Source organism: Cupriavidus taiwanensis, from assembly GCF_900250115.1.
GTDB lineage: Bacteria > Pseudomonadota > Gammaproteobacteria > Burkholderiales > Burkholderiaceae > Cupriavidus > Cupriavidus taiwanensis_B.
Genome location: NZ_LT984803.1, coordinates 499,303 through 555,831 on the forward strand (window position 1 = coordinate 499,303; position 56,529 = coordinate 555,831).

Sequence of the window (56,529 nt, forward strand, 5' to 3'; positions counted from 1 at the left end):
GGTTTCCACCGCCAGGCGCGCGCCGCCGCTCTTGTAGCGCGGCTTTTGCAGGCCCGAGGGGGTGCGCGTGCCTTCCGGGAACATGATGATCCAGGCGCCTTCGGCCAGCCGCTCGCGACCCTGGCGCGCGGCCGAGGCAAACGCGCGCGTGCCTTCCTTGCGGTTGATATGGACCATCTTCAGCATGCCCAGCGCCCAGCCGAAGAACGGCACCAGCAGCAGCTCGCGCTTGAACACGAAGCACAGCGGCTTGGGCATCAGCGCGACGTAGGCCACGGTTTCCCAGGCCGACTGGTGCTTGGACAGCAGCACCACCGGCTTGTCGAGCATGCCGTCCATGTGCTCATGGCCCTCGATGCGGTACTGGATGCCGCAGATGACGCGCGCGGCGCCGATGACCAGCCGCGGCCAGCCGCGCACGAAGCGGAAGCGCTGGTCGGCATTCATGAACGGGAACACCAGGAAGCAGGCGCAGGCGTAGGGCGGCGTCAGCACCAGCAGGTACAGCGCGAACAACAGGGAACGGAGGAACGTCATGCGGGGGGCGCAAATAGGGAATGGGTGCGGACGCGTGCGCCGCAGGCTCGGTCAGCCGGCGGCGGCATGCCCGCCCTGGCCACTGTGGCCACTCGGGCCGTTCTGGGCCGGCTGGCGTTGCCCGCCGTCGTTGCCGGTCAGCCAGCGGGCAAAGGCGCGCAGGTCGTCGTGCACCTGCGTGCCGGGCGGCAGCCCGCCCTGGTCGAGCGTCTTCAGGCCCTTGCCGCTGCGCACCAGGTGCGGCGCGCAGCCGACCGCCACGCCGGCTTCCAGATCGCGCAGCGAATCGCCGACGATAGGCACGCCGCGCAGCTCGATGCCGAAGCGCTCGCTGATCTGTTCCAGCATGCCCGGGCGCGGCTTGCGGCACTCGCAGCCGTCCGCGGCGGTGTGGGGGCAGAAGAACACCGCCTCGACCCGCCCGCCCAGCCGTGCCAGCGCCGTATGCATTTTCTCGTGCATGGCGTTGAGCGCGCTCATCTCGAACAGCCCGCGGCCGATGCCGGACTGGTTGCTGGCGATGACCACGCGGTAGCCAGCCTGGTTGAGCGCCGCGATGGCTTCCAGGCTGCCGTCGATCGGCACCCATTCATCGGGCGTCTTGATGAACTGGTCGCTGTCGAGGTTGACCACCCCGTCGCGGTCGAGGATGACAAACTTGGGCGGCGTCTGCGGCATGTGCGGCTCCGGCGGTTGCTTGGGGCGTGGCTGCAGGCGCGGCTCAGGCGGCCAGCTTGGAGATGTCGGCGACGCGGTTGGCCAGCGCATGCAGCGAGGCCAGCAGCGCCAGCCGGTTGGCGCGCAGCTGCGCGTCCTCGGCCATCACCATCACGTCGTTGAAGAACTGGTCGACGGCTTCGCGCAGCTGGGCCAGGTCGCGCAGCGCGGCGGTGAAGTCGCCGCTGGCGAAGGCGGCTTCGACGGCCGGGCGCACGCGCTCGATGGCAGCGTGCAGCGCGCCCTCGGCACCTTCCTGGAACAGCGCCGGGTTCACCGCGCCGACCGGCTCGGTGTTCTTGCGCAGGATGTTGGTGATGCGCTTGTTGGCGGCGGCCAGGGCCTCGGCCTCGGGCAGCGCGGCGAAGGTGCGCACCGCTTCCATGCGGCCCAGGATGTCATGCAGCCGGTCCGGGCGCAGGCTGACCACGGCCTCGACTTCATTGGTGGTGTAGCCCTTGTCCTTCAGGTAGCCGCGCACGCGGTCGTACAGGAAGTCGAGGATGGCGTCGGGCGCCGGCTTGACCGCGGCGATGCCGGCAAAGGCCTGCTGCGTCAGCGCCAGCAGCGACGCGAGCGACAGCGCAAGCGGCTTCTCGATCAGCATGCGCAGGACGCCGAGCGCGTGGCGGCGCAGCGCGAACGGGTCTTTCTCGCCGGTGGGCTGCAGGCCGATGCCCCAGATCCCGACCAGGGTCTCGAGCTTGTCGGCCAGCGCCACCGCGGTGCTGACCGAACCCGCAGGCAGCGCATCGCCGGCAAAGCGCGGGCGGTAGTGTTCGGAGCAGGCCAGCGCCACGTCCTCGGCTTCGTCGTCGTGGCGGGCGTAATAGGTGCCCATGGTGCCTTGCAGCTCGGGGAACTCGCCTACCATGTCGGTCAGCAGGTCGGCCTTGGCCAGTTCGGCGCCGCGCATCGCGGCGGCCTTGTCGGTGGCCACGCCGGCGGCGTTGAGCGCATCGGCGACATGGCCGGCGATCTGCTGCAGGCGCTGCACGCGGTCCAGCTGCGTGCCGATCTTGTTGTGGTAGACCACGCTGGCCAGTTGCGGCACGCGCGAGGCCAGGGTTTTCTTGCGGTCCTGGTCGAAGAAGAACTTGGCGTCGGCCAGGCGCGGGCGCACCACGCGCTCGTTGCCGCTGATGATCGATTGCGGCGTCTCGGTGGCCAGGTTCGACACGATCAGGAAGCGGTTGCGCAGGTGTCCGTCGGCATCGGTCAGCGCGAAGTACTTCTGGTTGGTCTGCATGGTCAGGATCAGGCATTCCTGCGGCACCGCCAGGAAGGCTTCCTCGAAGTGGCAGGCGTACACCACCGGCCATTCCACCAGCGAGTTGACCTCATCGAGCAGCGACTCGGGCATGATCACCTGGTCGGCGCCGGCTTCCTGCAGCAGCGCGCTGCGCATGCGCTCGCGGCGCTCTGCATAGCTGGCGACCACGCGCCCGGCGGACTCCAGCTGCTGCGCGTAGTCATTGGCGTGGGCGATCTCGATCAAGCCATGCGACAGGAAGCGATGGCCTTGCGTCAGGTTGCTGGCCTGCAGCCCCAGCAGCGTCACCGGCAGGATCTCGGCGCCGAACAGCGCGATCAGGCTGTGCGCCGGGCGCACGAAATGCACCGTGCTGCCGTCCGGGCGCTGGTAGCTCATGACCTTGGGGATCGGCAGCTTCGCCACGGTGTCTTCCAGCGTGGCCTGCAGCCCGGCGGCCAGCTCGGCGCCGCGCGCGGTATAGCGGTAGAAGAAGGCTTCGGCCTTGCCGTCGGAGGCGCGCTCCAGCGACTGCCAGTCGATCTCGGCAACGCCGACCGACTTGGCCAGCGCCGCCAGCTTCTTGGCCAGCGGGGCGGTCGGTTCGCCGTTGGCGTCCAGCGCCACCGACAGCGGCAGGACCTTCTCGCGCTGCTCGCGGTCCGGCGCGTTGCGGCGTACGCCGCTGACCAGCGCCGCCAGGCGGCGCGGGGTGGCGAACGGCGTCACGGTGGCGCCCGGCTCAAGCAGGTCGCGCTCGCCCAGGCCGGCGAACAGGCCCTGCGCGAAGGCGTCGCCCAGGCGCGCCAGCGCCTTGGGGGGCAGCTCTTCGGTGAACAGTTCGATCAGCAGCGAGTCGGTCAGGGGTTGCGACATGAATCGTATCCAACAGGTTGTAGCGCGCGCGGCTTGGCTCAGCAGCGCGGCGAGAGATTAGGTTCGACGCCGGACAGCAGCCACAGGCCGTTCTGTTGCCGGAATTGCAGCGTGGTGTAGGCGCATTGCGCGGCCGCGGCGGCCGCCGCGGCGCTGGCGGCGCCATTGCCGCCGCCGCGGCTGCCCGCCGCCGGGAAGCGCGCGTCGATGCGGCGCAGGCGCTTGTCGTAGCGGATCTCGTCGATGCGCCCGCCCACCCAGAAATCGATCTTCGGCGGCAGCTGCGAGGCCGAGTAGTAGGTCTTGACCTTGCGCCGGGTGCGGCCGTTCTGGGTTTCCGTCTCGACCCAGGTCAGCGGATAGCGGATCGCGCTTTCATAGGCGCGCAGCGGCACCCGGTGCCAGCCCAGGTCGCGCTGGCCGGACAGGTCGCACGAGAACGAGCGCACCAGCTGCGTCCACTGGTCCAGCGCGTTCAGCGACGGCCGCCACTGGCGCGCCATCGCCTGCTGCAGCGCCTGCGCGTCGGCCTCGCACACATTGCTCAGTTCGGCCGGCAGCATCAGCACCTGCGCGCTGGGAGCGGCCTGTGCGCGCGCGCCCACGGCATTGCCGGCAGCGGCCAGCGTGGCGAGGGCCAGGGCGCAGCCCAGCGCGCTGCGCGCCAGCAGCCTCATGTCCGCGCTCCGTCGCGCTGGCCGCACATCGGGAAGCCGAGGGCTTCGCGCGAGTCGTAGTAGGCCTGCGCCACCTGGCGCGACAGGTTGCGGATGCGGCCGATATACGCCGCGCGCTCGGTGACCGAGATCGCGCCGCGCGCATCGAGCAGGTTGAAGGTGTGCGCGGCCTTGAGCACCTGCTCGTAGGCCGGCAGCGCCAGGCGCGTGCCGCTGTCCTGGCCGCTGTCCAGGCCGGACTGGGCACCGTCGCCATTGCCCATCAGCCGCTTGGCCTCGCCCTCGTGCTCGGCGAAATGGCGGAACAGGATTTCGGTGTTGCTGTGCTCGAAGTTGTAGGTGGATTGTTCCACCTCGTTCTGGTGATACACGTCGCCGTAGGTCAGGCGGCGGGTCTCGCCGTTCTCGACCCATTCGGTCCAGACCAGGTCGTAGACGTTCTCGACCTTCTGCAGGTACATCGCCAGCCGTTCGATGCCGTAGGTGATTTCGCCCGTGATGGGCTTGCAGTCGATGCCGCCCACCTGCTGGAAGTAGGTGAACTGGGTCACCTCCATGCCGTTGAGCCAGACTTCCCAGCCCAGGCCCCAGGCGCCCAGCGTGGGGTTCTCCCAGTCGTCCTCGACGAAGCGGATGTCGTTCTGCTTCAGGTCCAGCCCGAGCGCCTCGAGCGAGCCCAGGTACAGCTCCAGGATGTTCTCCGGCGCGGGCTTGAGCACCACCTGGTATTGGTAGTAGTGCTGCAGCCGGTTCGGGTTCTCGCCGTAGCGGCCGTCCTTGGGGCGCCGCGACGGCTGCACGTAGGCGGCACGCCACGGCTCGGGGCCGATCGCGCGCAGGAAGGTGTGTACGTGGGAAGTGCCGGCGCCGACCTCCAGATCGATGGGTTGCAACAGCGCGCAGCCCTGCCGGTCCCAGTAGGCCTGCAGGGTCAGAATCATTTGTTGGAAGGTCAGCATAGAAAGACTAGGTAGAGGCAAGCGGAGGCAAGCCGAGGACGCGCAGCGCGTGCCGGAGCCGCCGCATACGGATTTTGCCAAACCCTGAATTCTATCGGCTTTTTGGCGCGATGCCCGGTTTGGCAGGGCTGCATAGGGCACGCACCGATGGCCGGGCGGGTGCGCCACGGGCGTCAATGTCGGCCGCGCACAACGCATCGGGAAAATACTGACGCGGATTTCAAGTCGCGCCGCTGCTTGCCGATAACGTTTTTGTATACAGTATGAGTAAGCAACCCGTTTCAGAGCGTTGCGATTGACAGTCCGTGCCGGTGTGCAGGCGCGGCGGCTGCCCGGTCTTGCCGCGGCAGCCCGATGTCAGGAACTGATTATTGATGGGGACATTCGGATCATGGCACTTCTTTCTCGCAAACCTTATCTGGTCGCAATCGCGGTCATGATCGCCGCGGCCACCGTGTCCGTGGTGACCGGGTTGCTGAACTGAACCGGCCGGCGCGCCGCTGACGCGTCCCTGGCTCCTGGCCTGCCGCGCTGGCCCGCGGCGCCCGGCGCCTGCCTGCTGTCGCGCCTTCAGCCGGTCGTGCGCGCCTGGCGCGCGCGCCACGCCGCCACGCCCAGCACCAGCGCAACCAGCGCCAGCACCGGCGCGTTGCCCCAGCGGATATAGGGCGTCAGCCCCTGCATGCCCTGCACCTCGGCCGTCAGCGTGCCGACGGAGAAGGTCGGCAGGCGTTGCTGCACCGAGCCGTCCGGGCGCACCACCGCGGTCATGCCGGTATTGGTCGAGCGCAGCATCGGCCGACGCGTTTCCAGCGCGCGCATGCGCGAGATCTGCAGGTGCTGGTCCAGCGCGATGGTGTCGCCGAACCACGCCAGGTTGGTCAGGTTGGCCAGCAGGTTGGCCGGCGCCGGCTGCTGGCGCAGCGTCTGCGCGATCTCCTCGCCGAACAAGTCCTCGTAGCAGATGTTCGGGGCCACGCGCACGCCGCGCACCGGCAGCGAGGCCTGGTCCAGCCCGCCGCGGCGGAAGTCGCCCAGCGGCATCTTCATCATGTCGACGAACCAGCGGAAGCCCAGCGGGATGAATTCGCCGAACGGCACCAGGTGGTGCTTGTTGTAGCGGTACAGGCGCTCGGTCTCGGGGCCCAGGCCGAACACGCTGTTGGTGAAGTCGACCGGGGAATCGGCGCCCGCGGCGCCGAACAGCACCGTGGTGCCGCTCGCCATGGCGAAATCGCGCACGGCGACGGCGACGTCGACCGGCAGCTCCTGCAGGATCACCGGGAACGCGGTTTCGGGCGTCACCACCAGGTCGGCCGGCGTCGCGGTGATCATGTCGCGGTACAGCTCGATCGAGCGCTGGATCCCGGCGGGCTCGAACTTGATGTCCTGCGCCACGTTGCCTTGCAGCAGCCGCACCGTCAGGGGCTTGCCCGCGGGCGTGGTCCAGGCCAGCGGCGCCAGCGCCGCGCCGGCGGCGGGCAGCAGCAGCGCCAGCGCCAGCGCGCCCAGCGCGCGGCGCGGTTCGCCACGGCCGAGCCCGCGCACCGCGGTCGCCAGCAGCGCCGCCACGGCGGCGGCCAGCGCGCCGATGCCGTACACGCCCAGCACCGGCGCGAAGCCCGCCAGCGGGCCGTCGGCATGGGCATAGCCGCCCGACAGCCACGGGAAACCCGTAAACACCACGCCGCGCAGCCATTCGCTCAGGCCCCATGCCGCGCCGAACGACAGCGGCGCCAGCAGCGTGCCCGCGGGCAGGCGCGCCGTGAGCCGGTGCCAGAGCGCGCCGGCCAGCGCGGGGTAGAGCGACAGGAAGCCCGAGAACAGCACCACCGCCAGCGCGGCCATCCACGACGGCATCTCGCCGTACACGTGCATGCTGATATAGAGCCACCAGATGCCGGACAGGAACCAGCCCAGCCCGAAGGCATAGCCGATGGCGCCGGCCACGCGCGTGCGCGGCGCGTCGGCGATCAGCGCGGCCAGGCCGGCCAGCGACAGGATTTGCAGCCACCACCAGTCATGCGGGGCGAAGGCCTGGGTATGGGCAATGCCAAGCACGCCGGCCAGCAGCAGCCGCGCCAGCGTCGCGGCGCGCGAAGGCGCGCGCGTGGCGGGCACGCCGGTGGCGCCGGCGTCGGCAGCGGCGCCGTCGGGGAGCGGAGCGTGGAGCTTCATGCGCTGGCCGCGCTGGCGCTGTCGGCGTTGGCTTCGCGGCGCACCTGCAGCAGGTGCACCTGGCGCGCGTCGGCGCGCAGCACCTCGAAGCGGATCGGCGGCAGCGTGATGATCTCGCCGCGATGGGGCACGTGGCCCACGTGGTTGGAGAGCAGCCCGCCGACGGTGTCGACATCGTGGTCGGAGAAGCCGGTGCCGAAGGCCTCGTTGAACTGCGCGATCTCGGTCAGGCCGTGCACGCGCCAGCTGCCGTCGGGCATCGGCAGGATATTGTCCTGGTCTTCGTCGAGATCGAACTCGTCCTCGATATCGCCCACGATCTGTTCCAGCACATCCTCGATCGTCACCAGCCCGGCCACGCCGCCGTATTCGTCGACGACCATGGCGATGTGGTTGCGGTTGATGCGGAACTCGCGCAGCAGGATGTTCAGGCGCTTGGATTCGGGGATGAACACCGCCGGGCGCAGGGTCTCGCGCAGGTCGAAGGCGGGATCGGTGTAGTAGCGCAGCAGGTCCTTGGCGAGCAGGATGCCGATGATGTTGTCGCGGCTGCCTTCGTAGACCGGGAAGCGCGAGTGCGCGGTCTGCTGCATGAACGGGATAAAGGTCTCCGGCACGTCGGCGATATTGACCATATCCATCTGCGCGCGCGGCACCATGATGTCGGCGGCGGTCAGTTCGGAAACCTGGAACACGCCCTCGATCATCGACAGGGAATCGGCATCGATCAGGCTGCGCTCATGCGCTTCCTGGAGCACTTCAAGCAATTCCGCGCGGGTGTCCGGCTCGGGGGAGATCAGGTCTGACAGGCGTTCGAGCAGCGATCTGGGCCGATCGGCCTGCTTCAGGTAAGCGGGCTTCGAACTGGGATAGGGGTCGTTCATTTCGCGGCGAGCGCGTGGTGGAGATCGTCTGAAGGATACACTAAAAGCCTGTCGATCCCGTGACGGCGGGCCGCGGCCGCCATCCGTATGTGGCGCAGGAGGCGCTCGCCGGCGCCGCCTGCGGCAGCCGCATCACGCGGCCGGTGCTGCTTTCTCGGCCCGGTAAGGATCGGCATAGCCGAGCGCCTGCAGCGTCTCGGTCTCGATCGCTTCCATTTCCTCGGCCTCGGTGTCGTCCTCGTGCTCGTAGCCTTGCGCGTGCAGCACGCCATGCACGACCAGGTGGGCGTAGTGCGCCTCGAGCGGCTTGCGCTGCGCGCGCGCCTCGGCCTCCACCACCGGGCAGCACAGCACGATGTCGCCGCTGACGGGGTCGTCCTCGCGCTCGGCATAGGCGAAGGTCAGCACATTGGTGGCGTAGTCCTTGCCGCGATAGGTGCGGTTCAGCGTGCGGCCTTCTTCCTCGCCGACGAAGCGAATGGTCAGCGCGGCGTCGGCGTACAGCGCCGACTTGACCCAGGTCTCCAGCTTGCGCCGCGCCGGCAGCCCATTGCCCTTGCCGATGCCGATGCCGTCGCCGTGCTGGACCTCCAGCTCCAGCGCCGGCGGCGTCGCCGGGGTGCCGGTGGTGGTGGTCAGCGGCGCGGCGGTCACCGCCACCGACAGCGCGTCATGGTTGTCCGGGCGCACCAGCAGGCCGGCCTGCTGGTTGGTATCGGTGTGCTCGGCCAGCAGCGCGACCACGCCGTCGGCGGCCTGCGTCAGGTCCAGCGTCAGGCTGCGGCCGTCGGGCAGCTGCACGCGCAGCGCGTGCGCGGCGCTCTTGCGCGCGCGGCCTTCGCCGTCGAACAGGGTCAGGCTGACGCCGGAAGACTGGGATTTCTGCGATTTCAATTAAGCGTCCTTGTGCTGGGCGTGATATTCGTCATAGGCATCGACGATGCGCGCCACCAGCGGATGGCGCACCACGTCGATGCTGGAAAAGCGGGTGCAGGCGATGCCGCGCACGTCGCGCAGCACGTGCTGCGCTTCGACCAGGCCGCTCTTCTGGCCCTTGGGCAGGTCGATCTGCGTGGTGTCGCCGGTGATCACCGCCTTGGAGCCGAAGCCGATGCGCGTCAGGAACATCTTCATCTGCTCGGGCGTGGTGTTCTGCGCCTCGTCCAGGATGATGAAGGCATGGTTGAGCGTGCGCCCGCGCATGTAGGCCAGCGGCGCGATCTCGATCATCTGGCGCTCGAACATTTTCTGCGTGCGGTCGAAGCCGAGCAGGTCGTACAGCGCGTCGTACAGCGGGCGCAGGTAGGGGTCGACCTTCTGCGCCAGGTCGCCGGGCAGGAAGCCGAGCCGTTCGCCGGCTTCCACCGCCGGGCGCGTCAGCACGATGCGCTTGACCGCGTCGCGCTCGAGCGCGTCGACCGCGCACGCCACCGCCAGGTAGGTCTTGCCGGTGCCGGCCGGGCCGATGCCCATGGTCAGGTCGTGCGACAGGATATTGCGCAGGTAGGCGCGCTGCGCCACGGTGCGGCCCTGCAGGCCGGTGCGGCGCGTATGCAGCACCGGGGATTCGTCGCCTTCCTCGCGCTCGGCCTCGTCCTCATCGCCGTTGCCGTTGCCGGGCAGGTAGCTGCCATGCGCGCTGAGCTGGCGCGTCTCGACCAGGCCCAGCTGCACGTCGTCGATCGACAGCGGCGTGCGCGCCTGGTTGTAGAAGCGCTCGAGCGCCAGCGCCGCGTCCTGCGCCTGGCCGCCGCGGATGGTCATGCGATGGCCGCGGCGCTGGATGGTCACGTCCAGCGCCTGCTCGATCTGGCGCAGGTTTTCGTCGAGCGGGCCGCACAGGTTCTGCAGCCGGGTGTTGTCGTCCCGCGGGGCGACAAATTCTGCGGAAGGGATTTTCATCGTTGGGCGATGGCCTCGGTTGCGGGTGCGTTACTGGCGCACCACGATCTCGCCGCGCAGCGAGTGCGGGAACGCCTGCGTGATGCTGACCTCGACCAGCTGGCCGACCAGCCGCTCACGCCCGGCCTGCGGCACGCCCGGCAGCGCGAAGTTGACCACGCGGTTATTCTCGGTGCGGCCATGCAGCTCGGTCGGGTCCTTGCGCGCGGGGCCCTCGACCAGGATGCGCTGGACCGTGCCGACCATGTTCCGGCTGATGCGCTGCACGTTTTCCTCGATCGTGGCCTGCAGCCGCTGCAGGCGCTGGAGCTTGACCTCGCGCGGGGTGTCGTCGTGCAGGTTGGCCGCGGGCGTGCCGGGGCGCGGGCTGAAGATGAACGAGAACGAGGTGTCGTAGCCGATCTCCTCGATCATCGCCATCAGCTTGTCGAAGTCGGCATCGGTCTCGCCGGGGAAGCCGACGATAAAGTCCGACGACATCGACATGTCCGGGCGCAGCGCGCGCAGCCTGCGGATGATGCTCTTGTATTCCAGCACGCTGTAGCCGCGCTTCATCGCCATCAGGATGCGGTCGGACGCATGCTGCACCGGCAGGTGCAGGTGGTTGACCAGTTTGTCGCAGCGGCCGTACAGCTCGACCAGGCGCGAGGTGAATTCCTTGGGATGGCTGGTGGTGTAGCGGATGCGCTCGATGCCGGGGATCTCGGCGACATACTCGATCAGCAGCGCGAAGTCGGCGATCTCGCTGGTGTCGCCCATCTTGCCGCGGTAGGCGTTGACGTTCTGGCCCAGCAGCGTGACTTCGCGCACGCCCTGCTCGGCCAGGCCCGCCACTTCGGCCAGCACGTCCTCGAACGGGCGCGACACTTCCTCGCCGCGCGTGTACGGCACCACGCAGTAGCTGCAGTACTTGGAGCAGCCCTCCATGATCGACACGAACGCGCTCGGGCCCTCGACGCGCGCGGGCGGCAGGTGGTCGAACTTCTCGATCTCGGGGAAGGAGATGTCCACCTGCGACTGGCCGGTGCGCTGGCGGCGCGCGATCAGGTCAGGCAGGCGGTGCAGCGTCTGCGGGCCGAACACCACGTCGACATAGGGCGCGCGCGAGACGATGCTGGCGCCTTCCTGGCTGGCCACGCAGCCGCCGACGCCGATCACCAGCTCGGGCTTGACCGCCTTCAGCGCCTTCATCCGGCCCAGTTCGGAAAACACCTTCTCCTGCGCCTTCTCGCGCACCGAGCAGGTGTTGAACAGGATCACGTCGGCGTCTTCGACGTTGTCGGTGGGCTCCAGCCCCTGGCTGGCGTTGAGGACGTCGACCATCTTGTCCGAGTCGTACTCGTTCATCTGGCAGCCGTACGTCTTGACGAAAACTTTCTTCATATGCCGATCTCAGTGGTTGACCTGGGGGCATCAGGGTGTGGCAACAACACGGCCGGCGCGTGGGGCGCGCCGGTCGCACTTCGGGGGTTGGCTATTTTTTCAGTGCCTGCTGTTCGGCCTCGCTCAGCACCCACGCGGTCAGCAATTGGCCGTACAGGTCCAGCTTGTACCGCACCGGCAGCTTCTGGCCCGCCACCGCGGCGCTGGCCAGCAACTGGTTGCCGGTGCCGAACAGGCGCAGGCCCGGCGCCACGCCCACGCGCTTGCCGTCGAGCGTGGCGGTCTGCGGCGCGCCGGCCGCCGGCGTGGCGATGACCAGCCTGGCCGCCGCGGCATCATCGGGGATCGCGCGCACCGGCTGGGCCGCGGCGACCGCCGCGCCCAGCAGCAGCGCCGCGCCGCACGCCAGTCCGGCCCAACGCTGGCGCAGGCGGCTGGATGTCATGGACTCCGGCGCCTCGCTGCGCGTATCACGACCTGCTGGCATGGGGAACTCCGACAAATAGGGCGATGCGGTGGGTGGACAGCCCGGGCCGGGGCCGGGGAGGCGGGCAACCGCGCATTTTACCTCGCCGGCGCCTGCCTGGTGTGGCCCGCGGTGTGGCAGGCAAGCGGCGTCAGAACAGGCAGGATGCCTCTTGCAGCACGCGCTGCTTCGAGACCGTGCCCATCAGTTCGCGGCCGGCCGGGTCGCGCACCAGCGGGATGCGGTTGATGCCGTGCGCGGCGAACACGGCCAGGGCGTCGCGCAGGCGCGAGTCCGGCGTCAGCGCCGGGAAGTCGCGCTCGGCCAGCGCCAGCACGTCGTCGGGCGCGCCTTCGCGCTGCGCGCGCTGCAGCGCATGGATCGACAGCGCGCCCAGCAGGCGGCCGTCGGCCCGCACCAGGTAGAGGTAGCGCGTGCCGGTCTCGGCGAACTTGTCGGCGGCGGCGGCCAGCGTGGCGTCGGGGTCGAGCACGGTATCGGTCGGATCGCACAGGCCGGCCAGCGTCAGCGTGCGGGCATGCTCGGCGGCCGCCGACGCCTGCGCGCGCTCGGCGATCACGCTGTACAGCGACAGCGTCTGGCAGCGCGACGCGGTGTAGTACGCCGCCACCGCGCCGATCATCGACGGCAGCAGCAGCGCCGGCGCCAGCGTCATCTCGAACACCATCAGCACTGACATCAGCGGCGCCTGGCTGGTGGCCGCCAGGAACGCGCTCATGCCCACCAGCGGCAGCAGCGGCGCCGCGCCTGCCGCCGTGCCTTGCAGCGCTAGCGCCAACAGCTGGCCCAGCGCCGCGCCGACGAACAGCGACGGCGTGAACACGCCGCCGACCGCGCCCGAGCCCATGCTGATCACCGTCGCCACCAGCTTGGCCAGCAGCACGGCGGCCACCGGCACGCTCAGCGGCTGCTCCTGCAGCAGGGTCTGGATGGTGGAAAAGCCGTTGCCGACCACCTCCGGCACCGCCATCGCCAGCACGCCGACCAGCGCGCCGCCCAGCGCCAGCCGCGCCACCGGCCCGCCCGGCAGCGCCGCGAAGCGGCCGCGCGCGAAGCCGGCGGCGCGCAGGAACAGCGCGCCCGCGATGCCGGCGGCCACCCCCAGCGCCGCCGCGGCCAGCAGGATCTGCGGGCGCAGGTCCGGGGCGATATCGAGGCCGGGATAGAGCGGCTGCAGCCCGCCGTGCCACTGGCTGACCATCGCGCCGGCGACCGAGGCCAGGAACAGCGGCATCAGGCGCTGCACCGCGAGCGCGCCGAACACCACTTCGGCGACAAAGACCGCGGCGGAAAACGGGGTGTGGTAGACGGTGGCGAGGCCTGCCGCGGCGCCGCAGGCGGTCAGCATGCGGCGCATGTTGGAGCCGCCGCCGCGCTCGATCCGGGTCGAGGGGAACAGCGATCCGCACAGCGCCGCCAGCTGGATCATCGCGCCCTCCTTGCCGACCGAGCTGCCGCTGACGATCGAGCAGAACGAAGACAGCGCGCGCAGCAGGGTGATCCGCACCGGCAGCCGGCCGCTGCCGTTGGCGACCGCTTCCATGTAGTCGGTGGCGCCGGAATGGGAGCTGGCCAGGCGGTTGGCCAGCACCAGCAGGCCGCCCGCGAGCGCGCCGCCGACGGCCGGCACCACCACGCGCCACGCCAGCGCCAGCGTCGCGAACACCGCGACCACGTCGGCATGGCTGGAAAACAGGACCACGCCGGCGCCGTCCAGCGCTTCCTTGAACAGCGTGGTGGCGATGGCGGCGACGATCCCGACCGGGATGGCCGCGAGCAGGGTGACTTCCTGGTCTTCGAGGAAACGCAAGCGCATGGCGGCTTTCCTGGCAGGCGGGGCGAGCTGCCGGCGGTGGCGGCCGGACGGCCCGAGGCCGTCATGATAGCGCAGCGCCACCCGCGCCGACCCCATGTGCGCCGGCGCGCATCCGTGCCGGATGGTGCCGGTTCGGGTGCAGAACCCGCCCGCGCCGGACTGGTACACTACCGCTCTTTCCTCGCGGGCGGGCCGGTGGCCTGCCAGGCCGGCTTCCCGGCGTGCGCGTTCCGATTCCGATCGATTACAAGGAGCCATCCGGCGTTTGGCGCATTGCGCGCGCAGCGATGGCCCAAGCAGCAATTCATGTCTTTTTCTGAACTCGGCTTGTCCGAAAAGATTGTGCGTGCCGTAGCCGAACAGGGCTACACCACCCCGACTCCCATCCAGGCCCAGGCAATTCCCGCCATCCTCAAGGGCGGCGACCTGCTCGCCGGCGCCCAGACCGGCACCGGCAAGACCGCCGGCTTTACCCTGCCGATGCTGCAGCTGCTGTCCGAGACCGCCGCCCGCCAGGCCGGCGGTGCCCAGCGCAGCGGCCGCGTCGCGGTGCGCGCGCTGGTGCTGACGCCCACGCGCGAGCTGGCGGCGCAGGTCGAGGAGAGCGTGCGCAACTACGGCAAGTACCTGCGCCTGCGTTCGATGGTGATGTTCGGCGGGGTCGGCATCAACCCCCAGATCGAGCAGCTCAAGCGCGGCGTGGAGATCGTCGTGGCCACGCCCGGCCGCCTGCTGGACCATGTATCACAGCGCACCATCGACCTGTCGCAGGTGGAACTGCTGGTGCTCGATGAAGCCGACCGCATGCTCGACATGGGCTTCATCCACGATATCCGCAAGATCCTCAACGTGCTGCCGGCCAAGCGCCAGAACCTGCTGTTCTCGGCGACGTTCTCGGACGATATCCGCGCGCTGGCCGACCGGCTGCTGAACAATCCCGCCTCGATCGAAGTCGCGCGGCGCAACACCACCGCCGAAACCGTGGACCAGCGCGTCTACCCCGTCGATCGCGAACGCAAGCGCGAACTGCTGGCCCACCTGGTGCGCCAGCACGACTGGCACCAGGTGCTGGTATTCACGCGCACCAAGCATGGCGCCAACCGCCTGGCCGAGCAGCTGACCAAGGACGGCCTGTCGGCGCTGGCGATCCACGGCAACAAGAGCCAGTCGGCGCGCACGCGCGCGCTGTCCGAATTCAAGGCCGGCACGCTGCGACTGCTGGTGGCGACCGATATCGCCGCGCGCGGCATCGACATCGACCAGCTGCCGCACGTGGTCAACTTCGACCTGCCCAACGTGCCCGAGGACTACGTCCACCGCATCGGCCGCACCGGCCGCGCCGGCGCCGAGGGCGAGGCGATCTCGCTGGTGTGCGTGGACGAGTTGGGGCTGCTGCGCGATATCGAACGCCTGATCAAGCGCAAGCTCGAACAGACCGTGCTGCCGGGCTTCGAGGTCGACCCCAGCATTGCGCCCGAGCCGATCCAGAAGGGCCGCCAGCAGCGTGGCGGCGGCCAGGGCCAGGGCCGCGGACGGGCCGAGGCGCGTCCGGCCGGCGACGGCGCGGGCGCGCCGCGCCAGCGTCCCGCCCGCCAGGGGCAGGGTGCGCCGCGCCAGGGCCAGGGCCAAAGCCAAAGCCAGGGCCAGCGCGGCAACGGCGCCGCCAACGGCAATCGTGCCGCCCAGCCCGCCGGCGCGCGCAACCCGGCACCGCGCCGCGACGGCCAGGACCCGGCGCGCCCGCAACGCGCCGCGGCCCAGCCCGCGCGCCCGCCGCACGACGCCGAGCCGGCACCAGCGCGCAACCGCCGCGCGGCGCCGCAGGCGGCGCTGCTGGGCGGCAGCCGCAAGCCGGCACGCTAAAGCGGAGCCGGCCGGCACCATGCACGCCTCCGACGCCCGCGCCGATTCCGGTGTGCCCTACGCCGGCCTGACGCCGGAGCTGATGCTGGACGCGCTCGAGGGCGCCGGCCTGCGCCCCGACGGGCGCCTGCTCGCGCTCAACAGCTACGAGAACCGGGTCTGGCAGGTGGGCATCGAGGACGCCGCGCCGGTCATCGCCAAGTTCTATCGCCCGGGCCGCTGGACCGATGCGGCCATCCTGGAAGAACACGCGTTCGTGCAGCAACTGGCCGACGCCGAGATTCCCGCGGTGCCGGCCATGGCGCTGGCCCCGGGCGAGGCCGGTACGCTGCTGCATCACGCGGGCTTTCGCTTTGCCGTCTTCCCCCGCTGCGGCGGGCGCGAGCCGGCGCTGGACCGCGCCGATACGCTGACCTGGCTCGGCCGCTTCATCGGCCGCATCCATGCACTGGGCGCGGCCCGACCCTACCAGGCGCGCCCCGCGCTGGATCCCGACACCTTCGGCATTGCCCCGCGCGACTGGCTGCTAGCCAGCGGCTGCATTCCGGCCGATCTGCTGCCGGCCTGGCAGTCGGTGGCGCAGCTGGCCCTGGACGGCGTGCAGCGCTGCTATGAGCGCGCCGGCGAGGTGCGGCTGCTGCGCGTGCATGGCGACTGCCATCGCGGCAATGTGCTGTGGATCGACGAGGGCGACGCCCGCGGCGGCGCCCATGGCGAGTCGGGCCCGCATTTTGTCGACTTCGACGACAGCCGCATGGCCCCGGCGATCCAGGACCTCTGGATGCTGCTCGAGGGCGACCGGGCCGCCATGCAAAGCCAGCTTGCCGACATCGTCGCCGGCTACGAGGATTTTGCGGAATTCCACGCGCGCGAGCTGTGGCTGGTGGAAGCGCTGCGCACGCTGCGGCTGCTGCACTACAGCGCGTGGCTGGCCAGCCGCTGGGCCGATCCGGCCTTTCCGGCCGCCTTCCCCTGGTTCGGTACGGCGCGCTACTGGCAGGACCGGATTCTGGAATTGCGCGAACAGGTCGCGCTGATGGACGAAGCGCCCCTGTGGGGCGCCTGAAGCGTGCCGCAAGGCGGCGCCGTGGCGGCACCGCCGGTCTGGCGGCGGCTTAGCCTTTCTTTTCCGGGGTCTTGACCAGGACCACCGGGCAATTTGCCTGGGCCAGCACCCGGCCCGCCACCGAACCGATCACGGCATCGAAGAACGAGCCGCGCCCATGCGTGCCCATCACGATCGCCGCGGCGTCGACCGAGTTCGCGTAGGCGACGATACGCTCGGGCGCGAAGCCGTGCTGCGGGTGCCGTTCGAACGGCACGTTGGCCGCGGCGAGGATGTCGCAGACCGCCGCCATCGCCTTGTCGCTGGCTTCCCGGTGCCAGTCGTCGATGGTTTCCTTGCTGACGAAGGCACGCACCTGGCCGCTGACTTCGGGCGCGACATGGACGACATGCACGGTGAAGCCGTTCTGCAGCAGCTTGCCTTCGGCGATAAAGCGCGCCGCGGCGTCGCTGAAGGCCGAGCCGTCGGTGGCGAGGACGATATTGGTCATGGGGGATCTCCTGGATGGGGGCTGTCGGAAGCGCCGCGGCCATGTGGCTGCGACGCCATCTGGAACCATCATGCCTCCTAGTGTCGTGCCAGGATGCGATGCAGATCAAGTCGGATCGGATTTGTCCGATTTAACGGTGCGATAACCGGTTGCACGGTCCGCTGACGAATTCCGTCAATCCGGCTGAAGAATTTGGCCATTGCCCCGTCAACACGGCGGCGCGTAGCATGCTCCCGAGCCCCCGCGGCAAGCACGGCCCGCCCGTGCGGCCAGGGGCAGAAGATCCCAACCGACAATGCAAGCCGCCTCCCGCCCACGGCGCGCGCAGGCGGCGAACCGGAGACAGCCATCATGAGTGAGCGCGGCAACCTGCAGCCCCTGCGCGGTATCAAGGTCGTGGAATTCGAAGGCATCGGCCCCGGCCCGCTGTGCGGTGCGATGCTGGTCGGCCTGGGCGCCGAAGTCACGCTGGTGGCACGCCCGGTGGCGCCCGACGCGCGGCGCATCCTGCGCGGCCAGTCCGTGCCGGCCGAGATGGAACTGGAGCACGGCAAGCGCGTGGTGCAACTGAACCTGAAGGCGCCCGCGGACGTGGCCGCCGCGCTCGACCTGGTGGCGGGCGCCGACGCGCTGATCGAGGGCCTGCGTCCCGGCGCGATGGAGCGACTGGGGCTGGGTCCCAAGGCCTGCCATGCCCGCAATCCCCGCCTGGTCTACGGCCGCATGACGGGCTGGGGCCAGACCGGCCCGCTGTCGCAGAGCGCGGGCCACGACCTCAACTACATCGCGCTGACCGGCCTGCTGTCGATGGCCGCGCGCGAAGGCAGCCTGCCGATGGTGCCGCCGACCGTGATGGGCGATGCCACCGGCGCGCTCGGGCTGGCGTTCGGCATCACCAGCGCCATCCTCAGCGCGCGCGCCAGCGGCGAGGGCTGCGTGGTCGATGCCGCCATCACCGACATCGTCGCCATGCTCGGCTCGCTGGTGCAGGTGTCGCGCGCGGCCGGCACGCTGGGCGGCCCGCAACCGAGCCCGTTCCATGACTCGCCGTTCTATGACGTGTTTCCGTGCGCGGATGGGCGCGCCATCACCCTCGGCGCGCTCGAGCCGCAGTTCTACCGCGAACTGCTCGAGCGCCTGGAGCTGACCGACATCGACCCGGCCGCGCAGTACGACCGCGCCCAGTGGCCAGCGGTGAAGGCGCGCATTGCGGCGGCCATTGCCGCCAGGCCGAGCACGCATTGGGAGTCCGTGCTGGGCGGCACCGACGTATGCTTCGCACGCGTGCTGACACTGGACGAGGCGGCGCGCCATCCGCACAACCAGGCGCGCGGCACGTACCGCCTCTATCAGCAGGGCGAGCGCGAGGTGCCGCGCTCCGCGCCCGCGCCGCGCTTCCTGCCTGCCGGGACGGAATGACCGGCGCCGCAGCCACTTGACGCCAGCAGCGTCATCGAAGGAAAAGCCTGACTCTCGTGCAGAATCTGCTGCATCCGCGCAGTGAGAATTCGGCGCATCAAGGCACCTCGGGGCCCTTAACCTTGGCATAGCCAGTCCCCTGGCCAATTCCCCGCCAGTTGTTAAGGAGCCCTGAATTGCCCCCAACGCTGATCGTCGACGAACCCTCGAGGTTCCGCACCTTGTTATGCGCCGAACTCGCCGCCGAGTTTGACGCCGACGAGGTCCTGGAAACGGATGGTGTCAGGGAGGGATACCGCCTCGCCCGCGAGCACCGACCCGGCCTGGTGCTGGTCGATGTCGAACGCTTCGGCAATCCCGGCATCGACTTCGTCCGGCGGGTGGTCGCCACGCTGCCCGGCGTGCCGCTGCTGGTCCTGTCCGGCAGCGACACCGCCCAGGCGCCGGTGCGGGCACTGCGCGCCGGCGCGCACGGCTTCGTGGTCAAACAGCGCGGCGTTGAAGAAGTGATGCAGGCCGTGCGCGGCGTGCTGAGCGGCTATCTGGTGTTTCCACTGCAGACGCTGGAGACCGTGCGCCAGCTCGGCGAGCAGCAGCAGGCCGGCCTGCCGCGGTTGAGCAACCGCGAGATCACCGTCCTCCAATACCTGGCGCGCGGGCATTCCAACAAGTCGATCGCGGCGCAACTGCTGATCAGCAGCAAGACCGTCAGCACGCACAAGGCCAACATCATGGCCAAGCTGCATGTGGGCTCGCTGGTCGAGATGGTGGACTACGCGCGCCGGCACCAGCTGGTGTGGTGAACGTCACCCGGCGGGTTTGCCGCCATGCCGCGCCGGTCCGCCATCGCGGTTAGACTGTGGGCATCTGTGACGAATCCGAGCTATCCGCCCGATGCCCCAGCCCCTGAATACTGCCGTACGCCGCCTCGGCGCCGTCGCCGTTGCCTGCGCCACGTGGCTGGCCGTGCCGGCCTTCGCCAACGAGCCGATGTGGTTCGTGCAGGGCCGGCCTGTGCCGGAGGCGCGCCAGGCGGTGGACGCGCTGGCCGCGGTGGCGGCCGATGGCCTCGATCCGAGCGACTACGATGCCGAGGCCCTGCGCCAGGCGGTGAGCCAGGCCGCCCACGGCCCGGCGCTGCCGCCCGATGCCGCGGCCCGGCTGGACGCGGCGCTGAGCGCCGCCATGGAGCGGATGCTGTCCGACCTGCACGGCGGCCGCATCAACCCGCGCGCGGTCCATGCCAATTTTGCGCCGCCGGCCGAACGGCCTTTCGATGCCGCCACCTGGCTGCGCGATGCCGTGGCCCAGCATCGCCTGGCCGATGCCATCCGCCAGGCGGCGCCCACGTTCCCGCTGTATGGCACGCTGCGCCAGGCCCTGGCCCGTTACCGCGACATCGCCCGGCAGCCGGTGTGGCAACAGCCGCTGCCGCCGCTGCCGGCCAGCAAGCTGGTGCCGGGCCAGCCGTGGGGCGGCGCGGCCGCACTGAGCGCGCGCCTGGTGGCGCTGGGCGACCTGCCGCCCGGCACCCAGGCGCCGGCACGCTACGAGGGCGCGCTGGTCGATGGCGTCAAGGCGTTCCAGTCGCGCCACGGCCTGCAGGGCGATGGCGTGATCGGCGCGGCCACGCTGGCGCAGCTGAACCTGCCCATCGCCGAGCGCGTGCGGCAGATCGAACTGACCATGGAGCGCCTGCGCTGGACCCCGCTGGACGGCCCGCGCATGATCGTGGTCAATGTGCCGGAATTCATGCTGCGAGCCTATGAAATCCGCGACGGCAAGCTCGACATCAAGCTGGAGATGAAGGTGATCGTCGGCAAGGCGCTCGATACGCGCACGCCGCTGTTCGAGGAGGACATGCGCTATATCGAATTCAGCCCGTACTGGAATATCCCGCCGTCGATCGCGCGCCGCGAGACGGTGCCGCGGCTGCGCCGCGATCCGGCCTATTTCAACCGGCAGGGGCTGGAGTTCGTCGGCGGTGACGGCAAGGCCGTGACTACGCTGTCCGAGGAGAACCTGGAGGCGGTGCTGAACGGCGGCCTGCGCATCCGCCAGCGGCCCGGCCCCCTCAACGCGCTGGGCGACATCAAGTTCGTGTTCCCGAACAACGAGAACATCTATCTGCACCACACGCCGTCGCCGCAGCTGTTCAAGCGCGACCGGCGCGACTTCAGCCACGGCTGCATCCGCGTGGAAGCCCCAGTGGCGCTGGCCCAGTTCGTGTTGCACGATATGCCGGAATGGAACGAGACGCGGATCCGCGAAGCGATGGCACGTGGCAAGTCGAACACACTGCGCCTGCAGCAGCCGTTGCCGGTGGTGCTGGCTTACGGCACGGTCATCGCGCGCGCCGATGGTCGTGTATCCTTCCTGCCTGACATCTACGGTCACGACAAATTGCTGGACAAGGCGCTGCGTCAACGCAACGGGCGTCCCCAGCCGCGCGCTGTTGCAAGCGCCTCGGGCGCCATTCGCTGAGCGCCGCTCCATGCATATTCAGAGGAAGTACCATGACTGACGCGACGCGCAAGGCACGCCGCCGCTTTCTTCATACCACCGGAACCCTGGCGCTTGCCGCCGGCCTCATGCCGCTGGCACCACGCCGCGCGCTGGCCAGCCTGCCAGCCAACCAGGCGCTGGCCGGCCTGCCGGATGCCCGCACGCTGGCGTTCGACCACACCCACACCGGCGAGCGCGTGTCGCTGGTCTATGCCGTGGGCGACCGTTTCGTGCCCGAGGCGCTGACCACGCTCAACGGCTTCCTGCGCGACCATTACTCCGGCACGGTCGGTGCCATCGATCCGCAGCTGTTCGACCTGCTGTTCCAGGTCCGTCGCGAGCTGGGCACCGACAAGCCGTTCCAGGTCATTTCCGGCTACCGCAGCCCGGCCACCAATTCGCGCCTGCGCAATTCGCGCGGGGGCGGGGTGGCCAGGCACAGCCTGCATATGGACGGCAAGGCCATCGACATCCGGCTCGCCGGCGTGTCGCTGGCCGACGTGCGCGATGCCGCCAAGTCATTGCAGGGCGGTGGCGTCGGCTACTACGAGACCGACCAGTTCGTGCATATCGACACCGGGCGCGTGCGCTACTGGTAAGCGTTGCCCCCGGGGCCGTCCGTCATGGATGGCCCTGGCTCCCTGAAGGGAGCATCCGTCGCCGAGAACCAAAGCAAAAAGCCGCGAACCCTTTCGGGATCGCGGCTTTTTAAATAGATGGTGGCGAATCAGGGACTCGAACCCCGGACCTGCGGATTATGATTCCGTCGCTCTAACCGACTGAGCTAATTCGCCAACGAAGACTGAGATTATACCTGGGCTTTCTCGGCTGTCAACACCTTGCTGTGAAGATTTTGCATGACGCTTCCGTGCATAAAAAACGGCAGGCCAGCGGGCCTGCCGTTTTGCTCAGTGCCGCACGACCGCTCAGTCGTTGGCGTAGATGTTCACGTCCTTGGTCTCGCGGATAAACAGTGCGCCGACCACGAAGGTGAGGGCGGCGATGATGATCGGGTACCACAGGCCGTAGTAGATGTTGCCGTTCTGGGCCACCAGCGCAAACGAGATGGTGGGCAGCAGCCCGCCGAACCAGCCGTTGCCGATATGGTAGGGCAGCGACATCGAGGTGTAGCGGATGCGGGTCGGGAACAGTTCCACCAGCATGGCGGCGATCGGACCGTACACCATGGTGACGTAGATCACCAGGATCACCAGGATCACCAGCACCATGATCGTGTTCATCTGCGCCGGGTCAGCCTTGGTCGGATAACCGGCCGCGGCCATCGAGCTGCCCACTTCCTTCTTGAGCGCCGCGATCTGCTGCTTGCTGGCGTCGTCGAAGCTGTGGCCGTTCACCAGCTTGGCATCGAAGGCCTTGATCTCCTTGTCGCCGATCTTGACGCTGGCCACGGTGCCGGCCGGCGCCTCGACCACTTCATAGCTGGCCGAGGCCTGCGCCAGGGTACGCTTGACGATGTCGCACGAACTGCGGAAGTCGATCTCGCGGGCGATCGGGCTGCCCTGGAACGAGCACTGCTTCGGGTCCGCGGTCACCACGATCTGGGCGCTTTGCTGGGCGCGCTCCAGCGCCGGGTTGGCGTAGTGGGTCAGGGCCTTGAACAGCGGGAAGTAGGTCAGCACGGCCAGCGCGCAGCCCGCCATGATGATCCACTTGCGGCCGATCTTGTCCGACAGCGCGCCGAAGAAGATGAAGAACGGCGTGCCGATCACCAGGGCGCCGGCGATCAGCAGGTTGGCCGTCTTGGCATCGACCTTGAGCACCTGGGTCAGGAAAAACAGCGCGTAGAACTGGCCGGTGTACCAGACCACGGCCTGGCCGGCGGTCAGGCCCAGCAGTGCCAGGATCACGATCTTCAGGTTGCGCCACTGGCCGAACGATTCGGTCAGCGGTGCCTTGGAGGTCTTGCCCTCGGCCTTCATGCGCTGGAACGCCGGCGATTCGTTCATCGACAGCCGGATGTAGACCGACACGCCCAGCAGCAGGATCGACACCAGGAACGGGATGCGCCAGCCCCAGGTCTCGAAGTTGGGACCGGTCGCCTCGCGGCACAGCAGGATCACGATCAGCGACAGGAACAGGCCCAGCGTGGCGGTGGTCTGGATCCACGAGGTGTACGCGCCGCGCTTGCCGTGCGGAGCGTGTTCGGCCACGTAGGTCGCGGCACCGCCGTACTCGCCGCCGAGCGCCAGGCCCTGCAGCATGCGCAGCGCGATCAGGATGATCGGGGCGGCCCAGCCGATGGTGGCGTAGCCCGGCAGCAGGCCGACGATGAAGGTCGACACGCCCATGATCAGGATCGTCACCAGGAAGGTGTACTTGCGCCCGATCATGTCGCCGAGGCGGCCGAACACCAGCGCGCCGAACGGCCGCACGATAAAGCCGGCGGCAAAGGCTAGCAGCGCGAAGATGAAGGCCGAGGTCGGATCCAGGCCGGCAAAGAACTGCTTGGCGATGATCGCCGCCAGCGAGCCATACAGGTAAAAGTCGTACCATTCGAACACCGTGCCCAGCGACGAGGCAAAGATCACCTTGCGCTCTTCGGCAGTCATCGGTGCGTTCTGCGCGCCCCCTCCGGGCACCGCAACGTTTTGCACGTTTGCCATTTGTCTCCTCCGTCTGGAATGGATCTCGGGCGGGCGTGGCGCGCGGAAAGCGCCGCGCGGCTGGCCGCTATGCCCAGAGTTGCAGAGGATTGTGGGTGGCGAAACTTACTGCGTTCTGACAGATTCCGGCGCGTCCGCGGCAAATACGTCGGGGTATACGCTAGCCGCGGGCAGGGCTGTGGATGCTGCGCTGCGGGCCCTTGGCGCGTGCGCGCGGCGCAGTTGTTGGCGTCGCGGGCGTGCGGCTATGCAGCATCCGCGCCGGGCCCGCGCGAGGCGCCTTGCGAGGGCATTGCCGCCGGCGGCGCCTCGGCGCGGTCCGCCTCGGCATCGTCATGGTTCATGCGCCAGGCGTAGAGCGCGGCCATCAGCACATAGACCACCAGCGCGCCTTGCGCGCCGACCCAGAACGAGAACGGCCAGCCAAAGAAGTCGAAGCGCAGGTCGCGTGCAAACCACGCCACCACGAAGGTGACCGTGAACCAGACCCCGAGCAGGCCGCAGATCCAGCGCAGATTGCGATGCCAGGCGAGGCGATGGCGTGCTTCCGAGCTGCCGGGGGCGGGGGTGGGTTTCATGCGGGCGGAAAGTCTTTGGGACGGCGCAGCGTCACGCGGAAGTGCGCGCCGGCCAGTCGTGGCGATTGCTGGTAGACATGGTCCGAGATCTGGACGTCGCCGCCGTGCTGCTGCACGATCTCGCGCACGATCGCCAGGCCCAGGCCGCTGCCTTCGGTGTTGGTGCCGAGCACGCGGTAGAAGCGCTCCATCACGCGCTCGCGCTCGGACGGCGCAATGCCCGGGCCGGTGTCTTCCACGTCGAGGTAGGCAAACGGCTCGAAGGCGTCGGCGCTGACCCGCACCGTGGCGCGGCCGCCGCGCGGGGTGTAGCGGATGGCGTTGTCGAGCAGGTTGTTCAGCATCTCGGTCAGCATCAGGCGATTGCCCTGGACCATCACCGGATGGTCGTCGGCATCGAGGCCGAGGTCGATGTCGCGCGCCCACGCCTGCGGCAGCCAGTCCTTGACCACTTCGCGCGCCAGCGCCGCCAGGTCCAGCGCGGCCATGCCGCCGGTGCCGGCCAGGTTTTCCATGCGTGCCAGTGACAGCAACTGCGTCACCAGGTGCGCGGTGCGTTCCGAGCTGCCCGCGATCTGCGCCAGCGAGCGCCGCAGTTCCTCGGGCGACTGTTCGCGCTGCGCCAGCTCGGCCTGCATGCGCAGGCCCGCCAGTGGCGTCTTCATCTGGTGCGCGGCATCGGCGATAAAGCGCTTCTGGGTCTGCACCGACTGGTCCAGGCGCGCCAGCAGGTCGTTGAACGAGCCCACCAGCGGCGTGATTTCCTGCGGCGCGGCGCGCTCGTCAATGGGGCTGGTATCGCCCGGGTTGCGCGCGCGGATGCGCTGCTGGATCGCGGTCAGCGGCGCCAGCCCGCGCGACAGCCCGAACCACACCAGCACCACGGCCAGCGGCAGGATCACGAACTGCGGCAGGATCACGCCCTTGATGATCTCGTTGGCCAGCCGCGCGCGCTTGTCCAGGGTTTCGGCCACCTGCACCAGCACCGGCTGGGTGCCGCTGACCTGCTTCAGCTCGATATACGTATAGGCGACGCGCACGTCGTTGCCGGCCACGCGGTCATCGCGCAGCGACACCAGCCCCGCGTGGCCCTGGTCGTCCTCGGCAGGCAAGGGCAGGTCCTGGTCGCCGGCGATGTACTCGCCGCGCTTGCCGACCACCTGGTAGTAGATGTTGTCGGTCTCGTCGGCGCGCAGGATCTCGCGCGCCGACAGCGGCAGCTGCAGCGTGACGCGGCCGTTGACCTCGCGCACCTGCTGCGACAGCACGATGGCGCTGGCCTCCAGCGCGCGGTCGAAGGGGCCGTTGGCGATCGACTTGGCCACCAGGTAGGTCACCGCGATGCTCATCGGCCAGAGCAGCAGCAGCGGTGCCAGCATCCAGTCCAGGATCTCGCCGAACAACGAGCGCGGCGCGGGGTGGGCGGTGCTTTCCTCCAGGTGCGGCAGCGCGTCGGCCAGGTCCTGGTCGGCGGCGTCCGGGGTGGCAGGGGAAGGGGGCGCGGCGCGCGGCACGCGTCGCCAGGGCAGTCGCAGCAGGCTCATGTCGGCGAGGTTGCGCTCAGGTCGGTCGCGTGGCCTGCGGTGACGGGATCAATGCGGCGCGGCCACCGCCGGCTGGAATTTTTCCAGGCAGTAGCCCAGGCCGCGCACGGTGGCGATGCGGATGCCGCCGACCTCGATCTTCTTGCGCAGGCGGTGCACATAGACCTCGATGGCGTTGTTGCTGACCTCCTCGCCCCATTCGCACAGGTGGTCCACCAGCTGTTCCTTCGACACCAGGCGGCCGCTGCGCGTGAGCAGGATCTCCAGCAGGCCGATTTCGCGCGCCGACAGGTCCAGCATCTGGTCATTGAGATACGCGATGCGCCCGACCTGGTCGTACGCCAGCGGCCCGTGCCGCATCAGCGTGGCGCCGCCGCCGGCGCCGCGCCGCACCAGCGCGCGCACGCGCGCTTCCAGCTCGGACAGCGCGAAGGGCTTGGCCATGTAGTCGTCGGCGCCGAGGTCCAGGCCCTTGACGCGCTCGTCGACGCTGTCGGCGGCGGTCAGGATCAGCACCGGCAGCATCGCGCCGCGCGCGCGCAGGCGCTTGAGCACCTCCAGCCCGGACATGCGCGGCAGGCCCAGGTCGAGTATCAGCAGGTCGAAGGTCTGGGTCGACAGCGCCGAATCGGCTTCCAGGCCATTGGCGACATGGTCGACGGCGTAACCCGAGTGGCGTAGCGAACGGGTCAGGCCGTCGGCCAGCACGTCGTCATCTTCGGCGATCAGAATGCGCATGGTTGTCTCCACCCTGGCCGGCATAGCCGGCACCGGTGCGCAACGGGCACGGGGGCGCGAAGGGGCTTGCCAAGCATACTGTTTTTTTATACAGTACCCGCACGTTCCGCTAGGGCCGCCCGGGGAGACCCCCTGGAGTGCGGCCGCGCAGACAGCCGGGCCGGCGCCGCTGCCGGCAAATGCCGGTGCCGCGCCACATGCGGCCTATTTATACACCATTGACTCAAGGACGACCATGGACGACAAGAAGGCAGGTGCCGGCGTGAGCGCCGAGAAGCAAAAGGCGCTTGCCGCCGCGCTCTCCCAGATCGAGAAGCAGTTCGGCAAGGGCTCGATCATGCGCCTGGGCGATGGCGAGGTCGAAAAGGACATCCAGGTGGTTTCCACCGGTTCCCTCGGCCTGGACATCGCGCTTGGCGTCGGTGGCCTGCCGCGCGGCCGCGTGGTCGAGATCTACGGGCCGGAATCGTCGGGCAAGACCACCCTGACGCTGCAGGTGGTGGCCGAAATGCAGAAGCTGGGCGGCACCTGCGCCTTTATCGATGCGGAGCACGCGCTGGACGTCAACTACGCCTCCAAGCTCGGCGTCAATGTCGGCGACCTGCTGATCTCGCAGCCCGACACCGGCGAGCAGGCCCTGGAAATCACCGACGCGCTGGTGCGCTCGGGCTCGATCGACCTGATCATCATCGACTCGGTCGCGGCGCTGGTGCCGAAGGCCGAAATCGAAGGCGAAATGGGCGATTCGCTGCCCGGCCTGCAGGCCCGCCTGATGAGCCAGGCGCTGCGCAAGCTGACCGGCACCATCAAGCGCACCAACTGCCTGGTGATCTTCATCAACCAGATCCGCATGAAGATCGGCGTGATGTTCGGCTCGCCCGAAACCACCACCGGCGGCAATGCGCTGAAGTTCTACGCCTCGGTGCGCCTGGACATCCGCCGCATCGGCTCGATCAAGAAGGGCGACGACGTGATCGGCAACGAGACCAAGGTCAAGGTGGTCAAGAACAAGGTATCGCCGCCGTTCCGCGAGGCCTTCTTCGACATCCTCTACGGCCAGGGCATCTCGCGCCAGGGCGAGATCATCGACCTGGGCGTGGATGCCAAGATCGTCGAGAAGTCGGGCGCCTGGTACAGCTACAACGGCGATAAGATCGGCCAGGGCAAGGACAACGCCCGCGAATACCTGCGCGAGAACCCCGACATTGCCGCCGAGATCGAAAACAAGGTGCGCGCGGCGCTCGGCGTGGTGGCCATGAACCCCACGGCCGCAGCCGCGGCGGCAACGATCGAAGACTGACCGCCCCGGCGGCCGCTGCGCCATCCCGGAAGGCCGGGGCATCGCCGATGCCCCGGCCTTTTTGCTTGGCCCCCGGCGCCCGTCCTCCCAACCGCTGATCCCGGTCATCCATGGCAACCCGTCCCCCGCTGTCGCTGAAGGCCCGTGCCGTCGGCTACCTGTCGCGCCGCGAGCACAGCCGCGCCGAGCTGGCGCGCAAGCTGGCGCCGCATGCCGAGTCGCCCGAGCAGCTGGAACAGCTGCTGGACGCGCTGGAACGCGAGAACTGGCTGTCGAACCAGCGCTTCGCCGACAGCCTGGTGCATCGCCGCGGCGCCCGCTACGGCACCGCGCGCGTGATGCAGGAGGCCAAGACCCACAAGCTCGACAGCGAGCAGCTGGGCGAACTGCAGGAGCGCCTGCGCGCCACCGAAGCCGAACGCGCGCGCGAGGTCTGGCGCAAGCGCTTCGGCACGCCGCCCGACACGCCCGAGGCGCGGGCGAAGCAGATCCGCTTCATGGTGGCACGCGGCTTTTCGCGCGCGGTGGTCGGCAAGATCATCCAGGGCGCGGACGAGGACTACGGCGACGCGGACTGAGCCGGCATTGCGCCGCCGGGCCTGGCGGGATTAACTGCGCTGCCGTCATGTGTATTTCGCTGCGTTGCGTCATCGGGCAACGCCGCCGCACGGTCTGATCTGCACGCGGGAAGCCGGTGTCAGCTGGTGCGTTGCGGCAATGCGGGCCCGGCATGCCGCAGCGTCACGGTCGGCCGACAATCGGGGCGCGACAGTTGCCGCACAAGGATGTTCCCGGCCAACGCGGCCTGGCATGTTAAACTCCCCGGGTTATTTCGGTGCCGTGGCACCACGGTGCCCCAGCCCCCCGGATTCTCCGTCGCCTCCGTATCTTCCGTATTCCCAGCCTGGCCATGCCTCTGTCCCAGCCCGTCAACCGCTCCCTGCGTCACCGTCGCGCCATCGCGGCCGAGGCGTACCAGAGGGAAGACGGCCTGTGGGACATCGAGGTGCGCCTGACCGACACCAAGCCCCGCGACATCGAACTGGCCGGCGACCGCATCCGGCCGCAGGGCCAGCCGCTGCACGACCTGTGGCTGCGCATCACGATCGACGAGGGCATGACGGTGCTGGATGCCGAGGCCTGCTCGGACTGGGTGCCTTACCCGTCCCACTGCGACACGATCGGCGAGGCTTACCGCAAGCTGATCGGGCTGAACCTGCGCAAGGGCTTTCGCAAGGCGGTGCGCGAGCGCCTGGGCGGCATGCACGGCTGCTCGCACCTGACCGAAGCCGCCGGGGTGCTGCCGAGCACCGCGATCCAGGCCTTTGCCGGCGAGGTCATCAGTATCCGCGACAACGGCGAGGACGATCCGAATCCGGAGCCGCCCTATCAGTTGAACGGCTGCCACGCCCTGCGTTTCGACGGCGAGGTGGTGCGTCAGTTTTACCCGCGCTGGTATGGTCACCAGCCGACGCCCAAGGTACGGGCCGAGGCCGCGCCTGCCGTCGCAACCGCGCCTCAGGCGCAGCAGCCCGCGGCCAATGGCGACCGCGGTGGTCACGCAATCGACGGCAACGACGCTGTCCCGGCCGACCGGCCGACCGGCACCTCCGGCTGATTCTCAGGATCGGCCAGCCTGACGAGAGAGTTCGTCTTCTTTCAGATTCTTCCCTTCTACCTTTTACGCCTACCCGAAAGGAAACACGCATGAATATCCATGAGTATCAAGGCAAGGAAATCCTGCGCAAATACAATGTGCCGGTTCCGCGCGGCATCCCCGCGTTCTCGGTTGACGAGGCCCTGAAGGCCGCAGAACAGCTCGGCGGCCCGGTGTGGGTTGTCAAGGCGCAGATCCACGCGGGTGGCCGCGGCAAGGGCGGCGGCGTCAAGGTTGCCAAGAGCATGGACGAGGTCAAGCAATACGCCTCGAACATCCTGGGCATGCAGCTGGTCACGCACCAGACCGGTCCGGAAGGCAAGAAGGTCAACCGCCTGCTGATCGAAGAAGGCGCCGACATCAAGAAGGAACTGTACGTTTCGCTGGTGGTGGACCGCGTCTCGCAGAAGATCGCCCTGATGGCGTCGAGCGAAGGCGGCATGGACATCGAAGAAGTCGCTGCCCACACCCCGGAAAAGATCCACACCCTGATCATCGAGCCGTCGACCGGCCTGACCGACGCCGACGCCGACGACATCGCCCGCAAGATCGGCGTGCCCGACGCGAGCGTGGCGCAAGCCCGCCAGGCGCTGCAAGGCCTGTACAAGGCGTTCTACGACACCGACGCTTCGCTGGCCGAAATCAACCCGCTGATCCTGACCGGCGACGGCAAGGTGATCGCGCTTGACGCCAAGTTCAACTTCGACTCGAACGCGCTGTTCCGTCACCCGGAAATCGTCGCCTACCGCGACCTGGATGAAGAAGACGCCAACGAAATCGAAGCCTCGAAGTTCGACCTGGCCTACATCTCGCTGGACGGCAACATCGGCTGCCTGGTGAACGGCGCCGGCCTGGCCATGGCCACCATGGACACCATCAAGCTGTTCGGCGGCGAGCCGGCCAACTTCCTCGACGTGGGCGGCGGTGCCACCACCGAGAAGGTGACCGAAGCCTTCAAGCTGATGCTGAGCAACAAGAACGTGCAGGCCATCCTGGTCAACATCTTCGGCGGCATCATGCGTTGCGACGTGATCGCCGAAGGCGTGATCTCGGCCTCGAAGGCCGTGTCGCTGAACGTGCCGCTGGTCGTGCGCATGAAGGGCACCAACGAAGAGCTGGGCCGCAAGATGCTGGCTGACTCGGGCCTGCCGATCATCTCGGCCGACACGATGGAAGAAGCCGCCCAGAAGGTCGTGGCTGCCGCCGCCGGCAAGTAAGCCGAGGCGCCGTTACCCAATACAAGCGAACTTCGGCAGCGCGCGTGGCCTTTGCCCGCGCTGCCCGAGTCAAGCAAAGGACGAAAGCATGTCGATTCTGATCAACAAAGACACCAAAGTCATTACCCAGGGCATCACCGGCAAGACCGGCCAGTTCCACACCCGTGGCTGCCGCGACTACGCCAACGGCAAGAACGCCTTCGTCGCGGGCGTGAACCCGAAGAAGGCCGGCGAAGACTTCGAAGGCATTCCCATCTACGCCAGCGTCAAGGACGCCAAGGCGCAGACCGGCGCGACCGTGTCGGTGATCTACGTGCCGCCCGCGGGCGCCGCCGCCGCGATCTGGGAAGCCGTTGACGCCGACCTCGACCTGGTGGTCTGCATCACCGAAGGCATCCCCGTGCGCGACATGATGGAAGTCAAGGACCGCATGCGCCGCGAAAATAAGAAGACCCTGCTGCTGGGGCCGAACTGCCCGGGCCTGATCACGCCGGACGAAATTAAGATCGGCATCATGCCGGGCCACATCCACCGCAAGGGCCGCATCGGCGTGGTGTCGCGCTCGGGCACGCTGACCTATGAAGCCGTGGGCCAGCTGACCGCGCTGGGCCTGGGCCAGTCGTCGGCCGTCGGCATCGGTGGCGACCCCATCAATGGCCTTAAGCACATCGACGTGATGAAGATGTTCAACGACGATCCGGAAACGGACGCCGTGGTCATGATCGGCGAGATCGGCGGTCCGGACGAGGCCAACGCCGCCCACTGGATCAAGGACAACATGAAGAAGCCGGTGGTTGGCTTCATCGCTGGCGTGACCGCGCCTCCGGGCAAGCGCATGGGCCACGCCGGCGCGCTGATCTCGGGCGGTGCCGACACCGCCCAGGCCAAGCTGGAAATCATGGAAGCCTGCGGTATCAAGGTGACCAAGAACCCGTCGGAAATGGGCCGCCTGCTGAAGGCGATGCTGTAAGTCCTGCCTGCCGTTCCCGCTGTGGCGGGAATGACAAAATGTGATGCCTCCGCCTGCAGCGGGGGCATTTTCTTTTAGGCGGAGTGAAGTTGACGCCATGAATTCCCTGAAGATTACGAGATTGAAATCTAATCGAAAGGTTCGTGCGTTAAACAGTCATGTCTGCGCTTTCAGACATCCGAAAACCCGTCAGATGACGGGGCGCGCCATCGCATAGAACCGCCACTAATAGAACTCGAGGAGCCTCCCCGTGGAACTGCTGTCTTCCACCACTTTCTGGATTGCGTTGGGATCGATCATCCTGACCAATATCGTCCTGTCCGGCGACAACGCGGTGGTGATCGCGCTCGCCTCGCGCAATCTGCCGCCGGCCCAGCAGAAGAAAGCCATCTTCTGGGGCAGCGCCGCCGCCATCATCATGCGCGTGGTGCTGACCGTGGCCGCGGTCAAGCTGCTGAGCCTGCCGTACCTGAAGATCATCGGTGCCGTGCTGCTGGTCTACATCGGCGTGCAGCTGCTGACCGGCGAGGACGACGAAGACGGCCATGACGCCAAGGACAATATCTGGGCCGCGATCCGCACCATCCTGATCGCCGACCTGGTGATGTCGCTGGACAACGTGGTCGCCGTGGCCGCCGCCGCGCAAAAGGGCCCCGAAGGCAGCCAGCTGCTGCTGCTGATCGTCGGCCTCGGCCTGTCGATCCCGCTGATCGTGTTCGGCAGCACGCTGCTGCTCAAGGTGATGGAGCGCTTCCCGGTCATCATCGTGCTGGGCGCCGCGCTGCTCGGCTACCTCGCCGGCGAGATGCTGGTCAGCGACCCGGTCGACGCCGCCTGGTTCGAAGTCCACGTCCCGCACGCCCACCTGGTCTTCGGCGCCGCCGGCGCGATCCTGGTGGTGATCATCGGCAAGCTGCTGAGCCGCCGCTCGGCACAGACGGCCTGACGCCACTAAGCGCATGCAGGAAGGGGCGGCCAGCTGGCCGCCCTTTTTCATTGGGGCTGCGCCGCGCGTGTCGGTGCCCGTGCGAACTAACTCATGTGAGTGATCGCACTTTTTGTCGTGCTTGCCTGTGGTAGCGGTCCCGGGTGACAATTTTTGGCCCAAATGGCGAGCATCACCCCGAGGAGTGACGAAATTTGTCGCTTTTCACCCCCTACGGATGGGGGATGCCGCTGGCACACTTGCTGCTCAATCGTCCCCGCGTCACGAAACCGAAGACGTGCAACGCTTAACCAAAATCTCTTCGAGGGGTCAAATCATGCAACGGGTACAAAAACTGAAGAAGCTGGGCCGCCGCGTCCAGAAGGGCTTTACGCTGATCGAACTGATGATCGTGGTGGCGATCATTGGTATCTTGGCGGCGATTGCAATTCCGCAGTATCAGGACTATGTGACGCGGAGTCGGTGGTCGGATGTGTATTCGCAGGTGGCACCGCTGAAGCTAGCCATCGCGCAATGCACTCAGACCAATGCAGGTGGCTTGGCCGCATGTGATACGCTGACGAGGCTGAACAACGAAGTCGGATATAACGCCCTGCCAATTCCAGCCAATGCGTCGATATCGATTACTGGAACTACTGCGGCTATCGTGATGACAGCGCAAGCCCAACTCGGTACGACCTGCACAGTGACCCTGACTCCGACGCTTACATCTAATGCAGTGACGTGGGCGGCGACCAACGGCGGTGGTTGTACTAAATCGCAAACTGGCGTCTAAGCCGTTTCAAGTCCAAGAGGGGGCATCTTCGGATGCCTTTTTTTTATGGAGACGGGGCAATGAGAGCGGCGCTTAACAAAAGCACTTTGTGGTCAGCGCTCTTGCTGACATTCATATTCTGGTCGGCACCATTTCTGGTCGTCCCTCATACTTTTCCCATTCCGACCTTCTATTCGGAATTCTTTGCAATTGCCACTTCAACTTTCCTGGTCGGCGTGGCGTTGTTGATGCGTACGAGTCAGCGTGGTCAGCTGCCAATTGCCATGGTTGCGTCGGCTCCGATAGGCCTCATTCTCGCGCTATTAGTCCAGTTAGCCGTGATGCGTGTTTCGCGTCCGGTACCGTCGTTCCTTGCCATTTTCTTTTGCTTGTGCGCCATACTTTCCATCCACGCAGGATTGTGGCTTGGTTGCGACCCCAACAGGACTAAGCGGCTTTTGCGTGCAGGTGCCGTTGGCAGCGTGCTCTGTGGCTTGATTTCTTGTGGCATGGCATGGGCGCAAGCGTTTGGTCTCGAGGCGCACTATTCTCCCTGGGTTGCGACCTATCCCTACGATAGTGGGCGTAGACTTTTTGCCAATCTCTATCAGCCGAATCATCTCGGCAGTGTCATCGCTTTAGCCATCGCCGGCGCCCTCTATCTCCGTCGAACATATGAAATCGGCCGCTTTGCACTAATGGTAGTGTTGATTGCGCTTGCAATCGGCATAGCCCTGACGGCATCGCGTACCCCTGTCATTCAAACCGCAGTATTAGCCGCGGCAGCGCTGATCATGGCGCGTGTGCAAGAGAGATATTCACCCATCAAATGGTGGCGCGCCGCCCTGTTCGGGGCTTTGCCTTTATTTGCTTTGTTAGCGGCGATGTTGCTTATGGCATGGTTGAATCAGACGTTCGATCTTCGTCTTGCTACATCTGCGGCTGAGCGCATGAGTGAACAAGGTCAGATATCACCGCGTCTGGCTCTGTGGCGCTACGCATTGGAGGTTTTTGGGCAGAATCCCTGGTTTGGGGTTGGCTGGGGTGAGTATGTTCGAGCGCAGTACTTGATCGCACACCGTCTCGGTCCCGTGGAGATGGGCAACAACGCCCACAACATAGTGCTGGATCTTCTTGCAAAGACGGGGCTCGTTGGAGCAGCGGCGACCTTGCTACCGTGCCTGTATTGGTATTGGTGCAGTATCAAGGCAATTCGCGCAGGCGATCTCGCACTCCAGCGTACTTATTGCGTTACTGTGGTGTCGGTCGTGGCGGTGCACGCAATGCTTGAGTTCCCCCAGAACCATGCGTTCTTCCTGTTGCCGGTATGCTTTGTGATGGGTTTGGCGGAAACGCGGTACTGGCAATGCATGAGCAGAGGTTTATCGATCGGGTTGGCGGTCGCCATGCTGGTAGCTGTCTCTGCAGGTCTTGTGACAGGTTACTACGACTATCGTAAAGCCGAAGTTGTCTATGAGCAAAAAGGGGTACTGCGATACTTTGTAAACCCGGCTTTCATTTTTGCCGACTGGGCGCGCTATGGCCTAACAGGTGGAATGGAGTTGGATCGGGAATTGCTGTCTGAAAAGCTGGCGATGCATGAGAATGCGCTAACCATATCAGCAACGCCAGATATGATCCGACGGTACACTGTCTTGCTTGCGCTGGATAATCGACCCCGCGAGGCATTGCTTCAGGTTCAGCGTATAAGGAACTTGTCCAATGGTCAGTTTGACGCTCAGTATGCGCGCCTGATTGGAATGTGCAATGAGCAGAAGGGCGAAATCGACGAATTTAAGGGAGAATTGCTCAAGCTCTACGGGCAGCCTAATGCGGACAAAGGTGGCGGCTCGCAGGCGTTGAGCGTGGACGGTAACATGCGAGGAGGGGATAGCAGGCGGTAGGAGGCACGGCTGATTTCGCGGCTACCCTTAGTTCTGCAGAAACATCCAGATCTTGGCTGAGGAGCGAAGGCGGGGCTCATTTCGCGATATGATGCGCTCTTTCAACGGGCACCTGTCACATGCCAGTCGGTAGTTTGCTAGCTTTGGAAGTGCTAGTCGCCTTGGTGTTGGTATTTCCATTACTGGTATCCAAGCACACCCTCCCACTCGCCACCTTTTACGGCGAATGGGTCAGTGCTGCATTGTTCTGCCTCTTCACCCTGAGCATATACGCCCGTGCAAAGCAGACTGGTGCTTCCAATGGCAAGACAGTGCCCTGGGTAATCCTTGTTCCGCTTTGGCTCATCCTGACTAGCCTGACCCAGGCCGTAAACGGTACCGTTGACTACACCGGGAGTCGCCTGGCCACCCAACTGACGCTGGCATTCGGCGCGGCCGTCACGTGTGCCGCCTGGCACTTGCGCAACAGCAGCGACCACGAAGGGACGCAAAGCCTTACGACAGCAATCGCCACCGCGATCCTCCTCGCTGGGCTTCTCGGCGTCCTTTCCCAGTGGGTCCAGCTTTTCCACCTCGAACCCCGCTCCTTCGGCCTCGTCTCCACCTACTTCTACGACACCAACCGCCGCCTCTGGGGCAACCTGAACCAGCCCAACCATCAAGCGACGGTCCACGGCCTCGCACTGGTCGCGTCAGTGTGGCTGGCCTCGCGCGGCCATTTGCGTTTTCCCATGTGGCTGGCCGCGGTGGCCTTGCTGGAAAGCGGCATCGTGCTGTCCGGCTCGCGTACCGGCGTACTGCATGTCGGCCTTGCCGCGTGCTACGCGTTGATTGCGGCTTGGCTGGCGCGAGGCGAGCGTCGTGGAGCGGATCCGATGCAGCGCCCGGTCGGGCTCGTCGTCGCTGCGGGTGCCATGGTGGCGATGCTTCTGATACTGCAACCGACGATCAAGGCGGCAGGGCAGGCCTTTGACTGGCGCCTGTTCGATACCGTCGCCCAGCTCGGAGCCGAAGACCAGATCTCCGCGCGCGGCGCGCTGTGGGCGCACGCCATCGCCATGTTCCGCGCCCATCCTTGGTTTGGCGTCGGCTGGGGCGAGTTCGGCTGGGCGCAGTTCCAGCAGCTGGACCAGGTCGGCGTGAAGGTCGAGATGTCCTTGCACGCCCACAACGCGATCCTCGATCTGCTGGCGAAGACTGGCATCGTCGGCACCGTCGGCGTCGGCGTGATCCTGCTGGCATGGCTGTGGCGGGTGGTGCGGGTGCGCTTGTGGCATGGCGATGGCGAGGAGCGCAGGCAGACGGTGCTGGTGCTGACCTGGCTGGCGATGCTGTGCGCGCATTCGATGCTGGAATACCCGCTGCATTACCTGTATTTCTTTCTGCCGTTCTGCTTCATGCTGGGGTGGCTGGAGCCGTCGGGCTTCGGGCGCTGGCGCGTGCCGTTGCCGGTGGCGCGGGGGCTGGCGCTGGCGTTGGTCGCGGTGGCGGCGGTGGTGCTGGGCACCATGTGGCAGGACTATCGCCGCGCCGAGGCGCGCGAGTATGCCAGCAGCGAAGGCCGCGAAGCCCTGCCGATGCCGCGCTTCTGGTTCCGCCAGCATGCGCAGGCCGACGCGGCCGGACAGGCCGCGATCACGCCGGAGAATGCCGCGTCATTGTTGCCCGCGCACGTCGCGGCGGTGCACCTGCTGCCGACGCCGGCCATGATCGCGCGTACGGCATGGCTGCTGGCGCTGACCGGCGATGCCGCGCAAGGCCGCCAGTGGATGGAGCGCCTGCGCTGGTACTACCTTGGCGACGAGGCCGCGCAGTACGCGACCATCGCGCAGGCGTGCCGCGGCGTAAAGGCGGACGCGCGTCCGCAGGCATTCTGCGGGTGGGTGGCCGATCGCTCGCGGCGGCTTGCGGCACTGGCCCGCGACTGACCTAGTAGTACGGGTATGGTCTGTAGTAGACCGGCGGCGGGCGCGGCGGATAGTAGTACTGCGGCGCCGACGCCGGCGCCGGGACCGCGGCCACGTGCCCCGGCACGGGCACGCGATTGCCGCTGGCGTACATGCACTGCACGTAGGCGGCGTCGTATTGCTGCTGCGTGCCGTAGCCCGCGTATTGCGCATTGCCAGCGCCGACCGCCGCGCCCGTAAGCAGGCCGACACCCGCGCCCACCGCCGCGCCCGAGCCACCGTTGAAGGCCGCGCCGGCGGCGGCGCCCAGCGCGGTGCCGACCACGGCGCTGCCGAGCGCGGCATTGTTGGCCGCCTCGGCCGAAGACACCCCGCCGACACGGCCGAAGGCGAACTGCCGGCAGTTGTAGTCGTCGGCGCGGAACTGGTCGAAGTTCTTGCCGGTGCCGGGCAGCGCCATCACGCTGGGCCCGGATGGCAGCACGACGCAGGCGCCGAGGGCGAGGGTGGCCACGGCCAGCGTGGCGCGGATCAGGGCATGCATGGTGTCACCCCGTGTCAGGAGTCGGGCGGTGGCTGTGCCGGCACGCGTTGCCAGCCGCCGGGGCAGGATGCGACGTAAGGGTAGTAGCCTTCCGGCTGGCTGCAGTGGTACCACCAGCCCTGCTGCGGCATGACGCCGTCCGGGCCGGGGGCCGGCACCGGCCCGTTCGGGCCTTGCTCGATGTACTGCGGCGGCGCCGCGGGCACCGTGACCACGGCCGGCGGGTAATAGTACGGAGCGGGGTAGCCGTAGGGATAGCCACCGTAGAACGCGCCGGGCCCGAGATAGATGCCGACGCCCACGCTGGTGCGCGTCTTCACCATGCCGTCGCGCAGGTCGCCGCCATGCCAGGCGGCATCGTGGAGACCGGCCCGCCCGGCAAGGGCGGCGCCGCTTGCGGCCGTGGCCGCGAGTGCCAGGGCGATCTGGCAGAGCATGCGCCCGTTCATGGTATCCACCTCATCCCCGCGCGCGCCGCGGACAGGGGTCAGCCGGCCGCGATCCCTGCCGGCCCGCAATCATATTGAATACCAAATTGTCGCGCGCGGATGCCGGGGACGGCGCGGGTGGAAATGCGGCGTGATCTTTATTACCAGGGAAGGAACATGGCGCAAGACGAGGCAACGTCCGCCCTGGTCCGGCGTACCGGCAGCGTCACGTACGCCGTGTCGCAAGCCTAGCGATCAACCCGCCGCGACCCAGTCCCCCGACTTCCCGCCATGCTTCTCCAGCAGCTTCACATTGCCGATTACCATGCCGCGGTCGACCGCCTTGCACATGTCGTAGATCGTCAGCAGCGCCACCTGCACGCCGGTCAGTGCCTCCATCTCCACGCCGGTCTGGCCGCGGGTCTCGGTGCGCACGGTGCAGGCGACGGTGGCGGTGCCCTCGTCCAGCGCGAACTCTACCGCCACCTTGGTCAGGCCGATCGGGTGGCACAGCGGGATCAGGTCGGCGGTGCGCTTGGTGGCCATGATCGCCGCCACGCGGGCGATGCCGATCACGTCGCCCTTCCTGGCGCTACCGTCGCGCACCAGCGCGAAGGTGGCGGGCTGCATGGTGATGGTGCCGGTGGCCACCGCGACGCGATGGGTGCTGGCCTTGTCGCCGACGTCGACCATGTGGGCTTGTCCGGCGGTGTCGAAATGGGTGAGCTGAGTCATGATCGAGAGCTTGGGGCGAACGGCGTGCATGGAGCCACCGCGGAGCCTCCGGCAGACGCGTCCGATGGGAACGGCCACGGGAGGCCGCTATCATAGCAACATGCCAAAACACCCATCGCTTCGCAGGTCTGCCGCCTATGGCCGTGGCGCCGTGGCGGATGCCGTGCCTGCCGGTTCCGCGTCACATCATGGCGCCTGGGCGCCCTGGCGGCGGCCGCTGGCGGCGCTGCTGGCGCTGACGTTCGCGGCACCGGCGTGGCCACAGGGTACGCCGCGCGCGGCGGCGGCGCCAGCGGCACCGGTCGCGGCGCCCCGCGCGCCGGCGCCCGCCACCTCGGGCGAAGCCGCCGACCAGGTCTACGACAACCTGAACCGCAGCGTGAAGGCGGGCCAGAAGTCCGAGTTCGGCCTGCGCACCAACAACGCGGTGGTGGAGGCGGGCGGCGTGCAGCTGCCGGACCTCGGCGACCCGTCGACCGCGTCGCTGTCGCCCGACATGGAAAAACGCCTGGGCGACCGCATCATGCGCGATATTCGGCGCGATCCGCTGTACGTGACGGATCCGCTGCTGTCCGATTACCTGAACGCGCTCGGCTACCGGCTGGTGCAGGCGGCGCGGCGCCAGAGCATCTCCGGCTCGACCGGCGCGGGCACCTTTGCCACCGGCTTCGACCTGTTCGCGGTGCGCGACCGCAGCATCAACGCGTTTGCGCTGCCGGGCGGCTATATCGGCGTGCACACCGGGCTGCTGGTGCAGTCTGATACCGAATCCGAACTGGCCTCGGTGCTGGGCCACGAAATCGGCCACGTGATGCAGCGGCATATCGCGCGCGGCATCACCCAGCAAGACCAGTCGATGTGGATTGCGCTGGCGTCGATGGTGCTGGCGGGGCTGGCCGCGACGCGCAGCCCGGATGCGGCGGCGGCGCTGGCCATGGGCGGGCAGGGCGCCGCCATCGCCAACCAGCTGTCGTTCTCGCGCGGCGCGGAGCGCGAGGCCGACCGGGTCGGCTTCCAGATCCTGACCGCCGCGGGCTTCGATCCGCAGGGCATGCCCGATTTCTTCATGCGGCTGCAGCGCGCTGCGGGCACCGCCGAGAATTCGGTGCCGTCCTATGTGCGCACCCACCCGCTGACCTCCGAGCGCATCGCCGACATGCAGGACCGCGTCAGCCATGCCAGCCAGCGCAAGGTGCCCAACACGCCCGAGTACGAGTTCGCGCGCATGCGCGCCCGCGTGATCCAGGAAGCGTCGCCGAGCGACCTGCAGAACCTGCGCGCGGCGCTGCGCACGCAACTGGCCGGCGCATCCGCGCTGCGCGCGCCGGCGGTGCACTACGCGCTGGCGTTGGTCGAGCAGCGCCTGCGCCGCTATCCGGCCGCCGAACAGGAACTGGCCGAAGCGCGCCGCCTGTACGGCAATATCCCCGGCGCCACGTCGGGCAGCCCGATGCTCGACGTGATGGCGGTGGAACTGGCGCGCGTGCAGGGCCGCGTGCCCGAGGCGCTGTCGCAGGCCAGCGCTTCGATGAAGGCCTTTCCGCTGTCGCACGCGGTGGCGGTGGTTTATGCCGAGACCCTGATCGGCTCCGGCCGCCATGACGAAGCCGTGCGCTTCCTGCGCGAGCGCACGCGCCAGGAGACCGGCCGCAGCGAATGGTGGGAGATGCTGGCGCGCGCCTACGCCGGCCAGGGCAAACGGCTGCAGCAACACCAGGCGCTGGCCGAGAAGTATGCGATGGATGGCGCCTACCAGGCCGCCATCGAACAGCTGCAGATCGCGCGCAAGGCCGGCGACGGCGATTTCTACACGCTGTCCGAGGTCGATGCGCGCCTGCACCAGCTTGAGCGCCAGTACCGCGAAGACAAGCAGGACAACAAGGGCATGCCGAACTGACGCGGGCGCTCGGTCGGACCGGTCAGCCGGCCGGCGCCGCAGGCTGGCGCACGAAGCCGAAGCGCTTGGGCACCTCGTCCTCGGCGATCGGCTCGATCGCCAGATCGCGGCCATCGTGATGGAATACACCGAGGTCGGCGCCACAGGCGTCGCCATGCCAGGTGCTGGCGCCGCTGAACTGTTCCAGGTCGTGGTCGTGCAGCAGGGCTGCCTGCACGCCATCGACGCCATCGACGCTACCCGCCAGCACCACGTTGCCATGCTCGTCGGCGTAGCAGGCCTGCGGCGTCAAGGCCCGCTGCGTGGTGGTATGCAACGCGCCGGCGTGCAGCCGCACGATCCACGGCGCATAGCCCAGCGTCACGAAGACGCGCTGCGGCCCGTTCTGGAAATACCAGCAGCCGCGCTCGTCGCACTGGTAGTTGCGCTCGATAAAGCCGATCAGCGCCTCATGGCGGATGGGGTCGCCCGAGAGCCCGTGCTGCTGCGCATATTCATTGCGCAGCCGCCACTGCCCGCGGCGGTCCAGCGTGAGCCAGCCATAGGCATTGGGCACGTTGGGCCAGCGTGCCATGGCCTGCCTGACGATGTCGTCCATCTCTGTCTCCCCGGCGGGCGCTCGGACCGGTGCCCGCCTTACATCATGCTGTCGAAAAATTGCAGGATCCGTCCCGGCAGCCATTCGATATGGCCGCTGAAGCGCCCGTCGGCCTGCAGCGGCAGGTGCCGGCGCCAGTCCCCGGGCGGAGTCATGAAGCCGACGTGGCCGCCATGCGCGGGCTGTTCCAGCCAGACCTGCGGACTGACGTCGGCAGGTCCGGGCAGGTGCTGGCCCGGCAGGAAGGGATCGTTGCGCGCGTTGAGCACCAGCGTGGGCGCGGCGATGTCGCGCAGCACGGGTTTGCTGGCGGCGCGGCGCCAGTAGTCGTCGGTATCGGCAAAGCCGTGCAGCGGCGCGGTGACGACGTTGTCGAAGTCGTACAGGTCGCGGCTGGCCAGCATGGTGTCGCGGTCGAACAGGCCCGGGAACTGCTCGAGCTTGGCCAGCGACTTGCGCTTGAGCGTCTGCAGGAACATGCGCGTGTAGACCAGGTTGAAGCCGACCGACAGCGCGGCGCCGCCGGCGGCAAGGTCCAGCGGCGCGGAAATCGCCGCGGCCGCATGCACGTGGCCGGCTGCGCTGCCGTCTTCGCCCAGCATGCGCAGCAAGGCGTTGCCGCCCAGCGAGATCCCCACCACCAGCAGCTTGCGCCCGCCGGCGCAGTGGTGCTGGCGCATGCGTTCGAGCACCCAGCGGATCTCGGCCGAATCGCCCGAGTGGTAGAAGCGGGGCGCCAGATTGAGTTCGCCGGAGCAGCCGCGGAAATGCGGGATCACGCCCTGCCAGCCGCGCAGCGACAGCGCATGCATCAGCGCCTGCGCGTAGTGGCTGCCGGAGTCGCCCTCGAGTCCGTGGAACATCACCACCAGCGGCGTGTCCGCCTGCACCGGGTGGGTGGTCCAGTCGAGGTCGATGAAGTCCTGGTCGGGCGTGGCCCAGCGTTCGCGGCGAAAGCCGACGCGCGGCGGGCGGCGCGAGAAGCGCGCGGGAATGATGGTTTGCGCATGGCCGCCGCGCAGCCACCACGGCATCCGCGTGTCGGCGCCGTAGCCATGCGCCGGGGCGGCGCCAGCGTCCTGGACGGCCTGCGGCAGGCGGTGGTGCGGAAGCTGCGTCATGCCGGCGATGTGGTAGCGGCGGCCGCTGCGCGGCCGCGGGTTCAGTGCAGTGCCTGGCCCGGCGTGGCGGCCACGGCGGCCACCTGCACCGCGTTGGCCGGACTGCAGTGGATATGGGCCAGGCGCCAGCCTTCGTGGTTCTGCATCAGCACGTAGGTGGTGTGCACGTACAGGTCGGCCTCGACGCGGTCGCTGCCGAAGCGCAAGGCCTCGGTCACGTCGAAGATCGACACGGCCATCGAGGCATGGCTGCTGGTTTCGATCGCGTCGACCAGCACCGGCTGTTCTTCCAGCAGTTGCGAGAATGCCTGGCGCAGCTGCTCGTGGCCGATCAGGCGCTGCCCGTCGGGCAGCACGCAGGTGATCGAGTCTTCGTCCAGCCACAGGCGCAGCGCGCCCTCGGCGTCGCGCAGCTTCAGCGCTTCGCGGAAAGCGTCGACGATGTCTTCGGCGGAATCGAACAGGCGGGCAAAGCGAGGCATGGTGGCAATGGACGTGGCAAGGGCAGGGAAGTCAGGGCCGGTGCAGCAGCTTGCGCAGCTCGACGAAGACCATCTCCGGTTCGATCTCTTTCAGGCAGCGCAGGTGCCCCAGCGGGCACTCACGCTTGAAGCACGGACTGCACTCCAGCTGCAGCCACATGATACTCGCTGCCTGTGACAGCGGCGGCGTGTGGCGCGGATCGCTCGAGCCGTACACCGCCACCTGGGGCCGGCCCAGCGCCGCGGTCACGTGCATCAGGCCCGAATCGTTGCAGACCGCCGCTTCGGACAGCGCCAGCAGGTCGACCGCGTCGTCGAGCGAGGTCTGGCCGCACAGGTTGCGCACGAACGGGGCTTCGCTGACGATCTCGGCGGCGATCTCGGCGTCCTTGGCCGAGCCCAGCGTGATCATCTGCGCGTACGGGTAGGAACGCCGCAGCATCTGCGCCAGCCTGGCGAAATGGGCCGCGGGCCAGCGCTTGGCCGGGCCGAACTCGGCGCCCGGGCAGAACGCGATCACGCGCGTGTGCGGGGCCAGGCCGAAGCGCTCGGCGGTGGCCGCCACGCGCGCCGGGTCCACGCGCAGGCGCGGCTCGCTCAGGTGCTCGGGCAGGCGCGCGCCGGGCTTGAGCGCGAGGCGGGCGTAGTGCTCCACCATCGGCGGGCGGTGGTCGCGCGGCGGATTGGCGTGGCGCACGTTGAGCATGCCGAAGCGGGCTTCGCCGCGATAGCCGATGCGCAGCGGAATGCCGGCCAGCCACGGGATCAGCGCCGACTTGAGCGAGTTCGGCAGCACGTAGGCGAGGTCATAGCCTTCGTTCTTCAGCTGCTGCGCGAACATCAGCCGCGCCGACAGCTGCAGCTTGCCGTGCGCAAGGTCGGACGGGAACACGCGGCCGATTTCCGGCATGCGCGCGAGCACCGGCGCGACCCACTTGGGCGCGAGGGCGTCGATGACCAGGCGCGGATGGCGCGCCTTGAGCAGCGCGAACAGCGGCTGCGCCATCAGGGCGTCGCCGATCCAGTTGGGGGCGATGACGAGGGCTTTCTTCATGGAAGGGGCGCAAGGAGCCGGCACGGGCGCAGCGGCGCGGGCGCCGGCAACGCCAGCGCTCCGGGGCGCCTGTGGGCGGCCCGGAGCGTCAGGGTGGTGCGATGGCAGGCGGCTCGGGTCAGTGGTGGCCCTTCAGCACGGTGCCCGGCTTGAGCTTGTACACGGTGCCGCAGTACGGGCACTTGGCTTCGCCGGTGTCGGCCACGTCGAGGAACACGCGCGGATGGTAGTTCCAGGCCGGGGTGTTGGCGGTCGGGCAGTGCAGCGGAATGTCTTCGGCGCCGATTTCGATGATGGTCGCGGTTTGCGTCATGGTGTTGCGGGGAATGAGCTTGGTGTTCGTCAAAACAAGGATCGTGCCGCGCCCGCGGGGGCGGGCGACTGGCACGCGGGCTGCCGGCCGGTACTCAGACCAGCGTCAGCCACTTCTTGTACTTTTCGTCGGTGCCGCCGACGGCGGCAAAGAAGGCGTCCTGGATCTGCTTGGTCACCGGGCCGCGGCGGCCTTCGCCGATGATGCGGTCGTCCAGCTCGCGGATCGGCGTGACTTCGGCGGCGGTGCCGGTGAAGAAGGCTTCATCGGCGCAGTACATCTCGTCGCGGGTAATGCGCTTCTCGCGCACTTCGATGCCCAGGTCGCGCGCGATGGTCAGGGTCGCGTCGCGGGTGATGCCGTCCAGGCACGAGGCCAGGTCCGGGGTGTAGATCACGCCGTTGCGCACGATGAAGACGTTCTCGCCCGAGCCTTCGCTGACGTAGCCGTCGGTGTCGAGCAGCAGCGCTTCGTCATAGCCCAGCCCGGTGGCTTCCTGGTTGGCCAGGATCGAGTTGATGTAGTAGCCGCTGGCCTTGGCGCGCACCAGCGACACGTTGACGTGGTGGCGGGTGAACGACGAGGTCTTCACGCGGATGCCGCGCTCCATGCCTTCCTCGCCCAGGTAGGCGCCCCACGGCCACGCCGCGATGGCCACGTGGATGGTGTTGCCCTTGGCCGAGACCCCCAGCTTTTCCGAGCCGATCCACACGATCGGGCGGATGTAGCAGGATTCCAGGTGGTTGGCGCGCACCACTTCGCGCGTGGCGGCTTCCAGCGTGGGCTCGTCGAACGGCATCGCCATCTGGAAGATCTTGGCCGAGTTGAACAGGCGGCGGGTGTGTTCCTTCAGGCGGAAGATGGCGGTGCCGGCAGGCGTCTTGTAGGCGCGCACGCCCTCGAACACGCCCATGCCGTAGTGCAGCGTATGCGTCAGCACGTGGATCTTGGCGTCGCGCCACTCGATCAGCTTGCCGTCCATCCAAATCTTGCCGTCGCGATCCGCCATCGACATGTCCGTTCTCCCTGCGCCGTGAAATAGCAAAAACGATATTGTAAGCCCCGGGGGCATGGGTCACAACGCGGCGCGGGCGCCGCCGCGGTCTAGAATGCGCTTTTTCCGGGCATTGTCGCCGCGCCGGCGGCGGCGTGCCGCCTGGGCGGGCCCGCGCCCGTCCACCGACCTTCCCCGCAAGCCGTGCCTCCGAGCCCACATTCCAGTCCCGACCGCCAGCCTGACGCGCCACCGGACGCCCCTGGCGCGCCGACGCCGGAGGCCGGCTGGCAGCAGGCGCTGGAGGCGCTGCGCGCCCTTGCAGGCGCCGTTCCCGAGGCCGCGGCTGGCGTGGCCCAGCCCGCGCGGCGCCTGCTGTGGGCGCTGACGCTGGACGCCGACGGCGCGCCCGGCACGATCGAGCCGCTCGAGCAGGTGCGCGGCCCGAAGGGCTGGGGCAAGCCCCGGCCGGTGCCGCTGGCGCGCATCGCCGAGGACGACCGGCTCGAGCCGTGGGATGCGCGCGTGGCGCGCGCCATCCGCCGCGATGCCTCGCACCACCGGCGCTATGTGCTCGACCGCGCCATGGCGCTGACCGCGCTGGCCGGGCACCCGGGCGTGGTGCTGGCGCACGCGCCCACGCAGACGCTCGACGTGGTCGAGGACACGCCCGCGCTGGAGGCGGTGCGCAGCGCCGGCCGCTATGTGCTGCGCCTGTTCCCGCCGGTGCGCGAGGCGCCCGCGCTGGAGGCGCTGCTGCCCGCCGCCGCGCGCCAGGAGGCCGAGGCGCTGCGCCAGTTCACGCTGCTGCGCGACGGCCCGCACCGGCTGCGGCTGATCCGCTATACCCCGGCGCAGTTCGAGGCCGCGCGGCTGATCGGCAACGGCCTGGCGATTCCCGAGGAAGGCCACGCCCGGCTCGACCAGACCCTGCGCGCGCTGGCCGGCCAGTTCCAGATCCAGGCCGATGCCGCCGCCGGCGCGCGCGCGGTCGAGGCCGAGGCGCGGCTGCGCGCCGAAGTGGCGCCGGTCGGGCGCGGCATCTCGCTGCGGCTGGTGGTGACGCCGCTGGGCCCGCTGGGGCCGCGGCTGGCGCCCGGCGCCGGGCGCGCACGGCTGATGGCGACGGTGCGCGGCGAGACCCTGTCCACGCAGCGCGACCTCGACGCCGAACTCGCCAGCGTGGCCGAGGTCTTCGCCGCGCTGCCGCAGCTGGTGGCGCTGGCGCCGCCGGGGGGCGAGTACACCTGGGCGCTGGACCATCCCGAGGACGCGCTCGCGGTGGTCGAGGCGCTGCCGGCGCTGCCCGCGGTGCAGGCGGTCGAATGGCCGCGCGGCAAGGCACTGCGCGTGCTGCCCGCCGACCTGCCGCAGCTGGGCGTGCAGATCGAAAGCCGCGGCGCGTGGTACCGGCTGGCGGGCGAGCTGCGCGTGGCCGAAGGGCTGGTGCTGGAACTGGGCAAGCTGATCGACTGGACCGGCAGCCATGCCGGGCGCTTCGTGCCGATGGGGCAGGGCGTCTACGTGGCGCTGACGCAGGCGCTGCGGGGCCGGCTGCGCGACCTCGCCGGCATGGGCGAGCGGGTGCCAGACGGCATCCGCGTGCCGCAGACGGCCACGCCCTGGCTGGACGACGTGCTGGCCGGCGCGGGCGTCGATCCCGACGCGCATTTCCGCGCGCGCATCGCCCGGCTGCGCGCCGCGCGCGAGACCGAAATCGCGCTGCCTGCCACGCTCGCGGCCGAGCTGCGTCCCTACCAGGAAGCCGGCTACCGCTGGGCCATGACGCTGGCCGCTTCCGGCCTGGGAGCCTGCCTGGCCGACGACATGGGCCTGGGCAAGACCCTGCAGGCGCTGGCGGTGCTGGTCGCGCGCGCCGGCGGCGGCGCGGCGCTGGTGATCGCGCCGACCTCGGTGTGCGGCAACTGGGCCGCCGAGGCGCGCCGTTTCGCGCCCACGCTCAAGGTCCATGTCTATGCCGAGGGCGAGCGCGACGCGCTGCTGGCGCACGCCGGGCCGCATGATGTGGTGATCGTCTCGTACACGCTGCTGCAGCAGGCCAGCCGGGACTTCTGCGCGCGCACGTGGCACACCGTGGTGGCCGACGAGGCCCAGGCCTTCAAGAACGCGGTCACGCGGCGCGCGCAGGCGATGTTCGCGCTGCCGTCGGGCTTCCGCATGGCGCTGACCGGGACTCCGGTGGAGAACCGGCTGGCCGAGCTGTGGTCGGTGATGCGGTTCTGCAATCCGGGCCTGCTGGGCTCGCTGGCACGCTTCAACGAGCATTTCGCCAACCCGATCGAACGCGCCGGCAGCCGCGAGGCGCGCCTGCGGCTGCGCCGCATGGTCGCGCCGTTCGTGCTGCGCCGGACCAAGGCGCAGGTGCTGGACGAACTGCCGCCGCGTACCGAGCTGGTGATCCGGGTCGAGCCCGAGCCGGTCGAGGCCGCGCACTACGAGGCGTTGCGCCGCCAGGCCCAGACCGAGGCCGAGGCCGCGCTGGCACGCATCGAGGCCGCGCGCAAGGCCAGCCGCGATGCGCCCGCCGGTGCCAGGGCGCGGGCGCTGGCGCAGGCCCAGCACCAGGCGCAGGCGCGCCTGCACGTGCTGGCGCAGCTGATGCGGCTGCGCCGCGCCGCCTGCGATCCGCGCCTGGTCACGCCCGAAGTGAGTGGGCAACTGAGCGAAGGCGCCAAGCTGCGCGCCTTCGTCGAGCTGGCCAGCGGACTGGCCGCGAGCGGCCACAAGACCCTGGTGTTCAGCCAGTTCGTCGATTTCATGCAGCTGCTGCGCCAGGGGCTGGAGCGCGCCGGGCTGGCGCTGCAATACCTGGACGGCGCCACCCCCGCGGCCGAGCGCACGCGCCGCGTGGCCGCGTTCCAGGCGGGCGAGGGGGATGTCTTCCTGATCAGCCTGAAGGCCGGCGGCTTTGGCCTGAACCTGACCGCGGCCGACTACGTCATCATCGCCGACCCGTGGTGGAACCCCGCGGCCGAGGACCAGGCCATGGGCCGCGCGCACCGCATCGGCCAGCAGCGCCCGGTCACGGTGTACCGGCTGATCAATGCGGGCACCATCGAGGAGCGCATCGTCGAGCTGCACCGCGACAAGCGCGCGCTGGCCGACGGCCTGCTGGAGGCCGACGACGACAGCGCGGCCGGCACCGCCGCGCCGCTGCCGGATGTCGACGAACTGGTGGGGCTGCTGCGGCGCTGAAGCGCAGGCGGCGCTGAGGTGGTTGCCATATGCCCGCACGGCATACCTTCAGGCAAACTCAGTCGTTTGGTTTTGGCAGGAACCTTGCTATCTTGTTGCGCTGGCCCGGGGCTCAGACCCCGGCCATCGCGCCGGTCCGCCGCGCCGGGCCGCTTTTTCGCTGACATTCACCGACGGTGCCCCCATGACTGACTCGTCCCGCCTGCTTCCGCGCTTGTCCTTCCGTTCCGCCGCCCGCGTGGCCGCGCTGTGCGCCGCCGCCCTGGGCACGGTCAGCCTGCCCGCCCATGCGCAGGGCGAATGGCCGACGCAGCCGGTGACGATCCTGATGGGCTTTACCGCCGGCTCGGGGGTCGACATCGTCGGCCGCACGCTGCAGGAATCGCTGCAGAAGTCCCTGAAGACCACCATCGTCTATGACTACCGGCCGGGCGCCGGCGGCAACGTTGCCTCCGAGGTGGTGGCGCACGCGAAGCCGGACGGCTACACGCTGCTGCTGGGCACCGCCGCCACGCATGGCATCAACCCGGCGCTGTACAAGACCCTGCCGTTCGATGCCGATGCCGATTTCACCCCGATCGCGCCGCTGGTCGAGGTCTCCAACGTGCTCACCGTCAACCCGGCCGTGCTCGACGTCAAGTCGGTCAGGGAATTCATCGAGAAGGTCAAGGCCAACCCGGGCAAGTACAACTTTGCCTCGACCGGCAACGGCACCGGCACGCACCTGGCGTTTGCCGAGTTCAATGCGCGCGCCGGCCTGGACATGGTGCACGTGCCCTACAAGGGCGGCCCCGACGCGCTGCAGGCGGTGGTGAAGGGCGAGGTCTGCTGCATCTTCAACCAGGTGCAGAGCGTGCTGCCGCAGTACCGCGCCGGCAAGGTGCGCCTGCTGGGCGTGACCACCAAACAGCGCGTGCAGGTGATCCCCGACGTGCCGACCATTGCCGAAAGCGGCCTGCCCGGCTTCAACAGCACCATCTGGTTCGGCCTGTTCGGGCCGAAGGGGCTGGACCCGAAGATCGCGCGCAAGATCAATGACGCGGTCAAGGTGGCGCTGGAAACGCCGGCGATCCGCCAGAAGCTGATCGATGCCGGCAACACGCCGCGGGTCGAGACCGTGGAGCAGTTCAAGGCCACGGTGAAGGCCGACCGCCAGAAGTGGGCGGGGGTGGTCAAGACCGTGGGCGCGTCGGTCGACTGATCCGCCCCGGCGCGGCTGGAGCTTGCCGGCGCGGTTAGGCGCGCACGCCCAGCCGCGTCAGCAGGTGGGCCAGTTGCGCCTGCGTGCCGGTGCCGGTCTTGGTGAAGATCGCCTTGAGCTGGGTGCGTCCGGTCTCGCGCCGGATGCCGATCAGCTCGCAGGCCTCGGGCAGGCCGATGCCCGAAGACAATTGCAGCGCCAGCCGGATCTCCGCCGGCGTCAGGCCGTAGAGGTCGCGCAATACCGTCGGCAGCGTCATCGGCGCGGCGCCCGGCTCGTGGATCGCCACCAGCACGGTGGGGCGCTGCCAGTCCAGCGCCAGGTGATGCGCCGGGGGCAGCGGCAGCAGGATCACCTGCGCCTGCCGGCCCGCGCTGTCAACGGCGCGCAGCGCTTGCGCCGGCTGCGCGCTGGCCGGGCTGCCGACCGCGCGCAGCGTGTCCGCGAACGGGCGCGACAGGGTCCAGGCGCCATCCTCGCGCGCGGCCAGCGGCGCCGCGGCGCCGCTCTCGATCGACACCGCCGGCAGCAGCCGGCGCACCCAGGTTTCGCCGATGCTGTTGGCCAGCAGCGGCTTGCCATCGTCGCGGAACACGATCACGCCGAACGGCAGCCGCTCGATCAGCTGCGACGACGCATGCGCCAGCGCCGACACCTGTTGCGTGCGCTCGCGCAGCGCCATGGCCTGGCGCAGGTGCGGGATGGCCCAGTCGAGCGCGCGCGCATCCTCGGGCGAGTAGTGGTCATGGCCATGCGGGCGCTGCAGCGACAGGAACACGTCGTAGTGCGGCTGGCGCTCGATCAGGCAGGCCATCACCGACGACTGTTCGATCGGACGCAGGAACTCGCCATAGAACGGCGACTGCCGCATGACCTGCGGCCCCAGTTCGCGCGAATCGATATACCAGCTGCCCACCGCCATGCGACGCGCGAACGGCAGCGCCGGGTCGATCGCGGCGAACTGCTCGCGGTAGGCGGCGACAGCCTCGGGCATCGGGTTGACCTCCTGGTGCACCAGCACGCGCTCGTGCACGGTGTCGAGCACGAGCAGGTGCGCGTGGCTGCTGCCGCTGGCATGGCACAGCGCGCCCAGGCTGCGCTGCCAGGCCTCGGCGTCGAAGATCCCCTCGTACAGCGCGCGAATGGTGTCGTGCATCTGTGTGTCGCTCATGGCTTCCCTTCTTTTTACTTCTTGTATTTTTAGCACTTTACCCGCGTGGCAGCGCGCGTGCCGCCACAGCGGCACCGCCGGCTGCGAGGGAATGGTGTGTTCAGGCCTGTTCCAGCGCCGCGCCAAGGCGCGAAAGCAGGTGCGTGAGCTGGGCCTGGCTGCTGCAGCCGGTCTTGTTGAACACCGCCTTGAGCTGCGAGCGCGCGGTCTCGTGGCGGATGCCGAGCTGCTGGCTGGCTTCGGGCAGGCCCTGGCCGTGGGCCAGCTGCACGCTCAGCCGGGTCTCGGCCGGCGTCAGGCCGTAGAGGTCGCGCAGCACCGGGCCGAGCAACAGCGGCGCGCGGTCGTGCTCGTGCACGATCACCAGCGCGGCCGGTTCCTGCCACTGCGCGGCAAAGGCGTGCGAGGGCGGCAGCGGCAGCACGATCACCTGCGCGCTGGCGTCGCTGCTGGTGGCGCGCGCCGCCTGCGCGGCCACCGCGTGGCGCGGGTCGCACGCGGCCTGGACCATGTCGGCGAACGGCCGCGACAGGGTCCACTCCGAGACCTTGCCGGCCGGGTCCAGCCGCCGCGCCCAGCGTTCGCCGGCGCGGTTGCACAACAACACCTGGCGCTGCGGCGAATACACCAGCAGGGCGAAATTCAGCCGCTCCACCAGTTGCGTCGACAGCCGTGCCAGCACCGTCAGCCCCAGGGTGCGATCGCGCATTGCCATGGCGCTGCGCATATGCGGGATGATCCAGTCCATGCCGCCGGTGTCGACACTCGAGAACAGCGGCTGCCGGCGCGCGCGCTGCATCGAAAAATAGACTTCGTAATGCGGCTGGCGCTCCACCAGGCACGCCACGTAGGAACGCAGGCCATAGCGGTAGAAGAAGTCGCGGTAGAACGGATGGCGCGCCATGGTGCCTTCGCCCAGTTCGCGCGCGTCGATATACCAGTCGCCCGGGCGCATGCGCGGCGCGAACTGCTTGGCCGGGTCGATCGCCTGGTAATCCGATTCGTATTCGGTGAACAGCTCGACCACCGGGTTGACGATCTCGTTGACGCTGACCTGGTCGCGCACCGTATCCCAGACCATCATCGAGGCATGTGCCGCCCCCGCCAGCCCGGTCAGGGCGCGCAGGCTGTCCTGCCAGGCCCCCGGATCCAGAATGCCCTCGTACAAGCCGCGGATGGCTCCGTGCATGTCGGCTTCATTCATCTGACTTACCCCTTGCATTCGCGACAAAATAATGCGCGACGCCGGTGGTGCGTCCGCTCGCGCCCCGGCATGCTTTGTTGTTCTGGCTGCTTGTCGTGGGCCGTCGTGTCAGCCTCTTGTCGCCGCCGCTGTTCTTGGCCGTTGGTAGACCGGCTCTGGCGTGATTGCGTGTCTGTTGTAGCAGACGTTGCGTACATTACCGCACTTGGGGGTCTCGCGGAAAACGCGAGCGCCCCTTCTTTGGTGGGGAGCGGGCAAGGCGCGCTGCCCACCGACGGCCATGGAGGCGGCATCGCGAGCCGCTTTGTGCCTTCGGGGACGCATCGTCGCCCGCCCCGGTCCGGATTCGGCTAAGCCCCGATCGCGTTCAGGTAAAATGCCGGTTTCCCCGAGTCCGCAGCGAAATCTCGCGCCATCCACCGTCATGACCTCTGTCCTGCGTCTTTCCGATCTGATCTCCCAAGGCAAACTCTCCGGCAAGCGTGTGTTCATCCGTGCCGACCTGAACGTGCCGCAGGATGACGCCGGCCACATCACCGAAGACACCCGCATCCGCGCCTCCGTGCCCGCCATCGAGGCCTGCCTGGACGCGGGCGCCGCGGTGATGGTCACGTCCCACCTGGGCCGCCCGACCGAGGGCGAGTTCAAGCCCGAGGATTCGCTCGCGCCGATCGCCGCGCGCCTGTCCGAGCTGCTTGGCAAGCCGGTCAAGCTGGTCCAGAACTGGGTCGACGGCGTCGAGGTGGCGCCCGGCCAGGTGGTGTTGCTGGAAAACTGCCGCGTCAACAAGGGCGAGAAGAAGAACAGCGACGAACTGGCGCAGAAGATGGCCCGGCTGTGCGATGTCTATGTGAACGACGCCTTCGGCACCGCGCACCGCGCCGAAGCCACTACCCACGGCATCGCCAAATACGCCCCGATCGCCTGCGCCGGCCCGCTGCTGGCCGCCGAGATCGACGCGCTGGGCAAGGCCCTGGGCCAGCCGGCGCGCCCGCTGGTGGCGATCGTGGCCGGCTCCAAGGTTTCGACCAAGCTGACCATCCTGAAGTCGCTGGCCGACAAGGTCGACAACCTGGTGGTCGGCGGCGGCATCGCCAACACCTTCATGCTGGCCGCCGGCCTGAAGATCGGCAAGTCGCTGGCCGAAGCCGACCTGGTCGGCGACGCCAGGGCCATCATCGACATCATGGCCAAGCGCGGCGCCTCGGTACCGATTCCCGTCGACGTGGTCTGCGCCAAGGAATTCAGCGCAACCGCCGCGGCCACCGTCAAGGACGTCAAGGACGTGGCCGACGACGACATGATCCTCGACATCGGTCCGAAGACCGCCGCGCTGCTGGCCGAGCAACTGAAGGCCGCCGGCACCATCGTCTGGAACGGCCCGGTGGGCGTGTTCGAGTTCGACCAGTTCGGCAACGGCACCAAGGTGCTGGCCGAGGCCATCGCCGCCTCGAAGGCGTTCTCGATCGCGGGCGGCGGCGACACGCTCGCCGCCATCGCCAAGTATGGCATCGCCGACCGCGTGGGCTATATCTCCACCGGCGGCGGCGCGTTCCTGGAATTCCTGGAAGGCAAGGCGCTGCCCGCCTTCGAAGTGCTGGAGCAGCGCGCCGCAGGCTGACGCATCCGACCCGCGCCTGGCGGAGCCGTCGGCCCGCCGGTCGCGCCAACCGGCCGCCGGCCCATCGAGCGCTGAAACCAGGAAACCCCGCATGACCCGTTCCACCAAGATCGTCGCCACCATCGGCCCCGCCTCCAGCTCGCTGGAAATCCTGACGCGCATGATCGCGGCGGGGGTCGACGTGGTGCGGCTGAACTTTTCGCACGGCACCGCCCAGGACCATCTCGACCGCGCCCGGCTGGTGCGCGAGGCGGCGCAGGCATGCGGGCGCGAGGTCGCCATCATGGCCGACCTGCAGGGCCCCAAGATCCGCGTGGGCAAGTTCGAGCACGGCAAGGTCCTGCTCAAGGCAGGCGATCCCTTCATCCTCGATTCCAACTGCAAGCTCGGCAACGAAGAGCGCGCCGGCCTGGACTACCAGGACCTGCCGCGCGACGTCGGCCCGGGCGACCTGCTGCTGCTCAACGACGGCCTGATCGTGCTGGTGGTCGAGCGCGTGCTCGGCAACGAGATCTTCACCACCGTGCGCGTCGGCGGCGAGCTGTCCAACAACAAGGGCATCAACCGCCAGGGCGGCGGGCTGTCGGCGCCGGCGCTGACGGCCAAGGACATGGACGACATCAAGACCGCCATGGCCCTGGGCGCGGACTACCTCGCGGTCAGCTTCCCCAAGAACGCCACCGACATGGAAATGGCGCGCCAGCTGGCCGCCGTGGCCGGCCAGCCGCACGGCCACCGGGCCCGCATGATCGCCAAGATCGAGCGCGCCGAGGCCATCCATCCGGGCGTGCTGGAAGAAATCCTGCAGGCCTCCGACGGCATCATGGTGGCGCGCGGGGACCTGGCGGTGGAAGTCGGCAACGCCGCCGTGCCGGCGCTGCAGAAGCGCATGATCCGGCTGGCGCGCGAGGCCAACAAGCTCACCATCACCGCCACGCAGATGATGGAAAGCATGATCGTCAACCCGGTGCCGACACGCGCCGAGGTCTCGGACGTGGCCAACGCCGTGCTCGACGGCACCGACGCCGTGATGCTGTCGGCCGAGACCGCCGCCGGCCGCTACCCGGTCGAGACCGTCGAGGCCATGGCCGCGGTCTGCATCGAGGCCGAGAAGTCCGAGGTGGTTCAGCTCGACACCGATTTCCTGAACCAGACCTTCTCGCGCATCGACCAGTCGGTGGCGATGGGGGCGCTGTTCACCGCCTATCATTTGCAGGTGAAGGCGATCGCGGCGCTGACCGATTCCGGCGCGACCGCGCTGTGGATGAGCCGGCACCGCATCCATGTGCCGATCTACGCGATGACGCCCAACCTGGCGTCGCAACGCAAGATGCAGCTCTACCGCAACGTGGTGCCGCTGCCGCTGCAGTCCAGCACCGACCGCGATACCGCGCTGGAGCAGGCCGAGGAGCTGCTGCTGGCGCAGGGCGTGGTGCAGCGGGGCGATTTCATCGTGCTGACCATCGGCGAGCCGATGGGGCAGCCGGGCGGTACCAACACCCTGAAGATCGTCAGGGTGGGACATTGAGCGCCGACAGAAGAATACCGAGACATCCCATTTTCATTTAGGAGTTAGACATGCCACTCGTTTCGATGCGCCAGCTGCTGGACCACGCAGCCGAGAACAGCTACGGCCTGCCGGCCTTCAACGTGAACAACCTCGAGCAAGTGCAGGCCATCATGCAGGCGGCCGACGAGGTCAACGCTCCGGTGATCATGCAAGCCTCGGCCGGCGCCCGCAAATACGCCGGCGAGCACTTCCTGCGACACCTGATCGAGGCAGCGGTCGAAGCCTATCCGCACATCCCGGTGGTGATGCACCAGGACCACGGCCAGTCGCCGGCGATCTGCCAGGCCGCGATCGACCTGGGCTTCTCGTCGGTGATGATGGACGGCTCGCTGCGCGAAGACGGCAAGACCCCGGCCGACTACGACTACAACGTCGACGTGACCCGCAAGGTGGTGCAGCTGTCGCACGCCATCGGCGTGACCGTCGAGGGCGAACTGGGCTGCCTGGGCTCGCTCGAAACCGGTGAAGCCGGCGAGGAAGACGGCATCGGCGCCGAAGGCAAGCTGGACCACTCGATGCTGCTGACCGATCCCGAGCAGGCCGCCGACTTCGTCAAGGCCACCCAGCTCGACGCGCTGGCCATCGCCATCGGCACCTCGCACGGCGCCTACAAGTTCACCCGCAAGCCCACCGGCGATATCCTGGCGATCAACCGCATCAAGGAAATCCACGCGCGCATCCCCAACACCCACCTGGTGATGCACGGCTCGTCGTCGGTGCCGCAGGAACTGCTGGAAGAGATCCGCAAGTTCGGCGGCGACATGAAGGAAACCTACGGCGTGCCGGTCGAGGAAATCCAGGAAGCGATCAAGTACGGCGTGCGCAAGATCAATATCGACACCGACATCCGCCTGGCCATGACCGGCGCGATCCGCCGCTTCTTCGTCGAGAACCCGAGCAAGTTCGATCCGCGCGAATACCTGAAGCCGGCCCGCGAGGCCGCCAAGCAGGTGTGCAAGGCGCGCTACCTCGCGTTCGGCTGCGAAGGCCAGGCCGGCAAGATCAAGCCGGTCGCGCTGACGGATATCGCCAGCCAGTACAAGTCGGGCAAGCTTGCCCAGGTTGTGCAGTAAGCAGTGACTGACCCCGCTTCGGCGGGGCCGACGCTGGCGCCTGGGGCTTCGCTACCGCACGAAGCCCCAGATTGTTTTCTCCCCTCTCCCGCTTGCGGGAGAGGGGTCGGGGGAGAGGGCAGGCGGTTGCCCGTGCCACGGCGCCCGTTGATGCGCT

At 68.3% G+C, this 56,529-nt stretch carries 50 protein-coding genes and 1 tRNA gene (1 of these 51 only partly in view); 22 read left to right on the forward strand and 29 right to left on the reverse strand.

The annotated features are described in order from the left end of the window. The 5 genes in view from CBM2586_RS02415 to glyQ are tightly spaced (at most 51 nt apart) and all read right to left on the reverse strand, a layout consistent with a single transcriptional unit that may run on beyond the window. Positions 1–537, reverse strand: partial view of a lysophospholipid acyltransferase family protein gene (locus CBM2586_RS02415; protein WP_115662994.1) — the 5' portion only. It extends 228 nt beyond the left edge of the window; the window shows 537 of its 765 coding nt (coding positions 1–537); its start codon is at positions 535–537; its stop codon lies beyond the left edge, outside the window. Between the two features lie 51 nt (positions 538–588). Further along, complete coding sequence (gene gmhB / locus CBM2586_RS02420; protein ID WP_115662993.1) at positions 589–1,215, reverse strand: D-glycero-beta-D-manno-heptose 1,7-bisphosphate 7-phosphatase; 627 nt, start codon at positions 1,213–1,215, stop codon at positions 589–591. A 43-nt stretch (positions 1,216–1,258) separates the two neighbouring features. Then, positions 1,259–3,382, reverse strand: coding sequence for a glycine--tRNA ligase subunit beta (glyS, locus tag CBM2586_RS02425; protein ID WP_115686731.1), 2,124 nt, complete (start codon positions 3,380–3,382; stop codon positions 1,259–1,261). A gap of 38 nt (positions 3,383–3,420) precedes the next feature. Further along, positions 3,421–4,059, reverse strand: a complete 639-nt coding sequence (locus tag CBM2586_RS02430) for a hypothetical protein (protein ID WP_115662991.1) — start codon at positions 4,057–4,059, stop codon at positions 3,421–3,423. Next, complete coding sequence (glyQ, locus tag CBM2586_RS02435; protein WP_115662990.1) at positions 4,056–5,018, reverse strand: glycine--tRNA ligase subunit alpha; 963 nt, start codon at positions 5,016–5,018, stop codon at positions 4,056–4,058. The genes CBM2586_RS02430 and glyQ overlap by 4 nt, the downstream gene beginning before the upstream one ends. Before the next feature lie 295 nt (positions 5,019–5,313). Between glyQ and CBM2586_RS02440 the strand changes: the two genes are divergently transcribed. Next, positions 5,314–5,502 (forward strand): hypothetical protein, encoded by a 189-nt coding sequence (locus tag CBM2586_RS02440; protein WP_145987379.1) that lies wholly within the window; start codon positions 5,314–5,316, stop codon positions 5,500–5,502. Positions 5,503–5,588: 86 nt separating this feature from the next. Here CBM2586_RS02440 and lnt read toward each other — a convergent pair whose 3' ends face one another. The 7 genes from lnt to CBM2586_RS02475 all read right to left on the reverse strand — a co-directional run bounded on the left by lnt (position 5,589) and on the right by CBM2586_RS02475 (position 13,668). Continuing rightward, on the reverse strand, positions 5,589–7,196 hold the full coding sequence (gene lnt / locus CBM2586_RS02445) for an apolipoprotein N-acyltransferase (protein ID WP_115686732.1): 1,608 nt from the start codon (positions 7,194–7,196) through the stop codon (positions 5,589–5,591). Next, the gene (locus CBM2586_RS02450) at positions 7,193–8,080 is read right to left on the reverse strand and encodes an HlyC/CorC family transporter (protein ID WP_115686733.1); all 888 of its coding nucleotides are present in this window, start codon (positions 8,078–8,080) and stop codon (positions 7,193–7,195) included. The genes lnt and CBM2586_RS02450 overlap by 4 nt, the downstream gene beginning before the upstream one ends. A gap of 132 nt (positions 8,081–8,212) precedes the next feature. After that, positions 8,213–8,974 carry an rRNA maturation RNase YbeY gene (ybeY, locus tag CBM2586_RS02455; RefSeq protein ID WP_115686734.1) on the reverse strand — a complete coding sequence of 254 codons (762 nt, stop codon included), beginning with the start codon at positions 8,972–8,974 and terminating at the stop codon, positions 8,213–8,215. Next, entirely contained in the window at positions 8,975–9,982 is a 1,008-nt protein-coding gene (locus CBM2586_RS02460) for a PhoH family protein (protein WP_115662986.1), read from the reverse strand. Between the two features lie 30 nt (positions 9,983–10,012). Then, a complete protein-coding gene (gene miaB / locus CBM2586_RS02465; protein WP_115662985.1) occupies positions 10,013–11,365 on the reverse strand; it encodes a tRNA (N6-isopentenyl adenosine(37)-C2)-methylthiotransferase MiaB in 1,353 nt (450 codons plus the stop codon). Between the two features lie 91 nt (positions 11,366–11,456). Beyond that, positions 11,457–11,852, reverse strand: a complete 396-nt coding sequence (locus tag CBM2586_RS02470; RefSeq protein WP_115662984.1) for a hypothetical protein — start codon at positions 11,850–11,852, stop codon at positions 11,457–11,459. A gap of 130 nt (positions 11,853–11,982) precedes the next feature. After that, positions 11,983–13,668 carry a ClcB-like voltage-gated chloride channel protein gene (locus CBM2586_RS02475; RefSeq protein ID WP_115686735.1) on the reverse strand — a complete coding sequence of 562 codons (1,686 nt, stop codon included), beginning with the start codon at positions 13,666–13,668 and terminating at the stop codon, positions 11,983–11,985. 306 nt (positions 13,669–13,974) lie between these two features. Here CBM2586_RS02475 and CBM2586_RS02480 point away from each other — a divergent pair, with 306 nt between their 5' ends. Next, complete coding sequence (locus CBM2586_RS02480; protein ID WP_115663827.1) at positions 13,975–15,531, forward strand: DEAD/DEAH box helicase; 1,557 nt, start codon at positions 13,975–13,977, stop codon at positions 15,529–15,531. A 19-nt stretch (positions 15,532–15,550) separates the two neighbouring features. Continuing rightward, positions 15,551–16,597, forward strand: a complete 1,047-nt coding sequence (locus CBM2586_RS02485; RefSeq protein ID WP_115686736.1) for a serine/threonine protein kinase — start codon at positions 15,551–15,553, stop codon at positions 16,595–16,597. 49 nt (positions 16,598–16,646) lie between these two features. Here the strand turns inward: CBM2586_RS02485 and CBM2586_RS02490 are convergent, their stop codons facing one another. Further along, positions 16,647–17,087: a universal stress protein gene (locus CBM2586_RS02490; RefSeq protein ID WP_115662981.1), complete on the reverse strand. Its 441-nt coding sequence runs from the start codon at positions 17,085–17,087 to the stop codon at positions 16,647–16,649. Positions 17,088–17,438: 351 nt separating this feature from the next. Here CBM2586_RS02490 and CBM2586_RS02495 point away from each other — a divergent pair, with 351 nt between their 5' ends. The 4 genes from CBM2586_RS02495 to CBM2586_RS02510 all read left to right on the forward strand — a co-directional run bounded on the left by CBM2586_RS02495 (position 17,439) and on the right by CBM2586_RS02510 (position 21,610). Then, the gene (locus CBM2586_RS02495; protein ID WP_115686737.1) at positions 17,439–18,506 is read left to right on the forward strand and encodes a CaiB/BaiF CoA transferase family protein; all 1,068 of its coding nucleotides are present in this window, start codon (positions 17,439–17,441) and stop codon (positions 18,504–18,506) included. A 176-nt stretch (positions 18,507–18,682) separates the two neighbouring features. Next, positions 18,683–19,309: a response regulator transcription factor gene (locus CBM2586_RS02500; protein ID WP_115662979.1), complete on the forward strand. Its 627-nt coding sequence runs from the start codon at positions 18,683–18,685 to the stop codon at positions 19,307–19,309. Positions 19,310–19,400: 91 nt separating this feature from the next. Continuing rightward, entirely contained in the window at positions 19,401–20,990 is a 1,590-nt protein-coding gene (locus CBM2586_RS02505) for a L,D-transpeptidase family protein (protein WP_115662978.1), read from the forward strand. 32 nt (positions 20,991–21,022) lie between these two features. Then, entirely contained in the window at positions 21,023–21,610 is a 588-nt protein-coding gene (locus tag CBM2586_RS02510) for a YcbK family protein (protein ID WP_115662977.1), read from the forward strand. Between the two features lie 118 nt (positions 21,611–21,728). Here CBM2586_RS02510 and CBM2586_RS02515 read toward each other — a convergent pair. The 5 genes from CBM2586_RS02515 to CBM2586_RS02535 form a co-directional block, all read right to left on the reverse strand. After that, positions 21,729–21,805 (reverse strand) — tRNA-Met (locus CBM2586_RS02515). A 132-nt stretch (positions 21,806–21,937) separates the two neighbouring features. Next, positions 21,938–23,635, reverse strand: a complete 1,698-nt coding sequence (locus CBM2586_RS02520) for an MFS transporter (RefSeq protein WP_115662976.1) — start codon at positions 23,633–23,635, stop codon at positions 21,938–21,940. A 245-nt stretch (positions 23,636–23,880) separates the two neighbouring features. After that, positions 23,881–24,213, reverse strand: a complete 333-nt coding sequence (locus tag CBM2586_RS02525; protein ID WP_115686738.1) for a DUF4212 domain-containing protein — start codon at positions 24,211–24,213, stop codon at positions 23,881–23,883. Further along, positions 24,210–25,757, reverse strand: coding sequence for a sensor histidine kinase (locus CBM2586_RS02530; protein WP_115686739.1), 1,548 nt, complete (start codon positions 25,755–25,757; stop codon positions 24,210–24,212). Before CBM2586_RS02530 ends, CBM2586_RS02525 begins: the two co-directional genes overlap by 4 nt. Positions 25,758–25,805: 48 nt before the next feature. Beyond that, positions 25,806–26,495, reverse strand: a complete 690-nt coding sequence (locus CBM2586_RS02535) for a response regulator (protein ID WP_012351826.1) — start codon at positions 26,493–26,495, stop codon at positions 25,806–25,808. A 235-nt stretch (positions 26,496–26,730) separates the two neighbouring features. On the opposite strand from CBM2586_RS02535, the gene recA reads away from it, so the two are divergent. The 9 genes from recA (at position 26,731) to CBM2586_RS02580 (ending at position 37,171) form a co-directional block, all read left to right on the forward strand. Further along, positions 26,731–27,795 (forward strand): recombinase RecA, encoded by a 1,065-nt coding sequence (gene recA, locus CBM2586_RS02540; RefSeq protein WP_115686740.1) that lies wholly within the window; start codon positions 26,731–26,733, stop codon positions 27,793–27,795. Positions 27,796–27,905: 110 nt separating this feature from the next. Continuing rightward, positions 27,906–28,373 carry a recombination regulator RecX gene (gene recX / locus CBM2586_RS02545; RefSeq protein WP_112773721.1) on the forward strand — a complete coding sequence of 156 codons (468 nt, stop codon included), beginning with the start codon at positions 27,906–27,908 and terminating at the stop codon, positions 28,371–28,373. A gap of 332 nt (positions 28,374–28,705) precedes the next feature. Beyond that, on the forward strand, positions 28,706–29,413 hold the full coding sequence (locus tag CBM2586_RS02550) for a DUF2889 domain-containing protein (protein WP_115662972.1): 708 nt from the start codon (positions 28,706–28,708) through the stop codon (positions 29,411–29,413). Positions 29,414–29,502: 89 nt separating this feature from the next. Beyond that, positions 29,503–30,669 (forward strand): ADP-forming succinate--CoA ligase subunit beta, encoded by a 1,167-nt coding sequence (gene sucC / locus CBM2586_RS02555; RefSeq protein WP_115686741.1) that lies wholly within the window; start codon positions 29,503–29,505, stop codon positions 30,667–30,669. An 88-nt stretch (positions 30,670–30,757) separates the two neighbouring features. Continuing rightward, a complete protein-coding gene (sucD, locus tag CBM2586_RS02560; RefSeq protein WP_115662970.1) occupies positions 30,758–31,639 on the forward strand; it encodes a succinate--CoA ligase subunit alpha in 882 nt (293 codons plus the stop codon). Positions 31,640–31,889: 250 nt separating this feature from the next. Continuing rightward, a complete protein-coding gene (locus tag CBM2586_RS02565; RefSeq protein WP_111518471.1) occupies positions 31,890–32,585 on the forward strand; it encodes a TerC family protein in 696 nt (231 codons plus the stop codon). Between the two features lie 316 nt (positions 32,586–32,901). Next, positions 32,902–33,360, forward strand: a complete 459-nt coding sequence (locus CBM2586_RS02570) for a pilin (RefSeq protein WP_115688602.1) — start codon at positions 32,902–32,904, stop codon at positions 33,358–33,360. A gap of 59 nt (positions 33,361–33,419) precedes the next feature. After that, positions 33,420–35,243, forward strand: a complete 1,824-nt coding sequence (locus CBM2586_RS02575) for a PglL family O-oligosaccharyltransferase (protein WP_172587050.1) — start codon at positions 33,420–33,422, stop codon at positions 35,241–35,243. A 119-nt stretch (positions 35,244–35,362) separates the two neighbouring features. Continuing rightward, positions 35,363–37,171 (forward strand): PglL family O-oligosaccharyltransferase, encoded by a 1,809-nt coding sequence (locus CBM2586_RS02580; RefSeq protein ID WP_115686743.1) that lies wholly within the window; start codon positions 35,363–35,365, stop codon positions 37,169–37,171. 1 nt (position 37,172) lies between these two features. Here CBM2586_RS02580 and CBM2586_RS02585 read toward each other — a convergent pair whose 3' ends face one another. The 3 genes from CBM2586_RS02585 to moaC form a co-directional block, all read right to left on the reverse strand. After that, positions 37,173–37,694 (reverse strand): hypothetical protein, encoded by a 522-nt coding sequence (locus CBM2586_RS02585; protein ID WP_115686744.1) that lies wholly within the window; start codon positions 37,692–37,694, stop codon positions 37,173–37,175. A 14-nt stretch (positions 37,695–37,708) separates the two neighbouring features. Further along, the gene (locus CBM2586_RS02590) at positions 37,709–38,143 is read right to left on the reverse strand and encodes a hypothetical protein (protein WP_115662966.1); all 435 of its coding nucleotides are present in this window, start codon (positions 38,141–38,143) and stop codon (positions 37,709–37,711) included. A gap of 234 nt (positions 38,144–38,377) precedes the next feature. Continuing rightward, positions 38,378–38,857: a cyclic pyranopterin monophosphate synthase MoaC gene (gene moaC, locus CBM2586_RS02595; protein ID WP_115688604.1), complete on the reverse strand. Its 480-nt coding sequence runs from the start codon at positions 38,855–38,857 to the stop codon at positions 38,378–38,380. A gap of 100 nt (positions 38,858–38,957) precedes the next feature. On the opposite strand from moaC, the gene CBM2586_RS02600 reads away from it, so the two are divergent. Then, on the forward strand, positions 38,958–40,754 hold the full coding sequence (locus CBM2586_RS02600; RefSeq protein ID WP_115686745.1) for a beta-barrel assembly-enhancing protease: 1,797 nt from the start codon (positions 38,958–38,960) through the stop codon (positions 40,752–40,754). Positions 40,755–40,776: 22 nt separating this feature from the next. Here CBM2586_RS02600 and CBM2586_RS02605 read toward each other — a convergent pair whose 3' ends face one another. The 6 genes from CBM2586_RS02605 to CBM2586_RS02630 all read right to left on the reverse strand — a co-directional run bounded on the left by CBM2586_RS02605 (position 40,777) and on the right by CBM2586_RS02630 (position 45,337). Beyond that, positions 40,777–41,352, reverse strand: coding sequence for a DUF2946 family protein (locus tag CBM2586_RS02605; protein WP_115686746.1), 576 nt, complete (start codon positions 41,350–41,352; stop codon positions 40,777–40,779). Positions 41,353–41,390: 38 nt separating this feature from the next. Beyond that, positions 41,391–42,473 carry a YheT family hydrolase gene (locus CBM2586_RS02610; RefSeq protein ID WP_115686747.1) on the reverse strand — a complete coding sequence of 361 codons (1,083 nt, stop codon included), beginning with the start codon at positions 42,471–42,473 and terminating at the stop codon, positions 41,391–41,393. A 41-nt stretch (positions 42,474–42,514) separates the two neighbouring features. After that, positions 42,515–42,955: a YybH family protein gene (locus CBM2586_RS02615; RefSeq protein WP_012351840.1), complete on the reverse strand. Its 441-nt coding sequence runs from the start codon at positions 42,953–42,955 to the stop codon at positions 42,515–42,517. A gap of 31 nt (positions 42,956–42,986) precedes the next feature. Then, positions 42,987–44,009: a lipopolysaccharide heptosyltransferase II gene (gene waaF, locus CBM2586_RS02620; protein ID WP_115662960.1), complete on the reverse strand. Its 1,023-nt coding sequence runs from the start codon at positions 44,007–44,009 to the stop codon at positions 42,987–42,989. Positions 44,010–44,127: 118 nt separating this feature from the next. Then, entirely contained in the window at positions 44,128–44,322 is a 195-nt protein-coding gene (locus CBM2586_RS02625; RefSeq protein ID WP_010812205.1) for a zinc-finger domain-containing protein, read from the reverse strand. A 94-nt stretch (positions 44,323–44,416) separates the two neighbouring features. Then, the gene (locus CBM2586_RS02630; protein WP_115662959.1) at positions 44,417–45,337 is read right to left on the reverse strand and encodes a branched-chain amino acid transaminase; all 921 of its coding nucleotides are present in this window, start codon (positions 45,335–45,337) and stop codon (positions 44,417–44,419) included. 183 nt (positions 45,338–45,520) lie between these two features. On the opposite strand from CBM2586_RS02630, the gene CBM2586_RS02635 reads away from it, so the two are divergent. Together CBM2586_RS02635 and CBM2586_RS02640 are read left to right on the forward strand one after the other, a co-directional pair. Then, positions 45,521–48,532: a DEAD/DEAH box helicase gene (locus CBM2586_RS02635; protein WP_115686748.1), complete on the forward strand. Its 3,012-nt coding sequence runs from the start codon at positions 45,521–45,523 to the stop codon at positions 48,530–48,532. Positions 48,533–48,716: 184 nt separating this feature from the next. Then, positions 48,717–49,733, forward strand: coding sequence for a Bug family tripartite tricarboxylate transporter substrate binding protein (locus tag CBM2586_RS02640; protein ID WP_115662958.1), 1,017 nt, complete (start codon positions 48,717–48,719; stop codon positions 49,731–49,733). Between the two features lie 34 nt (positions 49,734–49,767). On the opposite strand, the gene CBM2586_RS02645 is transcribed toward CBM2586_RS02640, so the two are convergent. After that, on the reverse strand, positions 49,768–50,904 hold the full coding sequence (locus CBM2586_RS02645; RefSeq protein ID WP_115662957.1) for a helix-turn-helix transcriptional regulator: 1,137 nt from the start codon (positions 50,902–50,904) through the stop codon (positions 49,768–49,770). Positions 50,905–51,004: 100 nt separating this feature from the next. Next, positions 51,005–52,108 (reverse strand): helix-turn-helix transcriptional regulator, encoded by a 1,104-nt coding sequence (locus tag CBM2586_RS02650; RefSeq protein WP_115662956.1) that lies wholly within the window; start codon positions 52,106–52,108, stop codon positions 51,005–51,007. Between the two features lie 424 nt (positions 52,109–52,532). Here CBM2586_RS02650 and CBM2586_RS02655 point away from each other — a divergent pair, with 424 nt between their 5' ends. The 3 genes from CBM2586_RS02655 (at position 52,533) to fba (ending at position 56,372) form a co-directional block, all read left to right on the forward strand. Next, positions 52,533–53,729, forward strand: a complete 1,197-nt coding sequence (locus CBM2586_RS02655; RefSeq protein WP_115662955.1) for a phosphoglycerate kinase — start codon at positions 52,533–52,535, stop codon at positions 53,727–53,729. 91 nt (positions 53,730–53,820) lie between these two features. Next, positions 53,821–55,257, forward strand: coding sequence for a pyruvate kinase (gene pyk, locus CBM2586_RS02660; RefSeq protein ID WP_115662954.1), 1,437 nt, complete (start codon positions 53,821–53,823; stop codon positions 55,255–55,257). Between the two features lie 50 nt (positions 55,258–55,307). Continuing rightward, positions 55,308–56,372: a class II fructose-bisphosphate aldolase gene (gene fba, locus CBM2586_RS02665; protein WP_115662953.1), complete on the forward strand. Its 1,065-nt coding sequence runs from the start codon at positions 55,308–55,310 to the stop codon at positions 56,370–56,372. Positions 56,373–56,529: the final 157 nt, after the last annotated feature.

Bases quoted from the DNA above. Each gene is read 5' to 3' on its own strand.
- CBM2586_RS02625 (WP_010812205.1), bottom strand. From the start codon at position 44,322: ATGACGCAAACCGCGACCATCATCGAAATCGGCGCCGAAGACATTCCG.
- CBM2586_RS02525 (WP_115686738.1), bottom strand. From the start codon at position 24,213: ATGAAACCCACCCCCGCCCCCGGCAGCTCGGAAGCACGCCATCGCCTC.
- CBM2586_RS02585 (WP_115686744.1), bottom strand. From the start codon at position 37,694: ATGCATGCCCTGATCCGCGCCACGCTGGCCGTGGCCACCCTCGCCCTC.
- CBM2586_RS02530 (WP_115686739.1), bottom strand. From the start codon at position 25,757: ATGAGCCTGCTGCGACTGCCCTGGCGACGCGTGCCGCGCGCCGCGCCC.
- CBM2586_RS02510 (WP_115662977.1), top strand. From the start codon at position 21,023: ATGACTGACGCGACGCGCAAGGCACGCCGCCGCTTTCTTCATACCACC.
- CBM2586_RS02615 (WP_012351840.1), bottom strand. From the start codon at position 42,955: ATGCCTCGCTTTGCCCGCCTGTTCGATTCCGCCGAAGACATCGTCGAC.
- CBM2586_RS02470 (WP_115662984.1), bottom strand. From the start codon at position 11,852: ATGCCAGCAGGTCGTGATACGCGCAGCGAGGCGCCGGAGTCCATGACA.
- CBM2586_RS02460 (WP_115662986.1), bottom strand. From the start codon at position 9,982: ATGAAAATCCCTTCCGCAGAATTTGTCGCCCCGCGGGACGACAACACC.
- sucC (WP_115686741.1), top strand. From the start codon at position 29,503: ATGAATATCCATGAGTATCAAGGCAAGGAAATCCTGCGCAAATACAAT.
- CBM2586_RS02490 (WP_115662981.1), bottom strand. From the start codon at position 17,087: ATGACCAATATCGTCCTCGCCACCGACGGCTCGGCCTTCAGCGACGCC.
- fba (WP_115662953.1), top strand. From the start codon at position 55,308: ATGCCACTCGTTTCGATGCGCCAGCTGCTGGACCACGCAGCCGAGAAC.
- CBM2586_RS02590 (WP_115662966.1), bottom strand. From the start codon at position 38,143: ATGAACGGGCGCATGCTCTGCCAGATCGCCCTGGCACTCGCGGCCACG.
- CBM2586_RS02610 (WP_115686747.1), bottom strand. From the start codon at position 42,473: ATGACGCAGCTTCCGCACCACCGCCTGCCGCAGGCCGTCCAGGACGCT.
- recA (WP_115686740.1), top strand. From the start codon at position 26,731: ATGGACGACAAGAAGGCAGGTGCCGGCGTGAGCGCCGAGAAGCAAAAG.
- CBM2586_RS02550 (WP_115662972.1), top strand. From the start codon at position 28,706: ATGCCTCTGTCCCAGCCCGTCAACCGCTCCCTGCGTCACCGTCGCGCC.
- CBM2586_RS02640 (WP_115662958.1), top strand. From the start codon at position 48,717: ATGACTGACTCGTCCCGCCTGCTTCCGCGCTTGTCCTTCCGTTCCGCC.
- miaB (WP_115662985.1), bottom strand. From the start codon at position 11,365: ATGAAGAAAGTTTTCGTCAAGACGTACGGCTGCCAGATGAACGAGTAC.
- recX (WP_112773721.1), top strand. From the start codon at position 27,906: ATGGCAACCCGTCCCCCGCTGTCGCTGAAGGCCCGTGCCGTCGGCTAC.
- CBM2586_RS02570 (WP_115688602.1), top strand. From the start codon at position 32,902: ATGCAACGGGTACAAAAACTGAAGAAGCTGGGCCGCCGCGTCCAGAAG.
- CBM2586_RS02580 (WP_115686743.1), top strand. From the start codon at position 35,363: ATGCCAGTCGGTAGTTTGCTAGCTTTGGAAGTGCTAGTCGCCTTGGTG.
- CBM2586_RS02645 (WP_115662957.1), bottom strand. From the start codon at position 50,904: ATGAGCGACACACAGATGCACGACACCATTCGCGCGCTGTACGAGGGG.
- CBM2586_RS02430 (WP_115662991.1), bottom strand. From the start codon at position 4,059: ATGAGGCTGCTGGCGCGCAGCGCGCTGGGCTGCGCCCTGGCCCTCGCC.
- CBM2586_RS02655 (WP_115662955.1), top strand. From the start codon at position 52,533: ATGACCTCTGTCCTGCGTCTTTCCGATCTGATCTCCCAAGGCAAACTC.
- CBM2586_RS02650 (WP_115662956.1), bottom strand. From the start codon at position 52,108: ATGAATGAAGCCGACATGCACGGAGCCATCCGCGGCTTGTACGAGGGC.
- CBM2586_RS02605 (WP_115686746.1), bottom strand. From the start codon at position 41,352: ATGGACGACATCGTCAGGCAGGCCATGGCACGCTGGCCCAACGTGCCC.
- CBM2586_RS02475 (WP_115686735.1), bottom strand. From the start codon at position 13,668: ATGCGCTTGCGTTTCCTCGAAGACCAGGAAGTCACCCTGCTCGCGGCC.
- CBM2586_RS02505 (WP_115662978.1), top strand. From the start codon at position 19,401: ATGCCCCAGCCCCTGAATACTGCCGTACGCCGCCTCGGCGCCGTCGCC.
- CBM2586_RS02575 (WP_172587050.1), top strand. From the start codon at position 33,420: ATGAGAGCGGCGCTTAACAAAAGCACTTTGTGGTCAGCGCTCTTGCTG.
- sucD (WP_115662970.1), top strand. From the start codon at position 30,758: ATGTCGATTCTGATCAACAAAGACACCAAAGTCATTACCCAGGGCATC.
- glyS (WP_115686731.1), bottom strand. From the start codon at position 3,382: ATGTCGCAACCCCTGACCGACTCGCTGCTGATCGAACTGTTCACCGAA.
- CBM2586_RS02495 (WP_115686737.1), top strand. From the start codon at position 17,439: ATGAGTGAGCGCGGCAACCTGCAGCCCCTGCGCGGTATCAAGGTCGTG.
- CBM2586_RS02480 (WP_115663827.1), top strand. From the start codon at position 13,975: ATGTCTTTTTCTGAACTCGGCTTGTCCGAAAAGATTGTGCGTGCCGTA.
- waaF (WP_115662960.1), bottom strand. From the start codon at position 44,009: ATGAAGAAAGCCCTCGTCATCGCCCCCAACTGGATCGGCGACGCCCTG.
- CBM2586_RS02520 (WP_115662976.1), bottom strand. From the start codon at position 23,635: ATGGCAAACGTGCAAAACGTTGCGGTGCCCGGAGGGGGCGCGCAGAAC.
- CBM2586_RS02485 (WP_115686736.1), top strand. From the start codon at position 15,551: ATGCACGCCTCCGACGCCCGCGCCGATTCCGGTGTGCCCTACGCCGGC.
- glyQ (WP_115662990.1), bottom strand. From the start codon at position 5,018: ATGCTGACCTTCCAACAAATGATTCTGACCCTGCAGGCCTACTGGGAC.
- pyk (WP_115662954.1), top strand. From the start codon at position 53,821: ATGACCCGTTCCACCAAGATCGTCGCCACCATCGGCCCCGCCTCCAGC.
- moaC (WP_115688604.1), bottom strand. From the start codon at position 38,857: ATGACTCAGCTCACCCATTTCGACACCGCCGGACAAGCCCACATGGTC.
- CBM2586_RS02450 (WP_115686733.1), bottom strand. From the start codon at position 8,080: ATGAACGACCCCTATCCCAGTTCGAAGCCCGCTTACCTGAAGCAGGCC.
- lnt (WP_115686732.1), bottom strand. From the start codon at position 7,196: ATGAAGCTCCACGCTCCGCTCCCCGACGGCGCCGCTGCCGACGCCGGC.
- CBM2586_RS02535 (WP_012351826.1), bottom strand. From the start codon at position 26,495: ATGCGCATTCTGATCGCCGAAGATGACGACGTGCTGGCCGACGGCCTG.
- gmhB (WP_115662993.1), bottom strand. From the start codon at position 1,215: ATGCCGCAGACGCCGCCCAAGTTTGTCATCCTCGACCGCGACGGGGTG.
- CBM2586_RS02600 (WP_115686745.1), top strand. From the start codon at position 38,958: ATGCCAAAACACCCATCGCTTCGCAGGTCTGCCGCCTATGGCCGTGGC.
- CBM2586_RS02630 (WP_115662959.1), bottom strand. From the start codon at position 45,337: ATGTCGATGGCGGATCGCGACGGCAAGATTTGGATGGACGGCAAGCTG.